General features: G+C 66.6%; 46 protein-coding genes and 1 tRNA gene (1 of these 47 cut by a window edge). 30 read left to right on the top strand and 17 right to left on the bottom strand.

What is annotated here, in order from left to right; all coding sequences use genetic code 11:
- Positions 1–377: 377 nt before the first annotated feature.
- From F8O07_RS09730 to sdhC, 4 genes are read right to left on the bottom strand one after another with little or no spacing between them, the layout of a single operon-like run.
- The gene (locus tag F8O07_RS09730) at positions 378–1,208 is read right to left on the bottom strand and encodes a succinate dehydrogenase iron-sulfur subunit (RefSeq protein WP_158032006.1); all 831 of its coding nucleotides are present in this window, start codon (positions 1,206–1,208) and stop codon (positions 378–380) included.
- Between the two features lie 2 nt (positions 1,209–1,210).
- A complete protein-coding gene (sdhA, locus tag F8O07_RS09725; protein WP_158032005.1) occupies positions 1,211–3,013 on the bottom strand; it encodes a succinate dehydrogenase flavoprotein subunit in 1,803 nt (600 codons plus the stop codon).
- Between the two features lie 39 nt (positions 3,014–3,052).
- A complete protein-coding gene (locus F8O07_RS09720; protein WP_158032004.1) occupies positions 3,053–3,487 on the bottom strand; it encodes a succinate dehydrogenase hydrophobic membrane anchor subunit in 435 nt (144 codons plus the stop codon).
- Between the two features lie 17 nt (positions 3,488–3,504).
- Positions 3,505–3,882, bottom strand: a complete 378-nt coding sequence (gene sdhC, locus F8O07_RS09715) for a succinate dehydrogenase, cytochrome b556 subunit (RefSeq protein ID WP_225732980.1) — start codon at positions 3,880–3,882, stop codon at positions 3,505–3,507.
- Between the two features lie 212 nt (positions 3,883–4,094).
- Between sdhC and F8O07_RS09710 the strand changes: the two genes are divergently transcribed.
- Both F8O07_RS09710 and F8O07_RS09705 read left to right on the top strand, forming a co-directional pair.
- Positions 4,095–5,219 carry a mannose-1-phosphate guanylyltransferase gene (locus F8O07_RS09710; RefSeq protein WP_158032002.1) on the top strand — a complete coding sequence of 375 codons (1,125 nt, stop codon included), beginning with the start codon at positions 4,095–4,097 and terminating at the stop codon, positions 5,217–5,219.
- 46 nt (positions 5,220–5,265) lie between these two features.
- Complete coding sequence (locus tag F8O07_RS09705) at positions 5,266–6,417, top strand: adenosine deaminase (protein WP_158032001.1); 1,152 nt, start codon at positions 5,266–5,268, stop codon at positions 6,415–6,417.
- Positions 6,418–6,423: 6 nt separating this feature from the next.
- On the opposite strand, the gene hrpB is transcribed toward F8O07_RS09705, so the two are convergent.
- From hrpB to F8O07_RS09690, 3 genes are read right to left on the bottom strand one after another with little or no spacing between them, the layout of a single operon-like run.
- Entirely contained in the window at positions 6,424–9,144 is a 2,721-nt protein-coding gene (gene hrpB, locus F8O07_RS09700) for an ATP-dependent helicase HrpB (protein WP_158032000.1), read from the bottom strand.
- A complete protein-coding gene (locus F8O07_RS09695) occupies positions 9,141–10,916 on the bottom strand; it encodes a phospho-sugar mutase (RefSeq protein ID WP_158031999.1) in 1,776 nt (591 codons plus the stop codon). Before F8O07_RS09695 ends, hrpB begins: the two co-directional genes overlap by 4 nt.
- Positions 10,913–11,785, bottom strand: a complete 873-nt coding sequence (locus F8O07_RS09690) for a purine-nucleoside phosphorylase (protein ID WP_158031998.1) — start codon at positions 11,783–11,785, stop codon at positions 10,913–10,915. Before F8O07_RS09690 ends, F8O07_RS09695 begins: the two co-directional genes overlap by 4 nt.
- Before the next feature lie 42 nt (positions 11,786–11,827).
- Between F8O07_RS09690 and F8O07_RS09685 the strand changes: the two genes are divergently transcribed.
- Together F8O07_RS09685 and F8O07_RS09680 are read left to right on the top strand one after the other, a co-directional pair.
- Positions 11,828–13,252 (top strand): NAD(P)H-quinone dehydrogenase, encoded by a 1,425-nt coding sequence (locus F8O07_RS09685; protein ID WP_158031997.1) that lies wholly within the window; start codon positions 11,828–11,830, stop codon positions 13,250–13,252.
- Positions 13,253–13,437: 185 nt separating this feature from the next.
- On the top strand, positions 13,438–14,463 hold the full coding sequence (locus tag F8O07_RS09680; protein ID WP_158031996.1) for an LLM class flavin-dependent oxidoreductase: 1,026 nt from the start codon (positions 13,438–13,440) through the stop codon (positions 14,461–14,463).
- A 90-nt stretch (positions 14,464–14,553) separates the two neighbouring features.
- On the opposite strand, the gene F8O07_RS09675 is transcribed toward F8O07_RS09680, so the two are convergent.
- Both F8O07_RS09675 and F8O07_RS09670 read right to left on the bottom strand, forming a co-directional pair.
- Positions 14,554–16,347: an acetyl/propionyl/methylcrotonyl-CoA carboxylase subunit alpha gene (locus F8O07_RS09675; protein WP_158031995.1), complete on the bottom strand. Its 1,794-nt coding sequence runs from the start codon at positions 16,345–16,347 to the stop codon at positions 14,554–14,556.
- Between the two features lie 109 nt (positions 16,348–16,456).
- Positions 16,457–17,182, bottom strand: a complete 726-nt coding sequence (locus F8O07_RS09670) for a Maf family protein (protein ID WP_158031994.1) — start codon at positions 17,180–17,182, stop codon at positions 16,457–16,459.
- Between F8O07_RS09670 and F8O07_RS09665 the strand changes: the two genes are divergently transcribed.
- The 5 genes from F8O07_RS09665 (at position 17,177) to F8O07_RS09645 (ending at position 22,264) form a co-directional block, all read left to right on the top strand.
- Positions 17,177–18,550 carry a class I SAM-dependent RNA methyltransferase gene (locus F8O07_RS09665; protein ID WP_158031993.1) on the top strand — a complete coding sequence of 458 codons (1,374 nt, stop codon included), beginning with the start codon at positions 17,177–17,179 and terminating at the stop codon, positions 18,548–18,550. The two genes, F8O07_RS09670 and F8O07_RS09665, sit on opposite strands and share 6 nt — an antisense overlap.
- Positions 18,551–18,708: 158 nt before the next feature.
- Complete coding sequence (locus F8O07_RS09660; RefSeq protein WP_158031992.1) at positions 18,709–19,230, top strand: hypothetical protein; 522 nt, start codon at positions 18,709–18,711, stop codon at positions 19,228–19,230.
- Between the two features lie 131 nt (positions 19,231–19,361).
- The gene (locus F8O07_RS09655) at positions 19,362–20,288 is read left to right on the top strand and encodes an ATP-binding cassette domain-containing protein (RefSeq protein WP_158032148.1); all 927 of its coding nucleotides are present in this window, start codon (positions 19,362–19,364) and stop codon (positions 20,286–20,288) included.
- A complete protein-coding gene (locus F8O07_RS09650; RefSeq protein ID WP_158031991.1) occupies positions 20,285–21,346 on the top strand; it encodes an ABC transporter permease subunit in 1,062 nt (353 codons plus the stop codon). Before F8O07_RS09655 ends, F8O07_RS09650 begins: the two co-directional genes overlap by 4 nt.
- A gap of 213 nt (positions 21,347–21,559) precedes the next feature.
- A complete protein-coding gene (locus F8O07_RS09645) occupies positions 21,560–22,264 on the top strand; it encodes a DJ-1/PfpI family protein (RefSeq protein WP_225733272.1) in 705 nt (234 codons plus the stop codon).
- 29 nt (positions 22,265–22,293) lie between these two features.
- Here the strand turns inward: F8O07_RS09645 and F8O07_RS09640 are convergent, their stop codons facing one another.
- Positions 22,294–22,578 carry an acyl-CoA carboxylase epsilon subunit gene (locus F8O07_RS09640; RefSeq protein WP_158031990.1) on the bottom strand — a complete coding sequence of 95 codons (285 nt, stop codon included), beginning with the start codon at positions 22,576–22,578 and terminating at the stop codon, positions 22,294–22,296.
- Positions 22,575–24,152, bottom strand: coding sequence for an acyl-CoA carboxylase subunit beta (locus tag F8O07_RS09635; RefSeq protein WP_158032146.1), 1,578 nt, complete (start codon positions 24,150–24,152; stop codon positions 22,575–22,577). The genes F8O07_RS09640 and F8O07_RS09635 overlap by 4 nt, the downstream gene beginning before the upstream one ends.
- Before the next feature lie 603 nt (positions 24,153–24,755).
- Between F8O07_RS09635 and F8O07_RS09630 the strand changes: the two genes are divergently transcribed.
- From F8O07_RS09630 to F8O07_RS09610, 5 genes are read left to right on the top strand one after another with little or no spacing between them, the layout of a single operon-like run.
- Positions 24,756–25,571 carry a biotin--[acetyl-CoA-carboxylase] ligase gene (locus F8O07_RS09630; RefSeq protein WP_192496750.1) on the top strand — a complete coding sequence of 272 codons (816 nt, stop codon included), beginning with the start codon at positions 24,756–24,758 and terminating at the stop codon, positions 25,569–25,571.
- A gap of 10 nt (positions 25,572–25,581) precedes the next feature.
- Positions 25,582–26,250 carry a PH domain-containing protein gene (locus F8O07_RS09625; protein ID WP_192496749.1) on the top strand — a complete coding sequence of 223 codons (669 nt, stop codon included), beginning with the start codon at positions 25,582–25,584 and terminating at the stop codon, positions 26,248–26,250.
- On the top strand, positions 26,247–27,407 hold the full coding sequence (locus F8O07_RS09620) for a 5-(carboxyamino)imidazole ribonucleotide synthase (protein ID WP_158031987.1): 1,161 nt from the start codon (positions 26,247–26,249) through the stop codon (positions 27,405–27,407). The genes F8O07_RS09625 and F8O07_RS09620 overlap by 4 nt, the downstream gene beginning before the upstream one ends.
- An 11-nt stretch (positions 27,408–27,418) precedes the next feature.
- Positions 27,419–27,922, top strand: a complete 504-nt coding sequence (gene purE, locus F8O07_RS09615; protein WP_158031986.1) for a 5-(carboxyamino)imidazole ribonucleotide mutase — start codon at positions 27,419–27,421, stop codon at positions 27,920–27,922.
- Between the two features lies 1 nt (position 27,923).
- The gene (locus tag F8O07_RS09610) at positions 27,924–29,246 is read left to right on the top strand and encodes an LCP family protein (protein ID WP_158031985.1); all 1,323 of its coding nucleotides are present in this window, start codon (positions 27,924–27,926) and stop codon (positions 29,244–29,246) included.
- 85 nt (positions 29,247–29,331) lie between these two features.
- Here the strand turns inward: F8O07_RS09610 and F8O07_RS09605 are convergent, their stop codons facing one another.
- Together F8O07_RS09605 and galE are read right to left on the bottom strand one after the other, a co-directional pair.
- Positions 29,332–30,468, bottom strand: a complete 1,137-nt coding sequence (locus F8O07_RS09605; protein ID WP_158031984.1) for a glycosyltransferase — start codon at positions 30,466–30,468, stop codon at positions 29,332–29,334.
- 63 nt (positions 30,469–30,531) lie between these two features.
- The gene (galE, locus tag F8O07_RS09600) at positions 30,532–31,515 is read right to left on the bottom strand and encodes a UDP-glucose 4-epimerase GalE (protein ID WP_158031983.1); all 984 of its coding nucleotides are present in this window, start codon (positions 31,513–31,515) and stop codon (positions 30,532–30,534) included.
- 194 nt (positions 31,516–31,709) lie between these two features.
- On the opposite strand from galE, the gene F8O07_RS09595 reads away from it, so the two are divergent.
- From F8O07_RS09595 to F8O07_RS09585, 3 genes are read left to right on the top strand one after another with little or no spacing between them, the layout of a single operon-like run.
- Positions 31,710–32,027, top strand: coding sequence for a WhiB family transcriptional regulator (locus F8O07_RS09595; RefSeq protein ID WP_158031982.1), 318 nt, complete (start codon positions 31,710–31,712; stop codon positions 32,025–32,027).
- A 16-nt stretch (positions 32,028–32,043) separates the two neighbouring features.
- On the top strand, positions 32,044–34,857 hold the full coding sequence (locus F8O07_RS09590; protein ID WP_158031981.1) for a glycosyltransferase family 2 protein: 2,814 nt from the start codon (positions 32,044–32,046) through the stop codon (positions 34,855–34,857).
- Positions 34,847–36,355 (top strand): DUF5719 family protein, encoded by a 1,509-nt coding sequence (locus F8O07_RS09585; protein ID WP_158031980.1) that lies wholly within the window; start codon positions 34,847–34,849, stop codon positions 36,353–36,355. Before F8O07_RS09590 ends, F8O07_RS09585 begins: the two co-directional genes overlap by 11 nt.
- A gap of 9 nt (positions 36,356–36,364) precedes the next feature.
- On the opposite strand, the gene F8O07_RS09580 is transcribed toward F8O07_RS09585, so the two are convergent.
- Positions 36,365–36,781, bottom strand: a complete 417-nt coding sequence (locus tag F8O07_RS09580) for a hypothetical protein (protein ID WP_158031979.1) — start codon at positions 36,779–36,781, stop codon at positions 36,365–36,367.
- A gap of 72 nt (positions 36,782–36,853) precedes the next feature.
- Between F8O07_RS09580 and ahcY the strand changes: the two genes are divergently transcribed.
- The 6 genes from ahcY (at position 36,854) to secA (ending at position 45,781) form a co-directional block, all read left to right on the top strand.
- Positions 36,854–38,326, top strand: coding sequence for an adenosylhomocysteinase (ahcY, locus tag F8O07_RS09575; protein ID WP_158031978.1), 1,473 nt, complete (start codon positions 36,854–36,856; stop codon positions 38,324–38,326).
- A gap of 3 nt (positions 38,327–38,329) precedes the next feature.
- The gene (mtrA, locus tag F8O07_RS09570; RefSeq protein WP_158031977.1) at positions 38,330–39,007 is read left to right on the top strand and encodes an MtrAB system response regulator MtrA; all 678 of its coding nucleotides are present in this window, start codon (positions 38,330–38,332) and stop codon (positions 39,005–39,007) included.
- Positions 39,008–39,009: 2 nt separating this feature from the next.
- The gene (gene mtrB / locus F8O07_RS09565) at positions 39,010–40,542 is read left to right on the top strand and encodes an MtrAB system histidine kinase MtrB (RefSeq protein ID WP_158031976.1); all 1,533 of its coding nucleotides are present in this window, start codon (positions 39,010–39,012) and stop codon (positions 40,540–40,542) included.
- A complete protein-coding gene (locus F8O07_RS09560) occupies positions 40,539–42,245 on the top strand; it encodes a GerMN domain-containing protein (protein ID WP_158031975.1) in 1,707 nt (568 codons plus the stop codon). The genes mtrB and F8O07_RS09560 overlap by 4 nt, the downstream gene beginning before the upstream one ends.
- 61 nt (positions 42,246–42,306) lie before the next feature.
- Positions 42,307–42,960 carry a ComF family protein gene (locus F8O07_RS09555; RefSeq protein WP_158031974.1) on the top strand — a complete coding sequence of 218 codons (654 nt, stop codon included), beginning with the start codon at positions 42,307–42,309 and terminating at the stop codon, positions 42,958–42,960.
- Between the two features lie 130 nt (positions 42,961–43,090).
- A complete protein-coding gene (gene secA, locus F8O07_RS09550) occupies positions 43,091–45,781 on the top strand; it encodes a preprotein translocase subunit SecA (RefSeq protein WP_158031973.1) in 2,691 nt (896 codons plus the stop codon).
- A gap of 86 nt (positions 45,782–45,867) precedes the next feature.
- Here secA and F8O07_RS09545 read toward each other — a convergent pair whose 3' ends face one another.
- On the bottom strand, positions 45,868–46,251 hold the full coding sequence (locus F8O07_RS09545; RefSeq protein WP_158031972.1) for an Rv3235 family protein: 384 nt from the start codon (positions 46,249–46,251) through the stop codon (positions 45,868–45,870).
- Positions 46,252–46,432: 181 nt separating this feature from the next.
- Between F8O07_RS09545 and F8O07_RS09540 the strand changes: the two genes are divergently transcribed.
- The gene (locus tag F8O07_RS09540) at positions 46,433–47,932 is read left to right on the top strand and encodes a sensor histidine kinase (RefSeq protein WP_158031971.1); all 1,500 of its coding nucleotides are present in this window, start codon (positions 46,433–46,435) and stop codon (positions 47,930–47,932) included.
- Positions 47,933–48,033: 101 nt separating this feature from the next.
- Here F8O07_RS09540 and F8O07_RS09535 read toward each other — a convergent pair whose 3' ends face one another.
- Complete coding sequence (locus F8O07_RS09535) at positions 48,034–48,282, bottom strand: WhiB family transcriptional regulator (protein ID WP_158031970.1); 249 nt, start codon at positions 48,280–48,282, stop codon at positions 48,034–48,036.
- Between the two features lie 188 nt (positions 48,283–48,470).
- Between F8O07_RS09535 and F8O07_RS09530 the strand changes: the two genes are divergently transcribed.
- Positions 48,471–48,869: a hypothetical protein gene (locus F8O07_RS09530; RefSeq protein WP_158031969.1), complete on the top strand. Its 399-nt coding sequence runs from the start codon at positions 48,471–48,473 to the stop codon at positions 48,867–48,869.
- 36 nt (positions 48,870–48,905) lie between these two features.
- On the opposite strand, the gene bcp is transcribed toward F8O07_RS09530, so the two are convergent.
- A complete protein-coding gene (gene bcp / locus F8O07_RS09525) occupies positions 48,906–49,397 on the bottom strand; it encodes a thioredoxin-dependent thiol peroxidase (protein WP_158031968.1) in 492 nt (163 codons plus the stop codon).
- An 87-nt stretch (positions 49,398–49,484) separates the two neighbouring features.
- On the opposite strand from bcp, the gene F8O07_RS09520 reads away from it, so the two are divergent.
- From F8O07_RS09520 to otsB, 5 genes are all read left to right on the top strand, one after another.
- Positions 49,485–49,557, top strand: a tRNA-Lys gene (locus tag F8O07_RS09520).
- A gap of 158 nt (positions 49,558–49,715) precedes the next feature.
- On the top strand, positions 49,716–50,363 hold the full coding sequence (locus F8O07_RS09515; protein WP_192496748.1) for a DedA family protein: 648 nt from the start codon (positions 49,716–49,718) through the stop codon (positions 50,361–50,363).
- Between the two features lie 54 nt (positions 50,364–50,417).
- Positions 50,418–51,125, top strand: coding sequence for an SGNH/GDSL hydrolase family protein (locus F8O07_RS09510; RefSeq protein ID WP_158031966.1), 708 nt, complete (start codon positions 50,418–50,420; stop codon positions 51,123–51,125).
- Between the two features lie 43 nt (positions 51,126–51,168).
- Complete coding sequence (locus tag F8O07_RS09505; RefSeq protein ID WP_158031965.1) at positions 51,169–52,668, top strand: alpha,alpha-trehalose-phosphate synthase (UDP-forming); 1,500 nt, start codon at positions 51,169–51,171, stop codon at positions 52,666–52,668.
- On the top strand, positions 52,665–53,031 hold the 5' end (the start) of the coding sequence (gene otsB / locus F8O07_RS09500) for a trehalose-phosphatase (protein ID WP_158031964.1). It continues 419 nt past the right edge of the window; the window shows 367 of its 786 coding nt (coding positions 1–367); its start codon is at positions 52,665–52,667; its stop codon lies beyond the right edge, outside the window. The genes F8O07_RS09505 and otsB overlap by 4 nt, the downstream gene beginning before the upstream one ends.

Here is a 53,031-nt window from a genome sequence, read left to right as displayed (position 1 = left end):
CCCCCCCCCCCCCCCCCCCCCCCCCCCCCCCCCCCCCCCCCCCCCCCCCCCCCCCCCCCCCCCCCCCCCCCCCCCCCCCCCCCCCCCCCCCCCCCCCCCCCCCCCCCCCGAGAGAGAAGTGTGCCGGGCCGGGTGATGCCATACGGGCCCGTGCCGGGTCGAGGAATGCCACAAGGCCAATGCCGGACCGAGCGATGCCCGAAACGCAGAGGTCAGGGTCGCCGAATGAACGAAGAACCGCCGCGCTCCGACTCAGTGAGTCAGAACCGGCGGTTCTCGTGTCGTAACAACTGGGCGGCTGTCGAAACGCTGGACGCTGCCCTCACGCGACTGAAGCCGCGCGGTGCAGCGCGCGAGCCGTTCAGCCGATCACTGGATCAGCGGTGGCCGCGAATGGCCGCCTGCTTGACCTCTGCGATCGCCTTCGTGATCTGGATGCCACGCGGGCAGGCCTCGGTGCAGTTGAAGGTCGTGCGGCAGCGCCACACGCCCTCTTTGTCGTTGAGGATGTCCAGACGCACCTGCGATTCGTCGTCACGTGAGTCGAAGATGAATCGGTGCGCGTTCACGATGGCAGCGGGGCCGAAGTACTGACCGTCGGTCCAGAAGACCGGGCAGCTGGTGGTGCAGGCTGCGCAGAGGATGCATTTGGTCGTATCGTCGAAGATCTCGCGATCCTTGATCGTCTGCAGCCGCTCACGGCCTTCCGCGGGCTCCGAATGGGCCTGAAGGAAAGGCTGCACGTCACGGTAGGCCTTGAAGAAGGGCTCCATGTCGACGACGAGGTCTTTCTCAAGAGGCAGTCCCTTGATGGCCTCGACGTAGATCGGCTTGTCGATGTCCAGGTCTTTGATCAGCGTCTTGCAGGCCAGTCGGTTGCGGCCGTTGATGCGCATGGCGTCAGAGCCGCAGATGCCGTGCGCGCAGGAGCGACGGAACGTCAGCGAGCCGTCCTGCTCCCACTTGATCTTGTGCAGCGCATCGAGCACACGATCGGTCGAGTACATCTCGACGTCGAACGACTCCCAGCGGGGCTCGGTGTCGACATCGGGGTCGAAACGCCGGATGTTGAACGTGACAGTGAACGGCTTCACCGATGCGTCGTGTGCTGACGGAGCGTGCTTCGACCGGTCGGCAGCATCGGCGCTGTACGACTCGGCGTGTGCCTTCGAAGTGACGTTCTCAGTGGTCGCGGCAGCAGTCGCCATGATCAGTACTTCCTCTCCTTGGGCTCATACCGGGTGAGCACGACAGGCTTCCACCCCAGCGTGATGTGCGAGCCGGGCTCGCCTTCGTTGGGGTCACCTGTCAGGTAGGCCATCGTGTGCTTGAGGTATGTGGCGTCGTCGCGCTTGGGGTAGTCGTCGCGCATGTGGCCGCCGCGGCTCTCTTTGCGGTTCAGCGCGGCCGCGATCAGTACCTCGGCGAGATCGAGCAGGAACCCGAGCTCGACGCCTTCGAGCAGGTCGGTGTTGAAGCGGCGACCGTGGTCGTGGATGCTGATGTGCTGATAGCGCCTGCGCAGAGCTCGCACATCGTTGGCGGCCTGAGTCAGCGTCTCTTCGGTGCGGAACACCTGTGCGTTGGTGTCCATGGTCTCTTGCAGCTCTTTGCGGATCTGCGCGAGCGACTCGCCGCCGTCGTTGTTGCGGATGCCGTCGAGCAGCTCGATGACGCCCTGCTCGGGTGCCTCGGGCAGCGGAACGAACTCCGCCTCACGCGAGTACTTGACCGCCTGACGACCGGCACGTTTGCCGAACACGTTGATGTCGAGCAGCGAGTTGGTGCCCAGTCGGTTCGCCCCGTGCACCGAGACGCACGCGCACTCTCCGGCCGCGTAGAGGCCGGGCACGATGTCTTTGATCGTGCGCAGCACCTCGCCGTTGTTGTTGGTGGGGATGCCGCCCATGGCATAGTGCGCTGTCGGATAGACCGGCACGGGCTCGACGACTGGGTCGACGCCGAGATAGGTGCGGGCGAACTCAGTGATGTCGGGAAGCTTGGTCTCAAGCACCTCGGCACCCAGATGGGTGCAGTCGAGCAGCACGTAGTCTTTGTTCGGGCCGACGCCGCGGCCCTCCTGAACCTCCTGCACCATGCATCGGGCGACGATGTCGCGAGGTGCGAGGTCTTTGATGGTCGGCGCGTACCGCTCCATGAATCGCTCACCATTCGCATTTCGCAGAATGGCGCCTTCGCCACGGGCACCCTCGGTGAGCAGGATGCCCAGACCGGCGAGACCGGTCGGATGGAACTGGAAGAACTCGATGTCTTCGAGGGGCAGGTGCTGACGCCAGATGATGCCGACGCCGTCGCCGGTGAGCGTGTGAGCGTTCGACGTCGTCTTGAACATCTTGCCGAAGCCGCCGGTCGCGAAAACGATCGACTTGCCCTGGAAGACGTGAATGTCGCCGGTGGCCAGCTCGTACGCGATGACCGCTGCAGGGCGGCGTTCGCCGTCGATCTCGGTGAAGACCAGATCGAGTGCGTAGTACTCGTTGTAGAACTGGATGCCGAGTTTGACGCAGTTCTGATAGAGGGTCTGCAGAATCATGTGGCCGGTGCGGTCTGCGGCGTAGCACGAGCGACGAACGGGCGCCTTGCCGTGCTCGCGGGTGTGGCCTCCGAATCGGCGCTGAGCGATCTTGCCGTCGTCGGTGCGGTTGAACGGCAGACCCATGTTCTCGAGGTCGATGACCGCGTCGATGGCCTCTTTGGCCAGAATCTCGACGGCATCCTGATCAGCGAGGAAGTCGCCGCCCTTGACCGTGTCGTAGGTGTGCCACTCCCATGAGTCCTCTTCGAGGTTCGAGAGGGCCGCAGCCATGCCGCCCTGAGCCGCACCCGTGTGCGAACGAGTGGGGTAGAGCTTGGTGATCACGGCGGTGTCGGCATGGGGGCCGGCCTCGATCGCAGCGCGCATGCCGGCGCCGCCGGCACCGACGATGATCACATCATGCTGGTGGTAGTGAACGGTGTAGTCGCCGTTCTTGGTCGTTGAGGTCTCAGTCATCTCAGTCTTTCATCGCCTTTGACTCGGCGCCGTCAGGCGTCACTTCGTGCAGAACTGCTGCCAGTCTGCGTTCAGGTTGGGGTCGGCGCAGGGGTCGAAGCCGAAGACGACCCAGGTGCCGAGGATGATCAGCACGCCAGCTGCCGCGAAGATCGCGATGCGCAGGCCTTTGGCCACCCGCTGGTTCTCGACGTAGTCGTTGACGATCGTGCGCATGCCGTTCGCGCCGTGCAGCAGTGCGAGCCAGAGCATGAGGATGTCCCAGACCTGCCAGAACGGGTTGGCCAGCTTTCCGGCCACGAACCCCCAGTCGACCTGGTGAATGCCGTCGCCGGTGAGCAGGTTGAAGTACAGATGCCCGAAGATGAGCACGACGAGCAGAACACCCGAACCGCGCATGAAGAGCCAGGCGAACTTCTCGCGGTTCGAGCGCTTGTGAGGTGCGCGGGCGGGTTTCTCGATGGTGACGGTCATTGTCGTTCAGCCCTTCCTTAGAACCCGAACACGTGTGACAGGTGCTGCGGCACGAAGAAGATCATCAGCACAAGCCAGACGAGCATCACACCGTAGAAGAGTCCGCGCTGATGCTTCGTGCCCTGCGACCAGAAGTCGATGAGGATGACACGCAGGCCGTTGAGCGCGTGAAATGCGATCGCGGCGACCAGTGCGACCTCGCCCACGCCCATCAGAGGATTCTTGTAGGTGCCGATGACCGCGTTGTAGGCCTCGGGAGAGAGGCGAATGAGTGCGGTGTCGAGAATGTGCACCAGCAGGAAGAAGAAGATGGCCACGCCGGTGATGCGGTGGAAAACCCAGGACCACATGCCTTCTCGGCCACGGTACAGAGTACCGGCTGGTTTCGGTGACACGAACAACCCTCCTTGGTTGAGTACGCCCGGCAACAGAAACCTATCGGACGCTGACTGTGTTGTGGCAAGTCTAGACCCGGCGTGCATTCGCATATCAGTAAGGTCTGCCTAAGCAAGAGCCAGGAACATGGGTGCGAAGCTGATTTCTCCGACACATGTCGTCGGGGTGCAGGCCCACGTCGAGTCAGGGGGGCTCTGGTACGCTCGTGATCATGTCTGCATCTGCCGCTGACCACGTGTACGCGATCATCCCGGCGGGAGGTGTCGGTTCCCGTCTGTGGCCTCTGTCACGAGCGAAAGAGCCCAAATTCCTCCTCGACCTCACCGGATCAGGCCACTCTCTGCTGCGGTCGACTTGGGACCGGATCGTCCCGCTGATCGGCAGTGACCACATCATGGTGGTGACGGGTGCCGCACACCGGGCCTCGGTCGTCAGCCAGCTGCCCGACCTCGACGGCGACAACCTGGTGCTCGAGAGTGAGCCTCGTGACTCGACTGCAGCGATCTGCCTGGCGGCCGCCCTTATCGCACGTCGCGACCCAGACGCCATCGTGGCCTCGTTCCCCGCCGACCACTTCATCGGCGACGAACGAGCCTTCCGCGAGGTCGTCACCGAGGCTGCGCAGGTCGCGGCGACCGGCCGGCTGGTGACGATCGGCATCACCCCGACCTCGCCCTCGACTGGTTTCGGGTACATTCGCACCGATGGCATTCTCGACCCGGACGGCTCGCTGGGGCTGCCGAAGAGCGCACGGGCGGTGACCAGCTTCGTCGAGAAGCCCAAGGCCAGCGTCGCGCGAGAGTACGTCGCCAGCGGCGAGTATCTCTGGAACGCGGGCATGTTCGTGGCGCGTGCGGTCGACCTGATGTGCTGGCTGCGCGAGAGCGAACCCGAGCTGGCCGCTGGCATCGACCGCATCGCCGACGCATGGGGCACTCCCGCCGTCTACGAAGAGAAGGCCAAGACCTGGCCGAAGCTCAAGAAGATCGCAATCGACTACGCCATCGCCGAACCGGTCGCTGCAGCGGGTCAGGTGGCGGTGATCCCGGGCGACTTCGACTGGGATGACGTGGGCGACTTCTCTGCGGTGGCGCGGCAGGTGCGTAAGCGCAACCCCGGCAACCTTGCCATTCTCGGCGAGGCGAGCGTGCTCTCCGAGTCGAGCACCGGTGTGCTGGTCAGCGAGACCGACCGGCTGATCGCCATCATCGGGGTGCAGGATCTTGTCGTCGTCGACACCGAAGACGTGCTGATGATCACCACCAGCGATCATGCCCAGCGCGTGAAAGAGATGGTGAACATGGTGCGTCAGACGGGAAACGAGAATCTGCTCTGAGCGCTTCGGCGGCTGATGGCGTCGTCGGCTCCGCTAGAGTTGGCGCATGAGCGCTGAGCACGATTCCGCAGAAGACCGAATCCTCGATGATGACACCCTCGATCTGACCCTCGAAGGGGTCGATTTGGTCGAGGTTCCAAAGATCAGCCTGCACGACCATCTCGATGGCGGCCTGCGCCCTGAGACCATCGTCGAACTGGCTGACCAGGCCGGTCTCGAGCTGCCGGTCGACGATCCCGAAGAGCTCGGCGACTGGTTCGCCGACAGTGCTGACTCCGGCGACCTCATCGCCTACCTCAAGACCTTCGACCAGACCGTCGGCGTCATGCAGACCGCTGACTCGCTGGCCCGGGTCGCCCGTGAGTTCGTCGAAGACTCGGTCGACGACGGAATCATCTACGTCGAGGCGCGCTGGGCTCCCGAACAGCATCTTGCTGGCGGTCTCACCCCCGAGGCAGCAGTCGAAGCGGTCGCCGCCGGCTTCGAAGAGGGCATGCGAGACGCCGCCGAGCGCGGCTTCCAGATCGAGGCAAACCAGATCGTGACCGCGCTGCGTCACAATGATCGCTCGCTCGAGATGGCCAAGCTCGCAGTGCGCTATCGAGATGCCGGCGTGGTCGGGTTCGACCTGGCCGGCCCCGAGAAGGGCTTTCTGCCGTCTCGTCATCAAGAGGCTCTCGACTACCTGGCGCGCAGCTTCTTTCCGACCACGGTGCATGCCGGCGAGGCTGACGGCCTTGACTCCATCGTGTCGGCCCTGATCGACGGCCGTGCGCTGCGTCTCGGTCATGGCACGCATCTGGTCGACGACATCCAGCTGATCGACGAAGGCGACGACTCCGACGAAGTGCTCGCCGTGCTCGGCGACGTCGCCGCATGGGTACGCGATCGCGGCATCGTGCTCGAGACGAACCCGTCGTCGAATCTGCAGACCGGCGCCTTCGCCGGCCCGTTCGACGAGCATCCGCTCGACCTGCTCTACCAGCTCGACTTCCGAGTGACCGTGAACGTCGACAACCGGCTGCAGTCGAACACCACGCTGACCGAGGAGTTCGCACGCGTGGCGCAGGCTTTCGAGTATGGTCTGGACGATCTCGCCGTACTGACGCTCAACGCAGCCGAAGGCTCCTTCCTGCCTGCCACCGACCGTCAGGATCTTGCCGATCGCGTGATCGCGTTCTACGACGACCTCGACTGACCTCGGTCAGCGGCGCGGGGTTCGTTTGACGCCTCGCGTCGCCTTCGCGGTGGTCGGGTCTTCTGGCCACGGGTGCTTCGGGTATCGGCCGCGCATCTCGGCGCGCACCTGTCGGTAGCCATCGTGCCAGAACGACGCCAGATCCATCGTCACTGCGAGCGGGCGACCGGCGGGTGAGAGCATGTGCAGCTGCACGGGCACTCGGCCGTCGACCAGATGCGGAACCTGCTGCCAGCCGAAGCACTCCTGCAGCTTCACCGCGAGCACCGGCGGCGCATCGTCATCCGACGGGTAGTGCACCCGGACCCATGACCCAGACGGCACTTCGAGGCGTTCCGGCACCAGGGCATCCAGCCGCGACGCGTCAGGCCAGGGCAGCAGTCGGCGCAGCGCGGATGCCAGGTCGAGCCCGGCTGTCGCGGTTCCAGCCGCAAGCCGCTCGATCTCTGGAGCGAGCCAGTCATCAAGACGACCGCTGAGCGCAGCGTCGTCGACGGCCGGCCAGGGGTCGCCCAGCTCACGATGCAGCATGTGCAGGCGGTCGCGCAGATCGCTCGCTGCCTGAGACCAATGCAGCGAGGCCAAGCCGTCTGCGGTGGCGAGCAGGCTGCGCACCTGCGCACGCGCATCAGCCGCAGCCAGATGTGCGGGCGCCCGTGAGAGTTCGATCGCTCCCAGCCGGCGCACCCGCCGGGCGCTGAGCCGGCCGTCGCGCCACTCGCTCTCGACTGTGTCTTCGATGAGACCTGCGCCGACGACGAGAGCTGCGTCGACGGTCAGCGGTGCAGCGGCACGAATCATCGCCCCGGAACCGTCGCCGGTTCGCGCTACGCTCACTTCGCTGACGGCCAACCACTGCGACCCGCGCAGTGCTGAGCCGCGGGGCAGCACGGCACCGGTGCCTGAGGCAAGCTGATAGCTCAGCCCGGAGTCGCTCGGCCCCGAGTCGCTGGGCCGCAGACGCGCCAGGCGCTCCGGGTATGCGAGTCCAGCGATTGCCGCGATCACCCCGTCGGCGTCGACCGACGAGTGACTCACCCCGCTTCTCGAGGCGCTGCTGTGATCGGGCATGAGTGCGACGAGGCGGCGCACATCCTGCTGCCACCGATGCGCTGCCGCAGGCGAGACGGCGGCAGCGGCCTGGCTGTGTGGGCCCTCGTCGCTGCCGTCACGTCGAGATCTGTGTCCGCCGCGGTGCCCGCCACTACGCAGCTCGTGCAGCAGCGCAGGCAGGTCGCCTCCGGGAGCCCGTGCGTCCGATTCGATGGCCGCCACGGCCTCGGCTGCCAGCGTCACAGCTGACCGGCGATCACCGTCGATCAGCGCGGCGCCGTCGATCAGCGCGCGCGCCAGTCTCGGGTGCACCGGCATCCGAGCGATCAGCCGCCCGAGGTCGGTGACACGCCATCGCATCGTCGTGCCGCTCTCAGGCGCGATCGCACCCAGCCGAACCAGCGTGCGCTGGGCGAGCTCGAGCGACGCCCGCGGCGGGGCATCAGGCAGCGCGAGTTCTCGAGCATCGGGATCGCCCCAGAGCGTCAGCATGAGAGCTGCCTCGGTGAGGTCCGCAGTGGTGATCGCCGGGCGTGCCTGTGCGGGAGCCGACGCGAACTCGGCCTCGCTGTAGCAGCGCACGACTGTGCCGGGGCCCAGACGGGCGGCACGACCGGCGCGCTGCGTCGCCGCCGCGCTCGACACCGGAACGGTCACCAGACCGGACATCTCGCGCATCGCATCGAGCCGGGGCTCGCGCGATAGGCCGGCGTCGACGACGGTGTGCACGCCGGGCACGGTCAGCGACGTCTCGGCGATAGAGGTCGACACGATCACTCGGCGTTCGTGCGTGCCCAAGGGCGCGAGCGCCGCTCGCTGCGCCGACGCGGGCAGCGAACCGTGCAGCGGCAGGGCAGTGACTCCGGAATCGCGCAGGCGGGCGACCACAGCGTCCACCTCACGGCGGCCCGGAAGAAAAGCCAGCACGGTGCCCTCAGCCTGCTCGCGCGACTTGGCGGCCACGACCGTGGCGACGTGTCGCAGAAAACCGGGAGTGACGCCGCGGGCGTCGAGTCGTTGGGTGCCGACGGGCGCCGGCCGCCATTCCACCGTGAGCGGGTGCAGGGGCACCTCTGCGGTGAGCACCGGCGCAGCGTCGCCGAGCAGCGAACTCCAGCGTTGTGTGTCGAGCGTCGCCGACATGACGATCAGAGCGAGATCGCCGCGCAGCAGGGCCACTTCGCGGAGCATGGCGAAGAGCAGATCGGCGTCGAGGTCGCGTTCGTGCACCTCGTCGAGCACCACGGCATCGACGCCTGCGAGCTCGGGGTCGGCGGTCAGCCGACGCAGCAGCAGACCTGTGGTGACGAACTCCACCTGCGTCTGCGGTCCGATGTGGTGTTCGCCGCGCACGGCATAGCCGACCGCGTCGCCGATACGAGTGCGGCTGAGGTCGGCGAGCCTTTCGGCTGCGGAGCGCGCGGCGAGTCGGCGTGGCTCGGTGACGATGACCCGCCCGGCGACCGCATTCGCCACTGCGGGAGGCACGACCGTCGTCTTGCCTGATCCCGGTGGAGCCTGCACGACGGCGAACGCCGGACCACGAGTGGTCCGCGTGAGCACGTCGTGCAGTCGAGGAACCAAGGATGTCGCAGGAAGCCCGGCGCCGATGGCTGGCAGGTCAAAGACGGGCTGCCGCGCTTCGCCAGCGGCGGCCGCGGCAGAAGACGTCATCCCAGGTGCAGGCGCTTCTGCCACCAGTCACGCAGCTCGGCGAGCTTCGTCGCGTTCTCAGCCGCTGCTTCGGCCGGATCGGGCAGACTGCTCGAGACGTCGAGATAGATCTTGAGCTTCGGCTCGGTGCCCGAGGGACGCACGATGACGCGTGAGCCGTCGGCGAGCGAGTAGCGCAGGATGTCTGCCGGGGGCAGCCCGTCGATGCCGTGCAGCAGGTCGTCGTGAGCGACGACGTCGAGACCGGCGATCGTGGTGAGCGGTTCGGCGCGCAGGGCGGCAGTCGCCTGAGCGATGAGCGAGCGGTCGGCGACGCGAATGGCCACCTGATCGCTCGCTGCCGAGCCATAGTCGGCAGCGATTCGCTGCAGAGCCTGAGCGACGGTGTGGCCCTCGCTCTTCAGCCGTGCGGCCAGCAGCAGAAACAGGGCAGCGGCGGAGACGCCGTCCTTGTCACGGACGAGCTCCGGGTCGACGAGGTAGCCGAGCGCCTCCTCATATCCGAAGATCAGGCCGGGCACGCGGTTCACGTACTTGAAGCCGGTGAGCGTCTCGACGTGCTCGATGCCGTAGTGTTCGGCGATGCGGCCGAGCAGCGGGCTGGACACCAGCGAGGCGGCGAGCGCACCCGGAGTGCCGGGACGGTGCTCGCTGGCGATCAGGTCGCCGAGCAGCCAGCCGACCTCGTTGCCGGTGAGGCGACGCCAGCCGCCCTCGGCAGCATCGTCTGGAATTGCCACAGCCAGTCGGTCGGCGTCGGGATCGTTGGCGATGATGAGATCGGCCCCGGTCTTGCGGGCCAGTGCGAACGAGAGGTCGAGCGCGCCGGGCTCCTCGGGGTTCGGGAACGCGACGGTGGGAAACTCGGGATCCGGCGCGATCTGCTCTGTGACCGTCGCCGGTGCCGGAATGCCCAGCGTCTCGAAGAGTCGTGCGGCGACCTCCCAGCCCACACCGTGCATGGCGGTGTAGACGAAGCTGAGCCCGTCGGCAGAGGCCTGGGGTGCCCGTTGAGCGACTGCAGCCGCGGTCTCGGTGACGTAGGCGTCGATGACGTCTTCGCCCAGTACCCGGTAGGCCTGCGAGCGGGGCAGCTGGTCGACGGTGAAGTCTTGGGCGATCTGATCGATGTGCGCGGCGATCAGCTGATCGGCAGGGCTGATGATCTGTGACCCGGCGTCGATACCGCCGAGATACACCTTGTAGCCGTTGTCGGCGCCGGGATTGTGGCTGGCCGTCACCATCACGGCGGCCGAGGCGTCGAGGTGGCGCAGCACGAACGCGGTGACCGGGGTGGGCAGGTTGCGCGGCAGCAGCAGCGCGTCGACGCCGGCGGCCTGTGCGAGCTCGGCGGTGTCGCGAGCGAAGATCTCGGAGTTGTGGCGACCGTCGTAGCCGATGACCAGCGTCGGGCGTTCGTCGCCGGCGTGCTCGACCAGGTATGAGGCGAGGCCGGCGGCGGCCTGCGAAACGAGCACGCGGTTCATGCGAGCGGGGCCTGGCCCCATCTCTCCACGCAGTCCGGCGGTGCCGAAGGCGAGGCGCTCGTCGAACTCGCTGTGCAGGGTGCTCAGTGCCTGCTCGTCGCCCTTGCGTGCCAGGTCGATCTGGTCGTCGAGCAGCTTCGAGGTCTTCGGGTCTGGGTCTTGGTCACGCCACTGCTCGGCCTGAGCGACCAGAGCGGCAAGCTGTTCAAGCTCTGCGGCGTCGCCGGGTTCTCGACCCGACGCGTCGGCGTGCGTGTTCCCCTGGGCGTTGGCGGTATCGGTCATACGATGTTCTCCAGTATCTCGGCAAGCAGTTCGGTGAGCTGTGGCGCTGCATCGCGGCCAGCCTGAATGACCTCGGCATGGCTCAGCGGTTGGGCAGAGACCCCGGCAGCGGCGTTCGTCACCAAAGACAAGCCTAGAACCTCGAGGCCCAAGGCGCGAGCTGCGATCGCTTCGAGGGCGGTCGACATGCCCACCAGATCGGCTCCGATCGCCCGCGCCATGCGCACCTCGGCCGGGGTCTCGTACTGCGGGCCGCGAAACTGGGCATAGACGCCTTCGCGCATCTGCGGGTGCCGCTCGCGCACCGCGGCGCGGAGCCTGGGGGAGTACACGTCGGTCATGTCGACGAAGGTCGGGCCGCTCAGCGGCGAGGTGCCGGTGAGGTTGACGTGGTCGCTGATCAGCACCGGACTGCCGGGAGCGAGCGACGGGTCGATCCCTCCGCAGCCGTTGGTCAGCACGATCGAACCCGCTCCGAGCGCGGCGGCGGTGTGCACGCCGTGCACCACAGCATCCACACCATGCCCTTCATAGAGGTGCGTGCGCGCGGCGATCAGCAGCACACGACGACCTGAGGCAGTCTGCACGATCTGCAGCGTGCCGGCATGACCGGGCACGCCCGACGCGTGAAAGCCGGGCACCTCGGCTGCGGGCAGCGTCGTGAGGGTGGTGCCGAGACGATCAGCGGATGCTCCCCAGCCCGATCCGAGCACCACGGCGCGATCGATGCCCGAGACGCCGGAGCGCTGTCTGATCGTGTCGGCCGCCTGCTGCGCGAGCGGCGTGGGTGTGCGTCCGGAGGCCGCGGGTGCATAATGTGCAGGCGTGGCGGTCTCTGATGGGCCATCTGGAGTGGCAGAAGCTGTCATACTGATAAAGATAGGCAACTCTGCAGAGGGAGAACACCGCACATGGCATACGAGTTCGGCGACAAGCACGATCTGGTGGTCATCGGAGGAGGGCCTGGCGGTTACGAGGCTGCGCTGACCGGCGCCCAGCTCGGGGCCAATGTCACCCTCATCGAACGTCATGGCGTCGGCGGCTCTGCCGTGCTCACCGATGTCGTGCCCTCGAAGGCACTGATCGCGGTAGCCGAGGCGACGACGCAGGTCGCGAACGCACAGCGTCTGGGGGTGCAGATCTTCGCGCCGGGCAGCGACGAGCCGATCGCTCCCGACTACCGCATCGACCTCAAGACGGTGAACCGTCGACTGCTCGATCTGGCCCGACAGCAGTCGGCCGATATGGCGGCGACCCTGGAGAAGCAGGGTGTGCGCATCGTCAAGGGCACGGGTCGGCTGCTCAACCATCACGCCATCGCGGCAGATCTCACCAACGGGGAGGTCAGTGAGTTCCACGCCGACACCACGGTCGTCTCTGTTGGCGCGCACCCCCGCAAGCTGCCAAGCGCGATGCCGGACGGCGAGCGCATCCTCACTTGGACTCAGCTGTATCAGCTCGAAGAGCTGCCGCAGCACCTGATCGTCGTCGGCTCCGGTGTGACCGGTGCCGAGTTCGCCAGCGCGTTCCGCCACCTCGGCAGCGAGGTCACGCTGATCTCGAGCCGCGACCGCGTGCTGCCCGGACAGGACGAAGACGCCGCACGCGTGATCGAAGAGGTGTTCCTGCGCGAGGGGATGAACGTGCTCTCGAAGTCTCGCGCCGAGAGCGTTGTGCGCGAAGGCGACGAGGTCATCGCCACGCTCAGCGACGGCAGCACGGTGGTCGGCAGCCACTGCCTGATGGCGGTCGGGTCGATTCCGAACACGGCCGGGCTGGGGGTTGAGGGCGCCCGGGTGCAGACGACGGCATCCGGCCATATCAAGGTCAACCGTGTCGCGCGCACCTCAGTGCCTGAGATCTACGCCGCCGGAGACTGCACCGACTTCTTCCCGCTGGCCAGCGTGGCGAACATGCAGGGCCGAACCGCGGTGTTCCACGCGCTCGGTGACGCGGCGCAGCCGATCAAGCTGCGCAACGTGGCCTCGAACATCTTCACCGCGCCCGAGATCGCCTCGGTCGGCTGGTCGCAGTCGCAGATCGAAGAGGGCCTCGCACAGGGCGTCATCTACAAGTACCCGCTCGCCGAGAACCCGCGCGCGAAGATGCAGAACATCAGCGACGGGTTCGTCAAGCTCTTCGCCCGCACGCAGTCGGGCACGGTCATCGGCGGCGTCGTCGTTGCGCCCAAAGCCAGCGAGCTGATCTTCCCGCTCGCACTTGCGGTCGAGCAGCGGCTGACCGTCGACCAGGTCGCCAACGCCTTCGCGGTCTACCCCTCGCTGTCGGGAGCGATCACCGATGCGGCGCGTGCGCTGCACATGCTGAAGGGCTGATTCGCGAGCCTGCGCGGAGAGCGGTCTGCGGTGCCCTGCAGGCGTGTGCGGCGCTGGTGCGGATGGGATCGGCCATGTGGCTCGGCAGGCTCCTGCAGTCGATCCTTCCGGTCAGTGAACCGAACATCATCCACGGTTGGCGTCCAGTTGGGAATGGCCTCCGGCCGAAATTGTTGTAGCTTCATGTGAAAAATATCGCATTCCTGTCATTCGGGCATTGGCAGAACTCCATTCATTCGCCCGTGCGCACCGGCGGCGACGCGCTGCTGCAGTCGATCGATCTGGCTGTGGCCGCCGAAGAGATCGGCGTCGACGGCGCGTACTTCCGCGTTCACCACTTCGCTCAGCAGCTGGGGTCTCCGTACCCGCTGCTGGCCGCGATCGGCGCGCGCACCTCGCGCATCGAGATCGGCACCGGCGTCATCGACATGCGCTATGAGAACCCGCTCGCAATGGCAGAGAACGCCGGCGCGGCCGACCTCATCGCAGCGGGCAGACTGCAGCTGGGAGTCAGCCGCGGGTCACCTGAGCAGGTGATCGACGGATTCCGACACTTCGGCTATCAGCCGGAGGCACATGACTCCGACGGTGCTGAGATGGCGCGGGAGCACACAGCTCGTTTCCTGGAGGTGATCGAGGGCGAAGGCTTCGCCGAGCCGAACCCCCGGCCGATGTTTCCGAACCCGCCGGGCCTGCTGCGCGTCGAACCGTACTCGCCGGGCCTGCGTGATCGCATCTGGTGGGGTGCCGGTTCTCGGGCGACCGCGGAGTGGACGGCGCGCCAGGGCATGAACCTGATGAGCTCCACGCTGCTCACCGAAGACACCGGTGTGCCGTTGAGCGTGCTGCAGGCCGAGCAGATCCGTCTCTTCCGTGCCGCGTGGAAGGAAACGGGATGGGATCGCGAGCCTCGAGTGAGCGTCAGCCGCAGCATCATGCCGATCACCTCTGACCTCGATCGGCAGCTGTGGGCGGGTCGTGACGAGAGCCATGACACGGTCGGCTGGATCGACTCGAAGACCGTGGCTCGGTTCGGGCGCAGCTACGCAGACGAGCCCGATCGCCTGGTCGAGCAGCTGGCGCAGGATGAGGCCGTCGCCGAGGCCGACACGGTCACGCTGACCGTGCCCAGCACGCTGGGCGTCGAGTACAACGCGCATCTGCTGCGCAGCGTCGTCGAAGACGTCGCGCCCGGGCTCGGCTGGCGCTGACGACAGCCGCCGACACCGCAGAATGCCGCCAGCACGGTGACCGAAAGGGCCCGTGCTGGCGGCATTCGCAGCAGCGACTCGGCGCGCTGACTACTCGTCTTCGATGGTGAGCAGCGTGTGCCCGGACGGAATCGTCTGCCCGATCGGCGCGTTCAGATTGCGCACGACACCGGCGCGCTGCGCGGTGATCGGCTGTTCCATCTTCATCGCCTCGAGCACGACCAGCAGATCGCCCTCGATGACCTTCTGACCCTCTTCGACGGCGACCTTGACCACGCTGGCCTGCATCGGGGTCGAGACGGCGTTCGTGTTGTCGCCGGTGACCTCGGCGGCGCGGAATCGGCGCTTCGGGGCCGGGCGGCTCGCCGTGCCCCAATCGCCCTTCACCAGCACGTCTGGCACGCTGACCTCGATGCGTCGACCGGCGACCTCCAGCACCACGTCGCTGCGCTTGGCGAAGATGCTCTCGTCTTCAGAAGGGGTGCCGCTCCACGCCGGAATGCGATTGTCGAAATCGTTCTCGATCCAGGTGGTGTGCACCTTGAAATGCCCGTCTGCGGCCACGAAGTCGGGCTCGTTGACCACCACGCGGTGGAAGGGCAGTGCGGTCGGCATGCCGGTGATCTCGAACTCGGCCAGTGCTCGGCGTGAGCGCTCAAGCGCCTCTTCGCGAGTGGCGCCGGTCACCACCACCTTGGCCAGAAGCGAGTCGAACGCACCGGAGACCACGTCACCGCCGGTCACCCCTGAGTCGACGCGCACGCCTGGGCCGCTGCACTCACGGTAGGTGACGATCGTGCCGGGCGCAGGCAGAAAGTGGTTGCCGGGATCTTCTCCGTTGATGCGGAACTCGAACGCGTGCCCGTGGTTCTCCGGGTCTGGGTAGTCGAGTTCGCCGCCCTCGGCGATGCGGAACTGCTCGCGCACCAGATCGAGGCCGGTCACCTGCTCTGAGACCGGATGCTCCACCTGCAGTCGCGTGTTCACCTCGAGGAACGAGAGTGTGCCGTCGTGCCCGATGAGAAACTCGCAGGTGCCTGCGCCGACGTACCCGGCCTCGCGCAGGATCGCCTTCGAGGCGGCGTAGAGACGATCATGCTGTTCCTGCGTGATGAACGGCGCCGGGGCCTCTTCGACCAGCTTCTGGTTGCGCCGCTGCAGCGAGCAGTCGCGTGTGCTGACCACGACGACGTTGCCGTGCTCGTCGGCGAGGCACTGCGTCTCGACGTGGCGAGGGCGCAGCAGGAACTTCTCGACGAAGCACTCACCGCGGCCGAATGCTGCAACGGCCTCACGTGTGGCCGAATCGAACAGCGCGGGAATCTCGTCGAGCTCGTAGGCCACCTTGAGCCCGCGACCGCCGCCGCCGAACGCCGCTTTGATCGCGACCGGCAGGCCGACCTTCTCAGCGAAGGCCACGACCTCGTCGGCGCCCTTGACCGGGTCGCTGGTGCCCGGAGCCAGAGGAGCCCCGACCTTCTCTGCGATGTGTCGCGCCGAGACTTTGTCGCCCAGCGATGTGATCGCTGCGGGTGGTGGGCCGACCCAGATCAGACCGGCATCGATGACGGCCTGTGCGAAGTCGGCGTTCTCAGAGAGAAAGCCGTAACCGGGGTGGATCGCATCGGCACCGGAGCGTCGAGCCACCGAGATGAGCTTCTCGATCGAGAGGTAGGTGTCGGCGGCGCTGTCGCCGTTGAGTGCGTACGCCTCGTCGGCCAGGCTCGCGTGAATCGCGTTGATGTCCTGGTCGGCGTAGACGGCGACCGATGCGATGCCGGCGTCGCGTGCGGCTCGGATCACCCGAACGGCGATCTCACCGCGGTTGGCGATGAGAACTTTGGTGATCTTACGAGGCAGGGTGGTGTTGAGGGCAGTGCTCATAGTCGAACAGCCTACGATGCAGGCGCACAGATTCTGTGGCAACCTCCGACAAAATCGATTTGCCGGTTTCGTGCAGTCCTACAAGCGCACGGCGAGCCGACCTCGCACGTCAGCCTCGGGCCGCGCCTATGTTCCACAGGTCGGGCCAGAACACTCCGAGCTGTGCGGCGAGTCGGCGCACGACAGGCACTGAGAGCCCGATGACGCAGCTGGGCGCGCCCTGCACCGACGTGATGAACGCCTGCCCGAGCCCGTCGACAGTGAAGCTGCCGGCCACTTCGAGCGGCTCGCCGGTCGCGACATAGGCCTCGATCTCGGCGTCGCTGATGTCGTCGAACGTCACAGTGGCACTGTCCCACGCGCCTGCCTCGGCGATGGTCGAACCCCCGCGGTGGTCGACCAGCCAGTGCCCCGAGTAGAGCGTCCCGGTGCGTCCGCGCATCTGACGGATGCGCTCTGCGGCCCGCTGCGGTGTGTGCGGCTTGCCGAGCGGCACGCCGTCGATCTCGAACATCGAGTCTCCGCCGAGAACGAGCCCGTTGACCTCGGGGGTGAGCACCGCTCGCGCCTTCGCACGGGCGAGCGTCGAGACGATCTGCGCGGTGCGCCCGCCGTCGTCGACCGTGCGGTCGCGACCCTCGACCACGCTCTCACCGGCCAGTCCGGCGGCGGCGACCACGGCATCCTCGTCAACGTGGCTTGGCACGACGACCGGCTCGATGCCGGCCGAGCGCATCGTGGCGAGGCGGGCCGGTGACGTCGAAGCGAGCACGAACGGCACACGCGGGCGCCGAGCGGGGGCCGCCGTTGGCGCAGTAGAGTCGTTGATGTGCATGAGCAGACCTTTCCCGAACCGCAGTCGAACGCCAAGAACCCCAGCCGCAAGTCTTCGAACGTCGAGGGCGGTGCGGCGAGTGACACGCAGCCGCAGGTCGGCGACGTGATCGATCTCGATGTTACCGGCGTCGCTCATCAGGGCGTCTTCGTCGCGCGTCACGCGGGCCGCGTCGTGTTCGTGCCCGACACCATGCCCGGCGAGCGGGTGCGTGCCCGCCTGACCGAGGCGAAGCCACGATTCGCCAGAGCCGTTGCGCTCGAAGTCTTGGAGGCATCCTCGGATCGCCGTCGTCAGGTGCTGCCCGAAGGTGACATCAGCCGTGAGCCCGAGGTCCGGGCCGGCAGCGCCGACTTCGGGCATATCGCCCTGCCGCGCCAGCGCGAGCTCAAGAGCATCGTGCTGCGGGACGCCTTCGAGCGCATCGGCCACTTCGATGCGGATGCCGTGGCGGCCTGGAATCTCGATGTCGCGCCCGTCGACGACGCGGCGTCGCGCGATGCCGTCGATCTGCCGGGACTCGACCCCGATCACAGACCCGGGCGGCGCTGGCGCACCCGCGAGCTGCTGCACGTCGACGCCGAAGGGCGGGTCGGCCCCTACGCGGCGCGTTCCCACACGGTCGTTCCGGTCGAGCATCTGCCGCTGGCCGTCGACGAGCTCGAAGAGCTGGGCGTTCACCGCGGGCTGCGCAAGGGCCACAAGACCGTGCAGCTGGTGCTCGATGAGCGCAAACACTTCGACGGGCCCGGTCGCGCACGCATCGTGCTCGACGGCGGACACGGCGCAACGGTCGTGCGTCGGGTGCACGGTGTCGAGTTTCAGGTCGACGAGGGCGGGTTCTGGCAGGTGCATCGTGATGCGCCGACCACACTGGTCGACGCGGTGGCGAGCCTTGTCGCCGTCGATCGGATCGACCCGGACGCACCCCACCTCGACCTCTACGGCGGCGTCGGGCTCTTCGCCGTGTGGCTCGCACGAGCAGGCCTGGCGGTCACCACAGTCGAGGCCGACCAGCGTGCCAGCGAGCTGGCCGACATCAACGCCCGCGAGTTCGAACGCGTCGACGCGCGCAGCGAGTCCGTCGAGGGCTTTCTGCGTCGTGAGGCGGAGCAGGCGCCCGCGTCGATGTACCGGCGTTCGCTGGTCGTGCTCGACCCGCCGCGCTCTGGTGCGGGCAAGAAGGTCGTCGCCGACCTGGCGAAGCTGCAGCCGGCGCAGGTGATCTATGTGGCCTGCGATCCCGTCGCTCTGGCTCGGGATGCTCGGCTGCTCGCCGACGCCGGCTATCAGATCGCCGACGTGCGCGCGTTCGATCTCTTTCCCCACAGCCACCACTTCGAGACGGTCGTGTCGTTCGTACGCTGAGCCGTCAGACGACGGCTGGAGCATGAGGCTCGCCCAGGCACTTCTCGTACGGCGGTCTTCTGAAGAATGCTCTGAGCTCGCTGTGAATGCCGTCGTCGCTGGTCGCCCAGAGCGAACGCCTCGGTGGGCCGACGTGCGCGGCCGGTAGTCTGAGCGGCATGGTTCTCCAACGTGTGATGGCTCGTCTGCAGCCTGCGCTCACTGTGCTCTTGCCGCTGTGGCTCTTCTTCGGCGGCGGCTTCCGCGCGCAGAGCGGATGGCAGGTGCTCGCGCTCGGAATCGGCGCACCGGTGCTGTTCATCGCACTGATCGTGCTGGCGCTGCTGATCTTTCTGCGTCCGGGCCGTCGCCCGGGGCACTTCGACTGGGTCGATGTCGTGGTGGTCATCGTCGTCGACATACTGGTGGTCGTGGCGTCGATGCTGGGCGATCTGGCCTGGCTGAGCTTTCTCCTGCTTGCGGTCGCTGCGGTCGGGGCGATCGCCCTGTCAGGCTGGCGGCTCGTGCAGGCGGGCAGACAGTCGGTGCAGCAGATGCGCGAGCGGTTTCAGCCGCGCACCGAGATCTCGGGCGAGACCATCGACGGCGGCGAGTACACCGTGATCGAGGTCGAGGAGTCGGGCCCGGACGCAGATGACCAGGCCGACGATTCGGGGCGCTCCAGAGAACCGAGAGCGTGAGACGACTCGCTCACAACGGCGCTCCGCTAACCTAGTCGTGTATCTCGTGCCTTGTTTCGTCGACACCGAAGCAGACGGCGCACGATTCGCGACCGGCAGCATCCCCTCACCAGATGACAGGAGCACCTCCGATGATCGAGGCCCGCGACCTCAGCAAAAGGTATGGCAGCAAGACCGCTGTCGACCACGTCACCTTTCGCGTGGAGCCCGGCCGTGTGACCGGGTTCCTCGGGCCGAACGGCGCCGGCAAGTCGACGACGATGCGGCTGGCACTCGGCCTCGACCGCCCGACCACCGGCACGGTGACGGTCAACGGACGTCGCTACGCCGAGCATCGTGCGCCACTGCGTGAGGTGGGCGCCCTGCTCGACGCCAAGGCCGTGCACCGCGGACGCTCCGCCCGGGCTCATCTGCGTGCGCTCGCTGCCACGCATGGCATCCCCGACTCACGTGTCGACGAGGTCATCGCGATGGCCGGGCTCGAATCGGTCGCCGACAAGCGGTCGGGCGGCTTCTCACTCGGTATGGGCCAGCGGCTCGGCATCGCGGCCGCGCTGCTCGGCGACCCCGACACGCTCATTCTCGACGAGCCGGTCAACGGCCTCGACCCAGACGGTGTGGTGTGGGTGCGGCAGCTGCTGCGCTACGAAGCGTCGAAGGGCAAGACGGTGCTCGTCTCAAGCCACCTCATGGCCGAGATGGCGCAGACCGCCGATCATCTGATCGTGCTCGGCCGCGGTCGCGTGCTGGCCGACACGTCGCTGCAGCAGTTCATCACGCACGCCGGGCGAAACTACGTGCGGGTGCGCTCGCCACAGGGCGCCGACCTCGCCGCCGAGCTGCAGCGTATGGGCGCGACCGTGACCGCCGGCGCCGATGGCGCATTCTCGGTCACCGGGCTCGATGCCGCGGTGATCGGCCAGACGGCAGCTGACACGCATGTGGTACTGCACGAACTGCACACCGTCGAGGCCTCGCTCGAGCAGGCCTACCTCGAACTCACTGAGAACGCCGTGCAGTACAACGCCGGCAGCCTGCCCGAAGGAGCCCACGCATGACACCTCAGCCAGGACAGCCAGATCAGCCCGTGCAGCCAAGCCAGCCCGTACAGCCAGGCCAGCCGGCTCAGCCGTCGGCCGAGTGGCAGGTATCGTCAGGCGTCGCCCCGCAGCCTGCGGCCGCACCTGCTCCCGGTGCCGCACCGCAGCCGCCGACGCGTCGCGCAGCCGCGGCAGCAGCTCGGCGTGACCGGCTCGGCAGCGCACGTCTCGGGTTCGGGGGAGTGCTGCGCTCTGAGTGGATCAAACTCTGGAGCGTGCGATCGACCTGGTGGACGCTCAGCGTGCTCATCGTGGTCGGAGTCGGCCTGGCCCTGCTGGTCGGGTTGGCGATCGCCTCGGTCGCCGGGCAGACCGGTACGGACAGCTCTGGGGTGACCGGTCTCTTCGAGTCTGGAGACGCCGACGCACAGACCGCACAGATGCTGCAGCTGGCTGCCTCCGGCATCGGAGCAGCGGCGCTCGTCGCCAGCGTGCTCGGCGTGCTGAACATCACCACCGAGTTCTCGGGCGGCTCGATCACCACCTCGATGCTCGCCGTGCCTCGGCGATGGCCGGTGCTGCTCGCCAAAGCCTTGGCAGTGGGCATCGTGCTCGCGGTGCTCGGCTTCGTCACGATGCTGTTGAGCGCGGTCGTGGTCTCTCTGCTGCTGCACGGAGTGCTGCCCGACCAACAGCCGTTCAGCTCTCAGATGCTGTTGGTCAGCCTGGGCGCCGCTGCCTACCTGGCTGCTCTCGGCATCATCTCGGTGCACATCGGAGCGGTCGTGCGCTCGCCGGCCGCCGGCATCGCGATCGTGGTGGGGCTCCTGATGATCGTGCCGACAGTGCTCTCGATCGTCAGCGGCTTCGACATCGACTGGGCTCTGACGGTCAACGACTGGCTGCCCAGTCAGGCTGGCACGGCACTGACGACGATACCGATGGATGCTCCCGCAGGCATGCCCGCGCCAGAGCACACCGCGATGACGGCATGGCAGGGCGGGATCAGCCTCGCGGTCTGGTCGGTCGTGTCAGGCGCGGTCGCCTGGCTGCTGACACTGCGTCGAGACGTGTGACAGTCGGTGCGCAGGGAACAGGTCGGCCGCTCTTCGGCTGAGTGCTGCTGGTGATCGGTATCGGCTCCAGATCGATTCACGGGCATCGGAGCGGAGCGTCTGCGGCTCACCGGCATGGCGGCGAACTGGTGCCTCCTCGTTCTGCAGCCCGGTGCGGGCGCGGCCCGTGACGAACCACTTGTGCTGCGACAGGCTGAGGGACATGATCGACACATGACCGTCGCACCATCCCATACCGTGCAGCCGCTGACCATCACCATGCTGTTGTTTCCCCAGATCACTCAGCTCGACCTCACCGGGCCGGCCGAAGTCTTCGCACAGATCGAGGGTGTGCACATGCAGTACGTGTGGCACGACCTGAATCCCGTCGAAACGAGCGCCGGCTTCGCGCTGGTGCCGACTGTTCGCTTCGACGAGGCGCAGCCGGCCGACGTTCTCGTGGTTCCGGGAGGCCAAGGCGCCTTCGCTCTGCTCGAAGACGAACAGGCGATCCGGTTTCTGCGCAGCCAGGCCGAACACGCCCAGTGGATCACCTCGGTGTGCACCGGGGCCTTCGCTCTCGCACAGGCCGGACTGCTCGCCGGCCGACGCGCGACCACGCATTGGAGCAGTCGGCCGCTGCTGGCAAGGTACCCCGACATCCTCGTGACAGACGAGCGCGTCGTCGTCGACGACAACCTCATCACCGCAGGCGGGGTCACCTCGGGCATCGACTTCGCACTGACCCTCGTCGCGCGGCTGCGCGGCGAACAGGCCGCCCGAGACATCGCGCTCAGGCTTGAATACGACCCACATCCGCCTTTCGAGGCGGGCACGCCTCGCACCCATCCGTCAGAACAGGTGGAGGGCATCATCGCCGCCAACGAGCGCCGACGCGGCCCTCTGGTCGAACACGCGCTGACGCATCTCGGGCGCTGAAGGCCGCCCGCGGCCCGAGAGACGCCGCCTCAGTACAGCTGGCGATCGCGTCGTGCCGACCGCTGCTTCTCACGCCAGGACGGCTCCGGCTCGTGCGACTCAATGGCGCGCTTTCGCTGCTCGCGGTGCCGCTCGCGCTCTGCCAGGCTCAGCGCCGAAGCGATCGCCGAGAGATCTTCGGGCGTCGGCGAGCCTGAGACGACCTGCAGCTGCTCGAGATACTCCTGTGGGCTGTGTGCCTCAGGCTCGTCTGCGGGGATGCTGGGCTCGGGCCCGCCTGCGGCGGTGACGTTGGTGTGCTGGTCGTCGATCACAGCGGGATGTTCCCATGCTTCTTGGAAGGCCGGTTGTCTCGTTTGGTGCGCAGTGTGCGCAGGGCCTTCGTGATCTCGACTCGCGTGGCTGCGGGCTCGATGACGCCGTCGAGCTCGCCTCGTTCGGCTGCGAGGAACGGACTCGCGACGTTGTAGGTGTACTCATTTGCCAGCCGGGTGCGCACGGCTTCGACGTCTTCACCGCGTTCTTCGGCCTCTTTGAGCTCGTGGCGGTAGAGAATGTTCACCGCACCCTGGCCGCCCATGACCGCGATCTCCGCAGTGGGCCAGGCGAGGTTGAGATCGGCGCCCATCGATTTGGAGCCCATCACGATGTACGCGCCGCCGTAGGCCTTTCGGGTGATTACTGTGACCACAGGCACGGTTGCGTCGGCGTAGGCGTAGAGCAGCTTCGCACCGCGGCGGATCACGCCGTTCCACTCCTGATCGGTGCCGGGCAGATAGCCGGGCACATCCACCAGGGTGACGATCGGAATCGAGAAGGCGTCGCAGAACCGGACGAAGCGGGCGGCTTTCTCACCGGCGTCGATGTTCAGGGTGCCGGCCATTGCAGCTGGCTGGTTGGCGATGACGCCGACTGTGTGCCCCTCGACGCGGCCGAAGCCGATCACGATGTTCGGGGCGAAGAGCGCCTGCACCTCCAGGAACTCGCCGTCATCGACGATCGTCTTGATGACCGTCTTCATGTCGTAGGGCTGGTTGGTCGAGTCGGGGATCAACTGGTTGAGGCGTCGGTCGACGTCGGTGATCTCGAGCTGGGTGTTCGACGCATAGGTCGGGGCGTCGTTGAGGTTGTTGTCGGGAAGGTAGCTCAGCAGCGTGCGCGCGTAGTCGAGCGCGTCGTCTTCGTCCTGCGCCAGATAGTGCGAGACGCCGGAGGTCTTGTTATGGGTGAGCGCGCCGCCGAGCTCGTCGAAGCTCACCTCTTCGCCGGTGACGGTCTTGATGACGTCCGGGCCGGTGACGAACATGTGGCTGGTCTTGTCGGCCATGATCACGAAGTCGGTCAGCGCAGGGGAGTAGACCGCACCACCGGCGGCCGGGCCGAGCACGATCGAGATCTGCGGGATGACACCGCTGGACTTGGTGTTCAGTCGGAAGATCTCGCCGTACTTCGAAAGTGCGGTCACCCCCTCCTGGATGCGAGCGCCGCCCGAATCGAGGATGCCGATGATCGGGATGCCCGTCTTGAGCGCCAGCTGCATGATGCGCACGATCTTCTCACCGGCGACCTCGCCGAGCGATCCGCCGAAGACGGTGAAGTCCTGACTGTAGACGGCGACCTGTCGGCCGTGGATCGTGCCGGTGCCGACGACGACGGAGTCACCGTATGGGCGCTTGTCCTCCATGCCGAAGGCATGTGTGCGGTGCCGCACGTAGGAGTCGATCTCGACGAACGATCCGTCGTCGAGCAGTTCGTGCACGCGCTCGCGGGCGGTCTTCTTACCGCGCTTGTGCTGCTTCTGCGCAGCTGTTCTGCTCGGCTCGACGACTGCTTCGCGGTAGCGGTCGGTGAGGTCGGCGATGCGTTCGGCAGTGGTGGATGGAACCACCTTGTCCGTGTTCTCAGCCGTGCTCTCGGCCGTTTTCGCGCTCGGGTTGGCGCTGGAATTCGCTGTCACAGAGGTCTCCTCGATGTCGATCGCAGACGAGTCTACCGGCGGGGTATGCCCGTTCTGCTGTAGTGATCACGCAAGACGACGGGGGGTGAATTGTGCGATCTGCACACTGTTTGGCCGTGTTTGCTGGTGTGAACCGGTCATTTTGCTCTAGTGAGGGATGCTCATCTCCGCTCTGTTGAGGGGGGCATGCTGGTCGTGCGGGGATGGTCGTCATGCGCTCTGGCAGACGTGCCGAGAGCAGTGGAGTTCGGAGACATCGAGCCAGGGGAAATATCGAGCCATGGGAAATGCTGTCCATACCGATCGAGACATGGCAAGTTCCATGTCTGGACGTTGTGGTGCAGCATTTGCGGCGACTGGACTGGCGTTCCTCACCCACAGTTCTGCCTCGTGCTCTGCGGCGGTGATCCGTTCCGTGCTTCGCAGCCGTGCTCGTCCCGGTGCTCCACAACTGTGCTTCGCAGCCCTGATACGCACGGGGCTGCCCGCCCAGGGGCGAGACCGCGAGAACGACCGGCTCCGTATGATCGAGACATGGAGTTTCCTCTGAGCAGCGCCGAGTCGCCCAACCTCATCGCTCTCGATCACGTCGATTCGACGAATACCGTGCTTTCAGACATGATCCGCACCCAGTGGGCCGATGGGCAGCCTACTGAAGCCTTCACGACTGTGGCGACACTCGATCAGCGCGGTGGTCGCGGCCGACTGGATCGTGTCTGGCAGGCGCCTCGCGGGTCGGCACTCGCCGTCTCGATCGCATTCGTCGTCCCAGCAGAAGACGTCGATCTGCTCCCATGGCTCCCACTCATCTGCGGAGCAGCCACCCAACAGGCCATGCAGCAGCTGGGTGTGCACGCCGGCGTCAAATGGCCCAACGATCTGCTGATCGAAGGACGCAAAGTCTGCGGCATCCTCAGCGAACTCGTCTCGACGACGCCTCGACCGGGACGCCAGGTTCCGACCGACCTGCCCGTCTTGGTGGGCTTCGGCATCAACCTCATGCAGACCGCTGCCGACTTCGAGGCGCAGGGGCTCGATCCCCGAACCGTGACCTCGCTCGCACGCGAGGGCGTCATGGTCACCGGCGACGTCATGCTGCAGCATCTGCTGGCGCGGCTCCGAGACCTCTGGGCGCGCGCCCTGCGGCACGACTCCTCCGTGTTCGACGCCGTGCGCGACGCCTGTGTCACCGTCGGACAGCGGGTGCGGGTGATGCTGCCGGGCGGCGACGCCCTGGTCGGCGTCGCCGTGGGCCTCGACGCCGGCGGCAGACTGATGGTCGAGGCCGACGGCACGACGCACTCGCTGTCGGTGGGAGACGTGATCCATGTGCGCCCCGCGGCGCGCTAAGGTTTCTGACATGACGTTCGGCACGCAACCCGCAGAGGAGCCCCGCTCGCGGCCGCAACTCGACGGCGGCGACGAGCTGACATCCGCCCGCGCCTCACAAGGCGAGACGGCCGGCGGGCGCGATCGGCGCGAGATCCGTCTGCGTGCGAGGGCGACCCGCCTGATTCTGCCGGTGCTGCTGCTCTGGGCCGCTGCCTGGGCGGTGCCGCAGTATTGGGGCGCCGCAGGAGGAGTCATGCGGTGGGTGCTCGCCGTCGTCGCCGTTGCGATCGTGGTGCTGCTGTTCTGCGTGTGGATGTCATGGCGGGGTCGCGCCTGCCGACTCACCGACGAGACAGTGGCCATGACCGAAGGCGTGCTTCGTCCACACCAGCGACAGATGCCGCTCGACACGATCTCTTCGGTCGAGATGCACCAGTCGCTCTCGCAGCGTTTCTGGGGCAGCGGAGACATCCGTCTGCTGGCCGGCGACCAGTTCTCGCTCGTGCTCAGGTCAATGCCTGACCCGACCAGCCTGCGTGAGGCGATTCTCGAGCGCTCGGCCCAGGCCCGTGCACGGCGAAACCGCTATCAGCTCACTGCGATCACCACGCAGCCCATGCAGCCACCGGCGTCCCCCGGCGTCGGCCCCCGATTCGCAATCGCGCCTCCGAGCGCAGAGAGGTTTCCGCAGCCATGACATATCGTGTCGGAGTCATCGGAGCCGGCCAGCTGGCCCGCATGCTCACCCCAGTCGCTGTCAATCTCGACATTGAGCTGAAAGTGTTCGCCGAGGCGGAAGGCGCTTCGGCGAAGCTCGCGACGACAGTGGTCGGTGACTACACCGATGCCGAGCAGGTGCTCGAGTTCGCACGCGGCGTCGATGTGATCACCTTCGACCACGAGCACGTGCCTCAGCCGGTGCTGCAGCGCCTCGTCGAAGCCGGTGTCGCCGTGCGACCGGGCCCGCAGGCGTTGCGCTTCGCACAGGACAAGATCGAGATGCGCCAGAAAGTCGCCGAACTCGGGCTGGGCCAGCCCGAGTGGACGCGGGCGACCACAGCGGACGAGGTTCAGGCCTTCGTCGATCTGCACGGCGGTCGCGCGATCGTGAAGACGCCGCGTGGTGGATATGACGGTCACGGCGTGCGTCTGGTCTCATCGGGCAGCGAGGTGGCCGACTGGCTGGCAGCCGAGGTGCTCGACCAGGTCGGCGGTGCTCTGTTGGTCGAAGAGGCCGTGGACTTTCGGCGCGAGCTGTCGCAGCAGGTGGCGCGGCGTCCCTCGGGTGAGATGCGTGCCTGGGCGCTGGCCGCCAGCGAACAGGTCGGCGGTGTCTGCGCCGAGGTCATCGCCCCGGCGCCTGACACCACGGATGACGTGGCTGAGCAGGCCCGCCACATCGCGACCACCATCGCCGAGGCGGTCGAAGTGACCGGCGCGCTCGCAGTCGAGCTCTTCGAGACGAACGATGGTCGTGTGCTGGTGAACGAGCTCGCCATGCGCCCGCACAACTCGGGGCACTGGAGTATGGACGGTGCGGTCACCGGGCAGTTCGAACAGCATCTGCGCGCGGTGCTCGACCTGCCGCTGGGCGACCCCGAAGCACGCCAGCCGGTGACGGTGATGGTCAATGTGCTGGGCGGACACGACGGCACCGAGCACGAGCAGGCGCTCGTCCGTGCGCTCGCCGAGGTGCCGCAGGCGAAAGTGCACTGGTACGGCAAGTCGTACCGGCCGGGCCGCAAGATGGGGCACGTCAACGTGACCGGGTTCGACCTGGTCGAAACGAGAGATGCGGCCCGCGACGCCGCTCGCGCGCTCGGCTCCGAGGTCGTTGACAGTCTCTCCGTGTAGTCTGGGGTGTCATGACAGCTGTGAACCCCAAAGTCGCCATTGTGATGGGATCCGACTCCGACTGGCCGGTCATGTCGAAGGCCGTCGAGGCGCTTGACCGCTTCGGCGTCGCGCACGAGGTCGAAGTGGTCTCAGCACATCGCACGCCGCGTCGGCTGATGGAATTCGGATCGGCTGCAGCGGGTCGCGGCCTGCAGGTGATCATCGCAGGCGCCGGCGGTGCCGCGCATCTGCCCGGTATGCTCGCCGCGGTGACCGAGCTGCCCGTCATCGGAGTGCCGGTGCCGCTGGCGAAGCTCGACGGTCTCGATTCGCTGCTCTCCATCGTGCAGATGCCGGCCGGCATCCCGGTCGCAACCGTCGCGATCGGCAACGCGTTCAACGCCGGGCTGTTGGCGGTGCGCATCCTCGGGGCCTCCGACCTCGGGCTGCGCGAGCAGCTGCACGACTACGCCGTCGAACTCGAAGAGCTGGTCGAGCAGAAGAACGCACGACTGCAGCGCTCGCTCGACTGAGATGACCTACCAGACCCCACTGCGCACCCCGAACCAGACTGACGAGCCGCTGATGCGGCGACGTGCCTGGTGGCTCGTCGTGCTGAACTTTCTGCTGCCGGGAACCCCGCAGCTGCTGACCGGCAATCGACGACTCGGTCGCATCGGCTTCGGGGCCTGGCTCATCATGGTCGCCGGTGCGATCGCTGCGCTGATCTGGTCGAAGAACAACCTCGCCGGGTTCACCTCGGTGGCGCTCAACGTCTGGACGCTCACGGCGCTGCAGGTGCTCATCGTGGCCTGGGTGCTGCTGTGGGTGCTCCTCACCGTCGACACCTTTCGCACGGCGAAGATCGGCCGGGTGCGGCCGGGCGCACGAGCCGCGCTGAGCCTCGTCACCGTGGTCGGACTCGCTGCGACCCTCTTCGGCGCATATGGCGCCGTGCAGTACATCGGCTCGGCGCGGTCGCTCTTCGACGATCTGTTCAAGGGTCAGGGGCAGCTCGAAGCGGTCGACGGCCGATACAACTTCCTGCTGCTCGGCGCCGATTCGGGCGAAGGCCGCGACGGTATGCGTCCCGATTCGATCTCTGTCGTGAGCGTCGATGCGAAGTCAGGGCAGGCCGCGATCATCGGCATCCCGCGCGACCTGCATCCGGTGCGACTGCCGGAGGGGTCGCCGCTGAAGGGTGTGTACCCACGGTCGTGGAAGGCCAACGGCGGCTACACCTACGTCACGCAGGTCAAGACGGGGCTCTACCCAGACATCCATGACGACACCGGCTTTCAGCAGGGGATCCAGGCGATGAAGGACATCGCGTCGGGCGTCACCGGGCTTCGCGTGCCGTACTACGTGATGATCGACATGAACGGCTTCTCGAAGATGGTCGACGCTCTCGGCGGTGTCGACATCGACGTCACCGAGCATCTCGACTTCGTCGACGGCAGTGACACCCATCACGTCTACCACGGGTCTGTCGAAGCCGGACGTCAGCACATGAACGGTGAGACGGCGCTCTGGTACGCGCGCAGTCGTAAGACGACCAGCGACTGGGATCGCATGCGCAGGCAGAGGCAGGTGCAGGAGGCGCTGATCCAGCAGTTCACCCCGCAGACGCTGCTCACGAACTTTCAGCAGATCGCCGAGGCGAGCCCCGACTTCGTGAACACCGACGCTCCGCGCAATTCGATCGGGGCGCTGGTGTCGCTGGCCGACAAATCTCGCAAGCTGCCGATCAACAGCCTTGAGCTGGTCCCGCCCGACTTCCCCGAGTCGAACCTGGACTGGTCGAAAGTGGATGCCGCAGTGGCCGACGTGATCGCTCGGTCGCGCGGTGAGGGCTGAGGGCATCGGCGCCCGCCAGGCCAGCGGCGAAATCGACCGGCACCTCGGAGTGCGGATATCCGCCTCTAAGCCCTCTAAGCCGTGATCAGGCCAGGCTGCGATGCAGCGCCCAAATGGCGCGCGCAGAGTCTTCCCAAGTGAACGAGCGAGCGCGATCGGCGCCTTCCTGAGCGAGACGTTTGACCGCCTCTTTGTCAGTCATGACTGTGCGCATGGCTGCGGCCATGCCGTCGACCAGCGACGAACCCTCCAAAGGCACGCTGAGGCCGGCGCCCCCCGTGACTTCGAGCAGTGACTCGGCATTCGGGTAGATGACCGGGGTGCGAGCGACCATCGCATCGAACAGCGGCAGCCCGAGGGCGTCTCCGTCGCCGAAGTAGATCAGAGCGCTGGCCCGAGTGTTCAGCACGGCAAGGGCTTCGTCGTCGACCTCGCCGAGAAGCCGCACCTGATCGGCGTTCAGCCCGGAGTCGGCGATGATTCGCGAGGCCGGGGTCTGGCCGGGATCCTGGCGGCCGATGAGCAGCAGCGGTTCCTCGAGATGCGCCTGAGCGTAGGCAGCCAGCAGCAGTCGCAGGCTGGCCGGCCGTTCGCTGGCGAATGCGATCAGGAATCGATCGGGAAAGCCCAGCTCGCGAGCGCGCCCGGCGACCGATCCGCGGGCGACGAGATGGCGGGTAGGAGAAACCGGCACGACCTGCACTCGGTCGCCCATGCGCGTGTTCTGATCGACCAGATGCGCCAGCTCGTGGTGTGTGACCACGATCGCATCGGCGTATCGTTCGGTCAGTTTCAGCAGCCGGCCGATTCGCATGCGCTCACGGCGTGAGAGCGTCTCCGGAGCGGTCCAGATCGCCCCGGAGTGCAGCGTCACGGCGGTCTGAACGCCGGGCTCGATCATGCGGTTGTGCGAGAAGAACGGAGCCAGCATCGTCGGCGAGTGCGTCGTGCCGTCGCTGAGCAGTCGCGGCGGAATGCCCATGTTCCATGCGAGCGCGAGCTGACTGCTGCTGGCAGGCAGTCGGATGAGACGGTCGAGTCCCGGAAACTGGGACTCGAGCCGTCGCGTGAGCTCCTGCGGGTGCGAGGCGATGACACCGCTGACCGTATCGCCGTTCTCCGCGGTGCGAATGAGCGCGCGCGTGATCTCGGTGGTGTAACGGGTCACTCCGCTGGGGTCGGCATCGAAGAGATTGTCGATGACCACGCGAAGCTGCGTCATCTGTCCTCCTGTGCGATCATCGCATTGCTGTCGGTGTAGTGGGATGCGGTGTAAGGCCGGGGCTCAGGCCTCAGCGCCGGGGTGGCTGACGAGCCAGGCCTGCCAGGCGCTCGTCACGATATCAGACAGGTCGTGGCTGGCGTGCCAGCCCAACACCTGATTCACTCGCGAGCTGTCGGCGATGAGCTGCGGAGGGTCGCCCGCCCGCCGGCCGCGCACCTCGGGCACCAGATCGCTCCCGGTGACCTTGAGAATCTCGTCGACCACCTGGCGCACGCTGAAACCGCTGCCGGTGCCGATGTTGAAAGTCGACTCGGAGCGGTCGTCGCCCTTGAGATAGGCGAGTGCGCTCAGATGTGCGTCGGCCAGATCGTAGACATGGATGTAGTCGCGCACGCAGGTGCCGTCGGGGGTGGGGTAGTCGTCGCCGAAGATGAGCGGCGCTTTGCCCTGGGCGATGCGGTCGAACACCATGGGAACGAGGTTCAGAATGGCCGGATCGCCGAGGTCGTCCCAGCCTGAGCCCGCGACATTGAAGTAGCGCAGCTTGGCGACGTGGATGCCGTGGGCGCGAGCAACGGCGTCGATCAGCCATTCACCCGCGAACTTGGTCTGGCCGTAGGGATTGATCGGCTGGCAGACGACGTCTTCGGGCACGACGGCCACGTCGGGTTCGCCGTAGACCGCTGCGGAGGACGAGAAGACGATGTTCTGCGCATCTGCGTCGACCATCGCCTGCAGGACGTTGTTCAGACCGTCGAGGTTCTGGCGGTAGTACCAGAGCGGACGCTCGACCGACTCGCCGACCTGTTTCTTCGCCGCGAAGTGGACGACAGAGTCGATCTGCTCCTCGCGCATGATGTCAGCGAGTCGCTCGTTCGCGCCGGCGGCCGAGATGTCGAACTGATGCAGCGTGGCGTCACCGACTCGATCGGCTGCCCCGGTCGTGAGGTCGTCGACGACGACGACGTGTTCGCCGCGCTCCTGCAGCAGACGGACGACATGTGCGCCAATGTACCCGGCACCGCCGGTAATCAGAGTTCCCATGAGAGCCAACTATACCGACTGGTGTCTGCTCGACGCGGATGCGAAGGACTCGCCGTTTCGAGGATGCGGTGTCGATGAGGACCTGTCGGCAGCCCGGTTTCCGATGCGGTTCGACTTGACTCAGGGGAATTACACGGGTGTAATTAGACAGGTCGAATTGCTTACACACCATCTGCACAGAGGGAGGCACCTGCATGGCCGAGCAGCATCTCAGCGCGGTGCCTGACGACTGGTTCGACGACCCCATTCTGCGCGGTGTGGCCGGCTATACCGGCTATGATCGCGAAGCCGGCGTGCTCGAATGGCAGTCTGAGGCGCTGTGCGCCCAGACTGATCCCGAGGCGTTCTTTCCTGAGAAGGGCGGCTCTACCCGAGATGCGAAGCGCATCTGCTCTTCCTGCGAAGTGCGCGCCCAGTGCCTTGAGTATGCTCTTCAGAATGATGAGCGATTCGGTATTTGGGGTGGTCTGAGTGAGCGTGAGCGCAGAAAGCTCAGAAGGCGTGCAGTCTGAAAGGCAGCAGTCTTAGATGAGCGCACGCATTTTCGCCGTCGTCGTCGTGCACAACGGTGCGTCGCAGCTGGCTGACACACTCACGGGCCTGCGCCAGCAGACGGTGCAGGCGCCGGTCATCGTCGTCGACACCGCATCCACCGACGACTCTGCAGCCGTCGCCAGAGCCGGCGGCGTCAACTACATCGTTCGCACCGGAGCAGACACATCGTTCGGTGCAGCTGTCGGCGACGCCGTCGACGCTGTCATCCCCGATCTGCAGGATGACGACTGGCTCTGGCTCCTGCATGACGACAGCACGCCTGAGCCCACCGCTCTCGCTCATCTTCTCTCCGAGCACGATCGGTCGCCGAGTGCGCTGCTGCTCGGGCCGAAGCTGATCGACGCCGACCGTCCCGATCATCTCGACGAGTTCGGCCTCACTATGACGACCCGCGGCGAGAAGGTGAGCCCCGCCGCAGGGGAGCTCGACCAGGCGCAGTTCGATACGCAGTCCGACGTGCTCGCCGTCGGCACGGCCGGCATGCTCATCCAAGGCGGGCTGTGGAGGCGTCTCGGCGGCCTCGACACCAATTTGGCCTTCAGCGACGACGGACTCGACCTCGGCATCCGTGCGCGCCTCGCCGGGGCTCGTGTCGTCACCGTGCCTTCGGCCCGTGTGGCGCATCATCGTCTCAGCGAACGCAGCAGCACTCCGGCCGCGCGGACGCGTCGGCCGAAGTATCGCCAGGTGCGCTGGGCGCAGCTGTACCGTCGGCTCAGCTACACCACCGGCACAAGTGCAGTGTTTCTGTGGCTTGCGTTGCCCTTCATCGCGTTCGGGCGAACTCTGCAGCACCTCTTCGACAAGCGTCCCGGACTGATTGCAGGGGAGTGGGCAGCCACTGTCACCGCCATGTTCAGTCGCGGCCGTGTGGCCGCGCACCGCAGACGCATCGCCGATGCCTCGGTCGCCCCATGGTCGGCCATCGAACCGCTGCTGCTTTCAGCGGGCAGCGTGAACCGACTGCGTGCCGATCAGCGTGAAGAGGCTCTCTTCATCGACACCGACGTCGACGACGATGACACGGTGCCGTTCTGGCGCTCGAAGGCCCCCCTGGTCGCTCTCGCGCTGTGGGCGTTCAACGTGCTGCTGCTGTGGCGCCTGATCGCCGCAGGCGAGGTCTCGGGCGGCGCAGTCGAGCCGCTGCGGCCTGACTGGTGGGCGAGCTTCACCTCGCTTTTCTCGCTGCAGCACTTCGGTGCCGTCGACACCGGTTTGATGACCGATCCGAACTCCGCCCTGTGGACTCTGCTCTCCGCCCTCACGTTCTGGCATCCGTCGACCGTCATTGTGCTCCTGCTGCTGACAGCGATGCCGCTCGCCTTCGCGTCCGGCTGGTATCTGATGCGGGCGCTGTCGAAGACGTCTTGGGTGCGCATCGTCGGCGCTGTCGTCTGGGCGCTGTCACCGGTGTTCGTGCAGGCGCTCGTCTCGGGAGACCTGTCACCGACGGTCTTCCACATCGTGCTGCCTCTGGCGGTCGGCTCTCTGCTCGCGGTGGCCCGCCCCGGAAACGGTCGAGAGCGCTCGATTGGTCGCGCAGCCGCTGCGGGCCTCTGGCTCGCCCTGCTGAGCGCCTGCTCGCCGATCGGATGGATCGTCCTGCTGGCGGGCATCCTCGTCTGGTCGGTCTTCGCACACCGACTGCTGCGGTCTCTCTGGGCGGTGCTGATCCCCAGCCTCGTGGTCTGGGTGGGGCCGGTGCGCGACGCAGTCGTGACTCACGACTGGCTGGGGCTCCTCTCCATCGGCGGCTCGCTGCCGTCCAGCGGCCCGAACGATCCCCTTGATCTGCTGCTGCCCGGATCCGCTCCATGGCTCTGGCAGACCCTGGTTCCTGCTCTCGACGGCCAACCGCTGGTCGCACAGGCTGTCGCCGCGATCTCGGCGGCGGTGCTCATCGTCATCGGGCTGGTCGGTCTCTTCACCCATCGTTGGGGACGCGTCCTCATCGGTCTCGTCCTGTTCTCGGCGACTGGTGCACTGGCCGTCGTGTTGTCAGGGATCACGTCGATCCGGGTCTTCGGAGCGCCCAGCACCTGGGACACGACCCCGCTGCTCTCTGCGGCGACGCTGTTCCTGCTGGTGGCTATCTCGGGCACGCTTGTCGGCGCACGGGTCGGCCTGGCGAAGACAGCGGCGGCCGTCGCCATCTGCGGTGTCGCCGTGGGCATCGCCGCGCCGGGAGCGCTGGCGATCAGTCAGGGCGGGGCCGTGGGGGCGGTCGCGAACACCGCTCCGGCGCTGGTTCAGGCCGAAGAGCGCAACGCCCCCGGCGGGCGTGTGCTCGAGATCGTCGCGAATCCTGACGGGTCGTTTGATGCGACGACGACTCCGTCGGCGTTCTTCGGCACGCTGCAGGGCCGACATCGTCAAGTGATCAGCGCGAGAAGCCTCGACGACGGCCGGCAGCAGGTCGAATCGACCGTGTCGAATCTGGCGAGCTACAGCGGCTACGATCCCACGGACGCGCTGAACCAGATGGGGGCCCGTTTCGTCCTGCTGCGCGCCGCTGACTCCACCGTCTCGACCGATCGCGTGAGCTCGGTGCTTGACGCCAACACCGCGCTCGAGCCGGCTGGTCGCAGCGACATCGGTCAGCTGTGGCGCGTCACTGGATCGACTGCGGTGGCCGACTCCGGGCCCAGCATTTGGTGGCTCATCGTGCCGCAGGCGATCGTGCTGCTGTTCTTCCTCGCGCTGAGCCTGCCGACCGGCCGCCTGCGCGACGAGGCCGAGACGTCGTCGGCACTCTCGCTGCTGGAAGGAGACGCCGATGATGTCTGATACGGCATCCGAACAAACGACCCCGAAGATCTCCGATACCCCCGCAGCCCAGCCAGAGGCGTCGTCGAAGGGGAGACAGCCGGGCGGCGTCCGCCGTGTCGCTCGCCACGCCTCCCGGTGGCTGCTCAGCGTCGTGGTGGTCGTCGCATTGGTTGCCGGGGGATGGGCGCTGACCAGATTCGCCACACCCGAAGTCGACCTCAGTCGTCAGGCGAGCACCGTTGTGCCGGCCTCGGTCGAGAGCACTCGTGTCTGCCCGGTCGGGTTCCGCACCGGGGGCTCCATTACCTCGGTGGATGCCGGTGACGCCGTGGGCAGCGGATCGATCGCTGCGATCTCTGACTCAGACCTCACGGTGCAGAGCGTCGGTCAGTCGGAGCCGACACCGTTCGGCACGGCCGGCGGAGTCGCGACACGCGACGGCGTCTCAGCAAGCACCGTCGTGCGTACCAGCACTGACCATCAGTCTGCGCTGGGCGTGCTCAGCGGTGCACGGGTCGACGATGGGCAGAGCAGGGGCACGCTGCTGGCCGACTGCACCAGCCCGACGTTCGACAGCTGGATCGGCGGCGGTTCTCAGCAGGTCGGACGCTCCACGTCGGTGCGTGTGGTCAACCCGAGCTCGCTCGCCTCGACGGTGACGCTCACGGTCTTCACCGGCGAAGGACAGCTTCTGTCAAGCACCGGGGAGCTGAATGTCGAAGCAGGCAGCGAGCGTGTGCTGCCGGTCTCGGCCGTCACCACCACCGATCAGCAGATCTTCGTGCGCGTGCAGGCAGTGCGAGCGCCGGTCGCCGCGTTTCTGCAGCAGTCGACCGTGCGCGGTCTCGAAGCCGGCGGCCTCGATGTGCAGGCGCCGGGGGCTCAGCCCGCGACGCAGCAGAACATCACCGGTGTGCGCATCTCCGGCGGAGCCGATCGTGCAGGCCTGGCAGGCGAGGGCGGCTGGGAGGACACTCAGCCGGTGCTTCGCCTGCTCTCGCCAGACGAAGGAACAGTCGCACACGTGACAGTGAGCGGCGCCGACTCGCGGTCGTTCGACGTCTCACTGACGCAGGGGGTCGTCGTCGACACGCCGCTTGGTGACCTGCCTGACGGCGACTACCAGATCTCGATCACGGCAGACGCATCGATCGTCGCCGCAGCGCGTGTGACCTCGGGCGGGCGCGATCAGGCCGACTTCACCTGGCTGCAGAGTTCAGACGCCGTGACGGCGCCGCTGTCGTTCGCCGTTCCGTCGACTCCGACTTCGCTGGCCCTGAAGCTCAGCGGCGCACCGTCGTCGACGGTGTCGGTGCAGGTCGACGGGGCGTCACGAGACGTTCAGCTCGACGACAGTGGCATCGGCTCGTTGGATCTCTCGGCGGGGCAGTCCGTCGAGGTGCGTCCGACACAGGCCGTGCATCTCGCGGTGGTGACGAGCGGTGGCGATGGCATCGCGGCGGCCGCGCTGGCAGGGGCAGAATCCGCTGGCGCGGTGGACGTTCTGGCGCGCTGACGTCGACCGCTAGATCTGGTGGCCGTGCATCTCCCACGGCTGACGTCCAGTGAGTTCGGCGAAAGCCGACAGCACGCAGTATTCGATCGTCATCTGACGCTGCACCTCGTCGGCGTCCTCCACCTCGGCGCCGAGGGTCAGGGGCAGGCGATGCAGAACGATGGTGCGCTGACTCTGATCGACCGTCCAACGAGGGTCATGCCCGTCTTTGAGCTGATTCGGCATGTCGGAGAGCAGGACTGTCACGTCGTCGAGTTCGGGGGCCCAGTTCGCTTTGACGTACGAACTCGTGGCGGTGATCCGGTCGATGAGCGCCTGTCGGCGAGAGCCGAGCCTCTGCAGGTACGGACCTCCGACACGGCTGCGCAGACGGCGGTGCCGTGACCGGTGCCCGGAGCGTGACGGGTGAGACGAAGACGCTGACATGGCTCCAGTCTAGAGGCGAGCGCACCGACTACAGTTGGTACAGTCCGTCGATACTGCAAGGAGCACTGCCCAATGAGCGAGACCCACGAGCCCTTCGACTATCAGATTCGCGATCTGACGCTCGCCGAGGCAGGTCGACACCAGATCCGTCTCGCCGAGTACGAGATGCCGGGTCTGATGTCGCTTCGTGAGCAGTATGCCGGGCAGCAGCCGCTGAAGGGCGCTCGTATCGCCGGTTCGCTGCATATGACGGTGCAGACCGCTGTGCTCATCGAGACGCTTGTCGCGCTCGGCGCCCAGGTGCGCTGGAGCTCGTGCAACATCTTCTCGACGCAGGACGAAGCCGCCGCCGCTGTGGTGGTGGGCCCCCACGGCACCCTGGATGCGCCGGCGGGTGTCCCGGTCTTCGCGTGGAAGGGCGAGACGGTCGACGAGTACTGGCAGATGCTCGCTCGGGTGTTCGACTGGTCACATGAGGCCGAGCAGCAGGGTGCTGACTGGATCGGCCCGAACCTGATCCTGGACGATGGGGCAGACGCCACCGGATTCGTGCACCTCGGCTTCCAAGCCGAGCAGGATGCGACCTCGCGGCCGTCGCATGAGCTCAGCCACGAAGAGACGGCCATGTGGGCGGTCATCGACGCGCTGCTGTCGGAACGTCCAGGCTGGTTCACTCGCGTCATCCACGACATCAAAGGGTCGTCCGAAGAGACGACGACCGGTGTGCACCGGCTGGCGCACATGGCCCGCGACGGCGAACTCCAGTTCTCGGCCATCAACGTGAACGACTCGGTCACCAAGAGCAAGTTTGACAACAAATACGGCATCCGACACTCGCTGCCCGACGGCATCAACCGCGGCACTGACACTCTGATCGGGGGCAAGGTCGTGTTCGTCGCCGGCTACGGCGACACCGGCAAGGGCGCGGCCGAGGCGATGCGCGGCCAGGGTGCTCGCGTGATCGTCTCCGAGGTCGACCCCATCTGTGCGCTGCAGGCGGCGATGGACGGCTTCCAAGTCGCCCGACTCGACGACGTCGCCCACGAGGTCGACATCGTGGTGACCGCCACCGGCGACCTCGGAGTCGTCACCGTCGATCAGCTGCTGAAACTGAAGAATCACGCCATCGTCGGCAACGTCGGGCACTTCGACAACGAGATCGATATGGCCGGTCTCGAACGGCTTCAGGGCGCCAGCAAAGTGAACATCAAGCCGCAGGTCGACGAATGGCACCTGCCGAACGGCAACAGCATCCTGGTGCTCAGCGAGGGACGCCTGCTGAACCTCGGCAACGCCACGGGGCATCCCAGCTTCGTCATGAGTGCCTCTTTCACCAACCAGGTGCTGGCGCAGATCGAGCTGTTCACCAACCTCGAGGCATACCCGATCGGCCTGCACCGGCTGCCGAAGGCGCTCGACGAGCACGTGGCACGGGTGCATCTTGCCGCCCTCGGCGTCGAGCTGACCACTCTGACGCCTGCACAGGCCGACTACCTCGGCGTTCCCGTCGACGGCCCGTACAAGCCGGATCACTATCGGTACTGACCTATGGCACATCGCATTCTCGCCGTCGACGACGATCCCGATCTGCTGGAGATGATCGAGATCGTGCTGCGCGGGCAGGGGTGGTCGGTCGTCACGGCAGCGGACGGGCCATCAGCCGTTCAGACCTGCCGCGAGCAGCACCCTGATCTGGTGCTGCTCGACGTGATGCTGCCCGGCTTCGACGGCGTCGAAGTGGCGCGACGCATCCGCAGAGAATCCGATGTGCCCGTCGTCATGCTCACAGCGCGCACCGACACCACCGACGTGGTCGCCGGGCTCGCCGCCGGCGCAGACGACTATGTGTCCAAACCGTTCTCACCGCAGGAGCTCGTGGCCCGCATCGAAGCCCGCCTTCGCCGACTGCCCGGAGACATCGCCTCGGTGCTGCGTCTTGGCGCGCTCACGATCGACACCGCAGCGCATCAGGTCACGAAGAACGGCGAGATCGTGCGACTCACACCGCTCGAGTTCGACCTCTTGGCGGCCCTGGCTCGACAGCCCGGGGTCGTCGTCAGCCGCGACCAGCTGCTCGAGGAGGTCTGGGGCTACCACTACAAGGCCGACACCCGACTGGTGAACGTGCACGTGCAGCGCCTGCGGGCCAAGATCGAGGACGACCCGGAGAACCCCGAGTACGTGCTCACCGTGCGCGGCGTCGGCTACACCGCAGGAGAGCGCTGATCGTGGCGGCAAGTCTGCTTCGCGTGCCCGCCCGGCGTCTGATGCAGTGGCTGCGGCGCTCGCTCACGGCTCGCGCGCTCGTGGTGTCTCTGGTGCTCAGCACGCTGACCACACTGCTCGTGTTCGGACTCATCTCACTGCGCATCTCGACCGAGCTGTTCAAGTCGCGCAGCGAGACGGTGGTCGGTCTCAGCCAGTCGGCGATCGAAGACGTGCGATCGATCGGTCTGGGCTCGACGGCGCAGGACGAACAGTCTCTGCAGACGCTGAAAGTGTCGATGCTGCGCAGCGCCGAGTCTCTGGCCCTCTCACAGCAGGTCGCGCTGCTGCAGACGGAATCAGGCGAGCGGCCGGTGCTGAACAGCCCCGATCTGATCAGCGCCTCGCTGAACGCGCAGAGCATTCCCGCATCGCTGCGCGAACAGGTGCAGGCCAACCCCGACACGATCTTCTGGCAGTCGGCGAAGGGAGCTTCCGGAGAGCCCGCCATCGTGGTCGGCGGTTCGTTCAGCGTGCCGCTCGCCGGCGAGCACGAGATCTACATCGAGAACTCGCTGGCCCCCGAGCAGCAGACGCTGGAGTTCGTGCAGCTGATGCTGTTGATCGCGGCTCTCGTGCTGGTGCTGATGACCGGCGCGATCGCGGTCATCGTCACCTCGCTGATTCTGCGGCCGATTCGCCGCACCGTCCAAGTCTCGAGCCGCCTCGCACGAGGCGACCTCGGGCAGCGTCTGCCCCAGACAGGGGCGGCCGAGGCCGTCGCGCTGGGACGTTCGTTCAACAAGATGGCCGACTCGCTCGAACGTCAGATCCTCGAGCTGCGCCGGCTGTCGACGCTGCAGCGGCGCTTCGTCTCGGACGTCTCACATGAGCTGCGCACCCCGATCACCACGATCAGCCTGGCGGCAGACGTCATCTACGCCAGGCGCGACGATCTGGAGGGGGCGACGCGACGATCGGCCGAGATTCTGCACACCCAAGTGCAGCGCTTCGAACGGCTGCTCAGCGAGCTGCTCGAGACCAGCCGTCTCGACGCCGGCGTCGTCGCGCTTGACCGTTCAGAGGTCGATCTCGTCGGCCTGGTGGGCAGCGTCGTCACCGACTGCGAGGCGCTCTCCCAGCGACAGGGCAGCCCGATCACGGTGACGGCTCCAGACGGGGCCGTGCCGGCATCCATCGACAGCGTGCGAGTGGGGCGGGCGGTGCGCAACCTTCTCTCGAATGCACTGGAGCACGGCGCAGGATCACCCATCGAGGTCGTCGTCGATCGACCGAGCGGGGCGACGCCGGCCGTCGGGCGCATCCGTGTCGTCGACCACGGCCGCGGCATCTCGGCCAACGATCTGGAACACGTATTCGACCGGTTCTGGCGGGCCGACGCCTCCCGTCAGCGCACACTCGGCGGCACCGGGCTGGGGCTGTCGATCACACGTGAGGACATGCAGCTGCACGGCGGCAGCGTCTCGGCGGAGTCCGAGCTGGGGCACGGAGCGACGTTCACGATCACGCTGCCCCTCGAAGAGGAGAGCTCATGACGAGCGGGCCGAAACGAGTGCTCGTCGGGCTGGTCGCCGCTGTGCTGCTGCCGATTGCTCTGCTGCTCGGCGGATGCGTCCGGCTGCCCGATTCCGGGTCGCCGCAACGCGTGGTCGACAGCGGAGGCAGCGAGAACAGCAGCGGCTACGTGGTCAACGCCTCGGGGCCGGCTGACGGCGCGAGCCCGATCGAGGTCATCAACGGGTTCATCCTGGCGTCGGCCGACACCAGAGGCAGCCACTCTGTCGCCCGAGAGTTTCTGACCGACGGTCTGGCCGCCAGCTGGCAGCCAGATGCGCAGGTGCAGGTGCTCGACAGCATGCCCGACCTCGACGATCACGACAGCGGCCACGTCGAGGCAACGGGTGCGCTGCAGGCGACGGTCGACGCCGTCGGCGTCTACCGCGAGCAGACGTCTCGGCTGAAGCAGGAGTACTCGCTCGTGCAGGTCAACGGACAGTGGCGCATCAGCTCCGCACCGGACGGGGTGCTGATGACGCGAGCGAGCTTCGACCTGGTGTTCAGACCAGCGCGGCTCGCCTACCTCTCGACGTCCGGCGACACGCTCGTGCCCGACGTCCGCTGGTTCCAGGCGGGCGATCAGACGGCCACACGACTGGTCAAGGCCTTTCTCTCCGGCCCCGTGCCCACCGTGCAGGCCGGCGTGCAGCAGCTGATCGGCAGCGATCTGCATCTGGCGGTCGAGGCCGTGGGCGTGAGCAGCGGGGTCGCCTCGATCTCGCTGAGCGGTGAGTTCCTCTCACTCGACGAACTGCACCAGCGTCAGGTGAAGACCCTGTTGGTGCGCTCCCTCGAGCAGGTCGACGACATCCACGAGGTCAGTCTCACCGTCAACAATCTGCGCATCGATCTGCCCACCATTCCGACCGCTGAGATTGATTTTCCCCATACCCAGAACGGCGTCGTGCTCGGGTCCGAAGGCGAGAGCCTGCAGGCCATGGACGGCCAGAGCTGGCAGCCGGTCGATCCTCTGCCATCCGAGCTGCAGCCGGTTCGCTCGGCGCTGACCGACACCTCGGTCAGCTCGCTGAGCGTGGCGCGTGGGCGACTGGCCGCGGCCGCAGCCGACGGCATGCACTACATGGGCGACGATCAGAACCCGCGCGTGCTGAGCGGAACGGCGTCGGGCGTCGCATCGATCGACGTCGTCGGCACCGCCTGGACGCTGCGCGACGGCCAGATCGTCTGGGTCGATGCCAACAGCGGAGTCTCGGGTGCGCTGCCGCTGCCCGCAGACGTCGTCGGCACCGGAGCAGTGGTCGCCGCTGCCGCAGCTGCGGACGGTGCCCGCGTCGGAGTCGCAGTGGCCGAGGGACAGAACATCCGCCTGCTGGCGTTCGGCGTGCGTCGTGACGCGACGGGGCATCCGGCCGAGCTCACCGCGGCGACCGAGCTCGGAAAGGCGTCAGGCACGGTGACGGCCCTCGCCTGGAACGCCGACGACCAGGTCGCGGTGGCACTCGCTCCGGGGTCCTCGACGGGTGAAAGCACGATCCTCGTCCGTTCGATGAGCGGGAGCGGCACTCAGGCCACAGTGCACGGGCATGTCACGCAGCTCGTCGGCGCGCCCCGCGACGGTCAGCTGCGCGTGGTGAGTGACGACCGGCTCTTCTCTGTGCAGAGCGGCAGCGTGACCGAACTCGGAGTGCGCGTCTCTGCACTGACCACCATCTGGCATTGACACGTGCACAGGGGGTGTCGAGGGCTGGTCTGTCGATTCCTTCTTGGGCGATGCTCGACGCATGGACGTCATGGGCGCGCTGCGTGAGATCGGCACGCTGCTGCTGCCTGAGTCCTGCCTTGCCTGCGGAGGCAGGACGTCGACGGCTCTGTGCGCCACCTGTCTGCAGGCGTTCGACGATTCTCCGACGGTCGTGTGCGTCGAAGGTGTGCCCTGCTTGGGGTGGGACGACCATGACGGTCGCATCCGCGTCGTCATCCGTGCGGTGAAAGACGATCGGCGCACAGCCGAACTCGGCTTGCTGCGCATGCATGCGAACCGGCTTGCAGCAGTCGCACGTCGACGGCTCGCCTCTGACGGCGCACTGTGGGCGGCGCTGCCGTCGTCGGCGGCTGCCCGACGCCGACGAGGCTTCTGTCTTGCCGAGCGGGCATTCGGGCGCAGCGGGGAGTCCGTGCGTGAAGACGTGCTCTGGCCGGTTCGGAAGCTGCACGACCAGCGGGCACTCAGCGCCTCGGCCCGACGAAGCAACCTCGCAGATGCGCTGTATGCAGACCGGGGTGCGGTCGTCGGGCGGCAGGTGCTGCTGATCGACGACGTGATGACGACGGGTGCCACCATGCGAGCGGCGAGAGACGCAGTGCTCGCGGGCGGCGGAGACGTCGTCGGAATGCTGGTGCTTGCGCGAACGCCTCGTGCTCTGGCTGCTCGATGAGAGAGCTGGGCATTCTCTGAGACGGCCCCACACTTCTGCTCGCAGACACGTAGAATGGTTCGGTGTGCGCCCTGCGGCAGCGACTGACAGTGTGCTGAGGCCTGCACGAGACCTGAGAGAGAGTGGACACGTGGCTGGAATCGTCGACAACATCCTGCGCATCGGTGAGGGGCGCATCCTCAAACGACTGAAGCGGGTGGTCAGCCAGGTCAACGCGCTGGGCGACGACTACAAAGAGCTCAGCGATGACGAGCTTCACGAAGAGACGCAGCGTCTGCGTGACCGCTATGACAGCGGCGAGACGCTCGACGATCTGCTGCCCGAGGCATTCGCCGCCGTGCGCGAGGCTGCCGACCGCACGTTGGGCATGCGTCACTTCGACGTGCAGATCATGGGCGGCGCGGCACTGCACCAGGGCAACATCGCCGAGATGAAGACCGGTGAGGGCAAGACCCTGGTCGCGACGCTGCCGGCCTACCTGAACGCGATCGCGGGCAAAGGCGTGCACGTCGTCACCGTCAACGACTTCCTGGCCAAGTACCAGAGCGATCTGATGGGCCGCGTGTTCCGTGCGCTGGGCATGACCACCGGCTGCATCGTCGCAGGGCAGACTCCGCAGCAGCGTCGCGAGCAGTACGCCGCCGACATCACCTATGGCACGAACAACGAGTTCGGCTTCGACTACCTGCGTGACAACATGGCCTGGCAGAAGAGCGACCTCGTGCAGCGCGAGCGCTTCTTCGCCATCGTCGACGAGGTCGACTCGATCCTGATCGACGAGGCTCGTACCCCGCTGATCATCTCGGGTCCCGGTGACGGCGACGCCAACCGGTGGTTCGGCGAGTTCGCCAAGGTCGCCCGTCGCCTCAGAGAGGGCACTGACTACGAGGTCGACGAGAAGAAGCGCACCATCGGCGTGCTCGAGTCCGGCATCTCGAAGGTCGAAGACTACCTCGGCATCGAGAACCTGTACGAGTCGGCGAACACCCCGCTGATCTCGTTCCTGAACAACGCCATCAAGGCCAAGGCGCTCTTCAAACGCGACAAAGACTATGTGGTGCTCAACGGCGAGGTGCTGATCGTCGACGAGCACACGGGCCGAATCATGCAGGGGCGCCGCTACAACGAGGGCATCCACCAGTCGATCGAGGCCAAAGAGGGCGTCGAGGTCAAGGCCGAGAACCAGACCCTCGCCACGATCACGCTGCAGAACTACTTCCGCTCGTATGACAAACTCGCCGGCATGACCGGTACCGCCATGACCGAAGCGGCGGAGTTCTCGAGCACCTACGAGCTCGGCGTCGTGCCGATTCCCACGAACAGGCCCATGATCCGCAAAGATCAGGCCGACTTCATCTTCCGCACGGCCGAGGCCAAATTCCACGCGGTCGTCGACGACATCGTCGATCGGCATGAGGCCGGTCAGCCGGTGCTGGTCGGCACCACGAGCGTCGAGAAGAGCGAGTACCTCTCGCGTCTGCTCGCCAAGCGCGGGGTCAAACACGAAGTGCTGAACGCCAAGAACCACTCACGTGAGGCCGCGATCGTGGCTCAGGCCGGTCGCCTCGGGTCGGTCACGGTGGCCACGAACATGGCCGGTCGTGGCACCGACATCATGCTCGGCGGCAACGCCGAGTTCCTGGCGGTGTCTGAGCTGGCCAGCCGCGGGCTCTCGCCGACCGAAACCCCAGAAGAGTACGAAGAGGCCTGGGACACCGCCTTCGCCGACGTCAGACAGCGTGTGCACGACGAAGCCGAGAAGGTCATCGAAGCCGGCGGTCTGTACGTGCTCGGCACCGAGCGGCACGAGTCACGCCGCATCGACAATCAGCTGCGCGGTCGTTCCGGCCGTCAGGGAGACCCCGGCGAGTCGCGCTTCTACCTGTCACTCGAAGACGATCTGATGCGGCTGTTCAACTCGTCGGCGGCCGAGGCGCTGATGGCTCGCACCTCGCCAGAAGACGAGACGCCGATCGAGTCGAAGATGGTCTCGCGTGCGGTCGAGAACGCCCAGGGGCAGGTCGAGGCGCGCAACACCGAGATTCGCAAGAACGTGCTGAAGTACGACGACGTGATGAATCGCCAGCGCAACGCGATCTACGCCGACCGTCGGCGCATCCTCGATGGGGCCGACCTCGCCGAACAGGTGCAGGGCTTCCTCACCGACAGCGTCGAGGCGATCGTCGACGACCACGTGACCGCGGGGTCGGCGGCTCAGTGGGATCTCGACGGGCTCTGGCGTGACCTCAAGGGCGTCTTCCCCGTGTCGGTTACCCGTGACGAGGTGATCGAAGAGGCCGGTGGCGACCTTGGCCGAGTCACCGTGCCGATGCTGAAAGAGCAGCTGCTCTCAGATGCCCGCATCGCCTATGAGAAGCGCGAGCAGCAGCTCGGTGACGAGGCCATGCGCGAGCTCGAACGCCGCGTCGTGCTCTCGGTGCTGGATCGCAAGTGGCGCGATCACCTCTACGAGATGGACTACCTCAAAGAAGGCATCGGCCTGCGGTCGATGGCGCAGCGCGATCCGCTGGTCGAGTACCAGCGCGAGGGCTTCACGATGTTCAACCAGATGATGGGCGGCATCAAAGAGGAGTCGATCGGGTTCCTGTTCAACCTCGATGTGCAGATCGAGCACAAAGACATCGACGGCGACGGCATTCCCGACGTGCAGGTCGAGGCGAAGGGCCTCGATCGCACCGACAAGCCGGCGCAGTACAGCTACTCTGCGGCTGACGAAGACGGCGCCGAGAGCGACGGCGGCGAAGGCAAGCCGGCACCGGCCGCCAACCGCGCCCAGCGGCGCGCCAACAAGCAGAAATAGCCGTCTCGGGCGCACAGTCGCCGATGGCAGCAGTCAGGCCGGTCGTCCCACCTGGGAGACCGGCCTGACTCGTCTGCTCAGACGGGCTACAGCACGGCGAGATCTTCGACCAGCCAGCGCTCCCGACTCCGGCCGAAGACCACGGTCGCGACCTGGGTGCGTACACCGTCTTTGGTGAACACCACGACGCAGTCGACGCGGCTCAGATCGTAGGTCGGGCGAACCAGTGTGCGCAGCACGCGCACGTCCGGCCGCGCCGGCCGTGCTCGCCTGAGGCGGTGCCTCTGCTGAGCGAGCTCTGAACGAACCCGGATCTTCATGAGCACGTCGTCAGACACCCACCTCGTGAGATGCTCCGCCGGGCGCACGCCGGCATCCACCTCTTGGGCGGCGACGAAGAGCTGGATCAGACGGCGCTCGAAGCTCGTCTGACTGCTGCGGTTCGGTGGATATGACGTCTGCCCTGACATGGTGTTCCCCTTTGATCGTGATCTGTAACGGCGCCAGCCGGCGATCTGCAGACGACCGATCTGACGTGGTCTCAGACTAAAAGTCGGGTGCCTTTAAGGTGGCGGATGCTGTGGAGAGATCTGTGGAGAGCCGGCGTGGAGTCGGGGCGCCGTCGATGCACAGGGCCGGTACACTGACAAGGTGTCGATACTCTCTGAATTCGCCGAGAAGAACCCCGGACTGGTCGCCGAAGACCTCGACTGGTTGCATTCGCTGATCGGCGACTGGCAGATGATCGCCGACATGGCGCTCGCCGATCTCATTCTCTGGCTGCCCACCAACGACGGTCAGTACGAGGCGGTCGCTCACGCTCGGCCGAGTGGGTCGCCCACGGCCTTCGCCCATGATCTCATCGGGCATCGAGCTCGCGAGGAGTGGGCGTCGCTGATCGATCAGACGTATGTGCAGGGCGTCGGACACGTCTCGAAGAACCCCGACTGGACCCAGCATTCGCCGACCCGTCTGCGCGCGGTGCCGGTGCGCCGGGCGATTCGCAAAGAGGGCGACCACATCGAGACGACCGCGCCGATCGCCGTGGTGACCAGACATACGAACGTGGCAGAGTCGCGCACTCCGAGCCGGCAGGATCTGGTCTTTCTCGGCTGTGCCAGTGATCTACTCGATATGATCGCCGTCGGCGACTTTCCCGATCTCTCGGCACCGACCGGCCCGCGCCGCGGCGCTCCACGGGTGAGCGACGGTCTCATTCGTCTCGACCGCGTCGGAGAGGTGCTCTTCGCGAGCCCCAACGCCATCTCGGCCTATAACCGTCTGGGGTTCGACGGCGAGATCGAGGGGCGCAATCTCTCAGATGTGACGGTGACGCTGGTCACCGGCGAGAGCATCGCCGACGAGAGCCTGCCTGTGGTGACGAGCGGCAAGGCGTCGTGGCGGGCCGACGTCGAAGGCAATGGTGCGACGATCACGCTGCGAGCCATTCCGCTGCGTCGCAACCACCACCGCATCGGGGCGATCGTGCTCTGCCGAGACGTCTCTGAGGTGCGTCGCCAGGAGCAGGAGCTGCTCACCAAGGATGCGACAATCCGCGAGATCCATCACCGCGTCAAGAACAACCTGCAGACGGTCTCGTCGCTGCTGCGCATTCAGTCGCGACGCACTCAGACGGAGGAAGCCCGGGCTGCGCTGCTCAAGGCCATGCGGCGCGTCGAGGCCATCGCCGTGGTGCATGACACGCTCTCTGAGGGGCTGTCGCAGTCGGTCGACTTCGACGAGGTGTTCGAACGCGTGCTGCGTCTGATCACCGAGGTGGCCTCGGTCGACACCGGCAAAGTGTATCCGACGTTCAGCGGCAGCTTCGGCGAGCTGCCCTCGGCCTCGGCCACGCCGCTGGCGCTGGCGCTCACCGAGCTGGTGACGAACGCGGTCGAACACGGGCTCAACGGCGCCGACGGTCAGGTCTGGGTCAAGGCCGATCGCGACGAGCAGGAGCTGCGCATCATCGTCGGCGACGATGGCGGGGGGCTGCCCGAAGGCAAGGTGGGTTCGGGCCTCGGCACGCAGATCGTGCGCACGCTGATCGAGGGTGAGCTCTCGGGTGCGATCGACTGGCACACGCTGACGGGCAGTGGCACCGAGGTGACCATCACCATTCCGGTGCGCTCGCTGCGCAGTCACGGCTGACGGGCATCCGTGTCGTCAGGGGACAGCACCCATCGACACACAGAATGAGAGCCGAGCCCCAAAGGGCTCGGCTCTCATGAGTCTTCTCAGTTCTGCCGAGGTCAGCTGGCGCGGCGTGCACGCGCTGCGCGGCGCTTCAGCGCCCGCCGCTCGTCTTCGCTCAGCCCGCCCCAGACGCCGGCGTCCTGCCCGGTCTCCATCGCATAGTGCAGGCACTCGTCAGTGACCTCGCAATCGGAGCAGACCACCTTGGCCTTCTCGATCTGGTCTACTGCTGGCCCGGTGTTCCCCACGGGGAAGAACAGCTCCGGGTCGGCTGCCAGACACGCTGCGTGATCGCGCCAGTCCATACCACTCCTTGTTCGAATTCCTTGCAGAGATGACGTGTCGCTGTAAGCGATACCGTCATGAGTGCAACTGAATCTTGGCATAGCATCGTTTCGAGCGCAAGGGTTCTGCCCCGACGAAATCGGGTGCTCTGCGCTAGGCTCTTCACCGCGAATCGTCCGTGTGGACGAAGAATCAGGAGAACACGCTCATGGCTGACCGCAGGCATCCGTGGCAGCTTCGACTCGCGAGCGTGCTGATGATGCTCGAAGGCGTGGCGGCATTGGTCTTGGCAGTGTGGCTGCTGATCGAGCTCTTCGTCGCCAAGGCGGAGTCTCCGGTCTCGGCGATCGCTCTGATCGTGATCTGTCTGGGGGCAGGCCTCTGGATCTTCAGCGCCGGTCGTTCCCTGCTCAAGGGGCGCGGATGGGCCCGATCCGCAGGCGTCTTCGTGCAGCTCGTACTGGCGGCCTTCGCTGCGGGCAGTCTGGGCGGAGAGGGCTCGAGCGTGCGCGCGTTCGCCTTCCTGCTCGCCCCCGCCATCGTCACAGTAATCCTGCTGTTCACGAAGCCGGTCGTCCAGGCCAGCCAGCAGCGCAGCGAGCGCTGACCTCACGGCGCACGCGCGGCATCCGCCGGCGCTCGGTCAGGCGTCGAGCTTCAGCGCCTTGCGCAGCGAGGCGACATGCCCGGTCGCGCGCACGTTGTAGCGCGCCAGGGTCAGCTCACCGGTCTCGTCGATCACGAAGGTCGAGCGAATCACGCCGGTGACCTCTTTGCCGTAGAGCTTCTTGACGCCATAGGCGCCATAGGCCTTGTGCACTGTCAGATCGGGGTCGCTGAGCAGTGCGAACGGCAGTTCGTGGTGCTCTCGAAAGTGCTGCAGTTTGGACTGGGCGTCTTTCGAGACACCCAGAACCGTGTAGCCCGCGGCCTGCAGCGACGCGATGCTGTCGCGGAAGTCGCAGGCCTCCTTGGTGCAGCCGGGAGTCTCGGCGGCAGGGTAGAAGTACACGATGACTTTGTGCCCACGCAGGTCGTGCAGTGAGACGGGGCGGCCGTCGGCGTCGGGCAGCGTGAAGTCAGGTGCCGGTGTGCCGGCCTGCAGGCGTTCGGGGTGGTTCTGTGCGGTGCTCATGCGAGCGATTCTAGACACTGTCAGCTGAGTTGTGACATGCATGCGCACTGTGCTAATGTCTTCTCTTGGCTCAAGCGAGCACAACATGCGCCTCTAGCTCAATTGGCAGAGCAGCTGACTCTTAATCAGCGGGTTCTGGGTTCAAGTCCCAGGGGGCGCACAAGGGGAACCCGGAGACCTCGTGTCTCCGGGTTTTTTCGTCACCGGGTACCGCCGCGCATCGTCGCCGAGCCGAACCCGCGCGACCGAGTGTCGTCGAGCAGCATGCTCCGACATCGGCCCGCCGAAGTCGCGTTCGACAACGAGAGATGGTGCACCATGCTGTTCGCTGCCGCAGACTCATCCCCAGAGCTGGGGGCCTTCGCCGGATTCATCACCACGATCATGGACGCACTCGGGGCGTTCGGGGTCGCCGTCCTGGTGGCTGCCGAGAACCTCTTTCCTCCGATCCCCAGCGAGGCCATCCTGCCCCTGGCAGGCTTCGCCGCGTCGCAGGGGTCGCTGAACCTCGTGGCCGTGATCGTCTGGGCCACGGTTGGCTCGGTCGTCGGTGCGATCGCCCTTTACGGGCTGGGAGCATGGCTCGGGCGCGAACGCTTCATCCGTCTCGCCGCCAAAGTGCCGCTGATCAGCGTCAGCGACATCGAGCGCACTGAGCAGTGGTTCGTGAGACACGGCCGCATGACGGTCTTCTTCGGGCGCCTGGTGCCGATCTTCCGCAGCCTGATCTCGATTCCGGCGGGCATCGAGCGCATGCGTCTGATCGTGTTCATTCCGCTGACCGCATTCGGCTCGCTGATCTGGAACACGGTGCTCGTTCTCGCAGGCTATGCGCTCGGCGAGAACTACGGCCTCGTCGAAGAGTATGTCGGGGCGTTCCAGTGGGTCGTCATCGCCGTGGTGCTGGTGGTGATCGCCGCATTCGTGGTGTGGAAGGTGCGCGCGTCGCGTCGCACACGCGACTGACCTGCCGTGGTCGCCGATGCGGTCTCGGCTCCGCAACGCGGTTAAGCTGGTGCCGTGACCAGCGACCCGAGCAGACGTGCGTTCCTGAGCGCGGCACTGGCTACGGGGATGCTCACACTCGCCGGGTGCAGCACTGACGGCGTCGAGCCTGGTCGCTTTCGCAATCTGCCGCTGCGCACCTTCGGTGGCTACGCTCCGAACGACACCGTGCATCTGGCCGTGGTGGGCGACTCCCTCAGCGTGGGCGTCGTCGGTCAGCTGACCGGGGCGAACGTCAACGGCGACTGGCACGACACCGTCGACCTCGGCGCACTGCAGTTCTTGGGCGGCTGGTCGAAGGTCGGTGCGACGACCGCCGACATGGCGCGCTCCGCGAAGCCGGTCAGCGGTGCCGATGCCCTGCTCATCATGGCGGGCACGAACGACGTCGCCGCCAAGACGGTCTTCGACGACAGCAGCGTCTCGATCGGTCGCATCGTCGACGCTGTGCGTCTGGACCGGGTCTCGGTGGCCATGATCCCGCCCTCGAACGCTTCGCCCCAGGCCGCCCTCGACTTCAACGACCGGCTGAGAGATCTCGCCGGAGATCGCGGCTGGAGCGTGGTCGACCCCTGGCGTTCGGCGCGCGACGACCAGGGCAGGTGGGTGACCCGGTACCGCGGTGACGGAACGCATCCGAACCAGAGCGGATACCAGGCAGGAACCGATCAGCTCGTCGACGACCTGGCCGAGGTCTACCTCGGTGCCGAACCGGTCGGATGACTGGGTGAGCTACCATGAAGGCAACTGACGCGAGGGAGACGGCATGAGCACACCCGCGGAGAAATTCGACCTGATCGTCGTCTCGAACCGACTGCCGGTCGACCGCACCGTCGACTCTGACGGGAATCCGGGATGGCGGCGCTCCCCGGGCGGTCTGGTCACCGCACTCGAACCGGTCATGGAGCTCTCGAACGGAGCCTGGGTCGGCTGGCCCGGCGTGCCGGACGAAGAGTTCGAGCCGTTCGTCGCCGAGGGAGGATCGCGCGGCGGGTCGTTCCACGTCTACCCGGTCAGTCTCAGCGAGACGGAACTCGAAAGCTATTACGAGGGCTTCTCGAACGCGACGCTCTGGCCGCTCTATCACGATGTGATCGCGCCGCCGCTCTACCATCGGGTGTGGTGGGACTCCTACAAATCGGTCAACGAGCGTTTCGCCGCTCGCGTGGCCGACATCGCGAGCTCTGGGGCGACCGTGTGGGTGCAGGACTACCAGCTGCAGCTGGTGCCGCGCATTCTGCGTCGCATCCGGCCAGATCTGAGCATCGGGTTCTTCAACCACATTCCGTTCCCGTCCTACGGCCTCTTCGCCCAGCTGCCCTGGCGTCGCCAGATTCTTGAGGGGCTGCTCGGCGCAGACCTGATCGGCTTTCAGCGCAGCGAGGACGCGCGCAACTTCGCACGCGCCGTGCGCACGCTGCTGGGCATCACGGTTCGGCGAGGCCAGATCGACGTTCCCGCCGAGCTCGACGGCGGCAGCGGGCATGTCGCGGCCTTTCACGACTACCCGATCTCGATCGACGCCGACGAGTTCGAGCAGCTCGGCGAAGATCCCGAGGTGCAGGAGCGCGCGCGGCAGATCCGCCGAGACCTGGGCGATCCGCATCGTGTGCTGCTCGGCATCGACCGACTCGACTATACGAAGGGCATCCGTCATCGGCTCAAGGCCTACGGCGAGCTGCTCGACGAAGGGCGCGTCGACGTCGAAGACACCACGCTGATCCAGATCGCCGTGCCGAGCCGCGAACGCGTCGAGACCTACAAGCGCCTGCGCGATGACATCGAGCTGTCGGTCGCCCGCATCAACGGCGATCACAGCACCATCGGCCGGCCCGCGATCCAGTATCTGCACCGCAGCTTTCCGCGACGTGAGATGGCGGCGTTCTACCTCGCCGCAGACATCCTGCTGGTGACGGCCCTGCGTGACGGCATGAATCTGGTCGCCAAGGAGTTCGTGGCAACGCACGTCGACAACGACGCCGTGCTGGTGCTCAGCGAGTTCGCCGGCGCCAGCGACGAGCTGAAGACGGCCCTGCTGATCAACCCCCATGACATCGACGGGCTCAAACAGGCCATCGTGGATGCGATGCAGATGCCCGAGGCAGAGGTGGCCCGACGCATGCGCATCATGCGGCGGCACGTGCGCGAAGACAACGTCGAGCGCTGGTCGGATGCCTTCCTGGCTCGGCTGCGCGAGGTCAGCGCTGACAATCGTGCGCAGAGTGACGACGCGCCTGAAGGCGCAACGCCGGAGACTCGCGCATGACGCCCGAACTCGACGCCGCTCTGCAGCGCATCACCGAGACTGAGAGACTGCTGATCGCTCTGGACTTCGACGGCACGGTCGCGCCCTTCACCGACAATCCGGCCGACTCCCGGTCACTGGCTGACTCGCATCTCGCCGTCATCCAGCTCTGGCAGCTGCCGCGTACCGATGTCGCGTACGTCTCGGGGCGCGCTCTCGAGTCGCTGCGCGCGGTCAGCGACGCCCCTCCGGGCATGCTCTTGGTGGGATCACACGGTGCGCAGATCCAGCTCGACAGCGGCGTGCCCGATCCCAGCCCGCTCAGCACCGGGACGATCCGTGACGTGAGTCGCCTGAGCTCGACGCTCGAAGATCTGGTGACAG

It is taken from the genome of Pseudoclavibacter sp. CFCC 13796 (genome assembly GCF_008831185.1).
Classification (GTDB): domain Bacteria; phylum Actinomycetota; class Actinomycetes; order Actinomycetales; family Microbacteriaceae; genus Pseudoclavibacter_A.
The sequence above is the reverse complement of the archived record's forward strand: the minus strand, read 5'-3'. Positions and strand labels throughout refer to the sequence as shown.

Coding starts and splice junctions, on each gene's coding strand:
- F8O07_RS09730 (WP_158032006.1), bottom strand. CDS start 1,208: ATGGCGACTGCTGCCGCGACCACTGAGAACGTCACTTCGAAGGCACAC.
- sdhA (WP_158032005.1), bottom strand. CDS start 3,013: ATGACTGAGACCTCAACGACCAAGAACGGCGACTACACCGTTCACTAC.
- F8O07_RS09720 (WP_158032004.1), bottom strand. CDS start 3,487: ATGACCGTCACCATCGAGAAACCCGCCCGCGCACCTCACAAGCGCTCG.
- F8O07_RS09710 (WP_158032002.1), top strand. CDS start 4,095: ATGTCTGCATCTGCCGCTGACCACGTGTACGCGATCATCCCGGCGGGA.
- F8O07_RS09705 (WP_158032001.1), top strand. CDS start 5,266: ATGAGCGCTGAGCACGATTCCGCAGAAGACCGAATCCTCGATGATGAC.
- hrpB (WP_158032000.1), bottom strand. CDS start 9,144: ATGACGTCTTCTGCCGCGGCCGCCGCTGGCGAAGCGCGGCAGCCCGTC.
- F8O07_RS09695 (WP_158031999.1), bottom strand. CDS start 10,916: ATGACCGATACCGCCAACGCCCAGGGGAACACGCACGCCGACGCGTCG.
- F8O07_RS09690 (WP_158031998.1), bottom strand. CDS start 11,785: ATGACAGCTTCTGCCACTCCAGATGGCCCATCAGAGACCGCCACGCCT.
- F8O07_RS09685 (WP_158031997.1), top strand. CDS start 11,828: ATGGCATACGAGTTCGGCGACAAGCACGATCTGGTGGTCATCGGAGGA.
- F8O07_RS09675 (WP_158031995.1), bottom strand. CDS start 16,347: ATGAGCACTGCCCTCAACACCACCCTGCCTCGTAAGATCACCAAAGTT.
- F8O07_RS09670 (WP_158031994.1), bottom strand. CDS start 17,182: ATGCACATCAACGACTCTACTGCGCCAACGGCGGCCCCCGCTCGGCGC.
- F8O07_RS09660 (WP_158031992.1), top strand. CDS start 18,709: ATGGTTCTCCAACGTGTGATGGCTCGTCTGCAGCCTGCGCTCACTGTG.
- F8O07_RS09655 (WP_158032148.1), top strand. CDS start 19,362: ATGATCGAGGCCCGCGACCTCAGCAAAAGGTATGGCAGCAAGACCGCT.
- F8O07_RS09650 (WP_158031991.1), top strand. CDS start 20,285: ATGACACCTCAGCCAGGACAGCCAGATCAGCCCGTGCAGCCAAGCCAG.
- F8O07_RS09645 (WP_225733272.1), top strand. CDS start 21,560: ATGACCGTCGCACCATCCCATACCGTGCAGCCGCTGACCATCACCATG.
- F8O07_RS09630 (WP_192496750.1), top strand. CDS start 24,756: ATGGAGTTTCCTCTGAGCAGCGCCGAGTCGCCCAACCTCATCGCTCTC.
- F8O07_RS09625 (WP_192496749.1), top strand. CDS start 25,582: ATGACGTTCGGCACGCAACCCGCAGAGGAGCCCCGCTCGCGGCCGCAA.
- F8O07_RS09620 (WP_158031987.1), top strand. CDS start 26,247: ATGACATATCGTGTCGGAGTCATCGGAGCCGGCCAGCTGGCCCGCATG.
- purE (WP_158031986.1), top strand. CDS start 27,419: ATGACAGCTGTGAACCCCAAAGTCGCCATTGTGATGGGATCCGACTCC.
- F8O07_RS09610 (WP_158031985.1), top strand. CDS start 27,924: ATGACCTACCAGACCCCACTGCGCACCCCGAACCAGACTGACGAGCCG.
- F8O07_RS09605 (WP_158031984.1), bottom strand. CDS start 30,468: ATGACGCAGCTTCGCGTGGTCATCGACAATCTCTTCGATGCCGACCCC.
- galE (WP_158031983.1), bottom strand. CDS start 31,515: ATGGGAACTCTGATTACCGGCGGTGCCGGGTACATTGGCGCACATGTC.
- F8O07_RS09595 (WP_158031982.1), top strand. CDS start 31,710: ATGGCCGAGCAGCATCTCAGCGCGGTGCCTGACGACTGGTTCGACGAC.
- F8O07_RS09590 (WP_158031981.1), top strand. CDS start 32,044: ATGAGCGCACGCATTTTCGCCGTCGTCGTCGTGCACAACGGTGCGTCG.
- F8O07_RS09585 (WP_158031980.1), top strand. CDS start 34,847: ATGATGTCTGATACGGCATCCGAACAAACGACCCCGAAGATCTCCGAT.
- F8O07_RS09580 (WP_158031979.1), bottom strand. CDS start 36,781: ATGTCAGCGTCTTCGTCTCACCCGTCACGCTCCGGGCACCGGTCACGG.
- ahcY (WP_158031978.1), top strand. CDS start 36,854: ATGAGCGAGACCCACGAGCCCTTCGACTATCAGATTCGCGATCTGACG.
- mtrA (WP_158031977.1), top strand. CDS start 38,330: ATGGCACATCGCATTCTCGCCGTCGACGACGATCCCGATCTGCTGGAG.
- F8O07_RS09560 (WP_158031975.1), top strand. CDS start 40,539: ATGACGAGCGGGCCGAAACGAGTGCTCGTCGGGCTGGTCGCCGCTGTG.
- F8O07_RS09555 (WP_158031974.1), top strand. CDS start 42,307: ATGGACGTCATGGGCGCGCTGCGTGAGATCGGCACGCTGCTGCTGCCT.
- F8O07_RS09545 (WP_158031972.1), bottom strand. CDS start 46,251: ATGTCAGGGCAGACGTCATATCCACCGAACCGCAGCAGTCAGACGAGC.
- F8O07_RS09535 (WP_158031970.1), bottom strand. CDS start 48,282: ATGGACTGGCGCGATCACGCAGCGTGTCTGGCAGCCGACCCGGAGCTG.
- F8O07_RS09530 (WP_158031969.1), top strand. CDS start 48,471: ATGGCTGACCGCAGGCATCCGTGGCAGCTTCGACTCGCGAGCGTGCTG.
- bcp (WP_158031968.1), bottom strand. CDS start 49,397: ATGAGCACCGCACAGAACCACCCCGAACGCCTGCAGGCCGGCACACCG.
- F8O07_RS09515 (WP_192496748.1), top strand. CDS start 49,716: ATGCTGTTCGCTGCCGCAGACTCATCCCCAGAGCTGGGGGCCTTCGCC.
- F8O07_RS09505 (WP_158031965.1), top strand. CDS start 51,169: ATGAGCACACCCGCGGAGAAATTCGACCTGATCGTCGTCTCGAACCGA.